Source organism: Ectothiorhodospira sp. BSL-9 (assembly GCF_001632845.1).
Classification (GTDB): domain Bacteria; phylum Pseudomonadota; class Gammaproteobacteria; order Ectothiorhodospirales; family Ectothiorhodospiraceae; genus Ectothiorhodospira.
Genome location: NZ_CP011994.1, coordinates 1073436 through 1131106 on the forward strand (window position 1 = coordinate 1073436; position 57671 = coordinate 1131106).

Genomic DNA, 57671 nt, shown 5'->3' on the forward strand with positions numbered 1-57671 from the left:
GGCCGGTGGGTGATGCGTTCCACGGTGAACACCGGGAAGCTGTCCACTTCGTTGTAGTACCCGGTATGGTCACCAAAGGGCCCCTCGGGTGCCATGTCGTCCGGGTGGATCACACCTTCGAGGATGATCTCGGCCGTGGCCGGCACCTGCAGATCATTCCCCAGGCAGCGGGTAAGTTCCGTGCGCGAACCTCGCAGCAGCCCCGCAAAGGCGTGCTCGGAGAGGGTGTCGGGCACCGGGGTGACGGCCCCCAGGATGGTGGCCGGATCGGCCCCCAGCACCACCGAGACCGGGAAGGGCTCGCCGGGATGTGCCTGTTGCCATTCCCGAAAATCCAGCGCGCCGCCCCGATGGGAGAGCCAGCGCATGATCACCCGGTTGCGACCGATCACCTGCTGGCGATAGATTCCCATGTTCTGACGCTCCTTGTGGGGGCCACGCGTGACCACCAGGCCCCAGGTGATCAACGGTCCGGCATCACCCGGCCAGCAGACCTGTACGGGTAATTCCCCCAGATCCACTTCATCACCCTTTTTGACCACGGTCTGACACACCCCATGGCGCACCTTCTTGGGTGCCATGTCCAGCACCTTCTTGAACACGGGCAGGGTACTCCAGGCCTCCTTGAGACCCTTGGGCGGATCCGGTTCCTTGAGGAACGCCAGCAGCTTGCCCACCTCGCGCAGGGCTTCCACGGAGTCCTCCCCCATGCCCAGGGCCACCCGGCGGGGGGTGCCAAACAGGTTCCCCAGCACCGGCATGCGGTGTCCGGTGGGGTTTTCGAAGAGCAGGGCAGGGCCCTCGGCCCGCAGGGTGCGATCGCAGATCTCGGTCATCTCCAGGCGCGGATCAACCGGCGCCTGAATGCGTTTCAGTTCGCCCCTGGCCTCCAGGCCCTGAATGAATTCGCGAAGGTCTCGATATTTCATGATCGTCCGGTCTAAAGGTGGAAATCGGCGACGACAGGGGCGTGATCGGAGGGGCGCTCCAGCTTTCTCGGCGCCGTGTCGATCATGCTGGCGGTGCATTGCCCGGCCAGTGTGGTTGTGGCCAGGATCAGATCGATGCGCAGCCCCTGGTTGCGACGAAAGCGGGCGGCCCGGTAGTCCCACCAGCTGTAACTGGGATCCGGTTGCTCGAATTGCCGGAATACATCCACGAAGCCCATATCCAGGATGGCCTTGAGGGCCTCACGCTCCGGGGTGGAGCACAGGATGCGCTCGTGCCAGGCCTCGGGGTCGTACACATCCCGATCCTCCGGGGCGATGTTGAAATCACCCAGCACCACCACATGCTCATGGCGCTCCTGCTCGGCACGCAGAAATGCCGTCACCCGGTGCAGCCATTCCAGCTTATAGGCGTACTTGTCCGAACCCACCTCGGAGCCGTTGACCACATAGAGGTTGACCACCCGGACACCACCCACGGTGGCGGCCATGATGCGGCGATCCGCGCTCTCCACACCGGGCGGGTCGGTGACCGGATCCAGGGCCTGGGTCTTTGAGAGCAGGGCCACCCCGTTATAGGTCTTCTGGCCCGCAAAAACGGCCTGATAGCCCGCCTCCGTCAGGGCTTCAACGGGGAAGGCCTCGTCGATGAGCTTGGTTTCCTGCAGGGCCAGCACGTCCGGACGCTGCTGCTCAAGCCAGTCCAGGACGTGAGGCAGACGCACCTTCAGGGAATTGACGTTCCAGGTGGCAATCCTCATGCCGCGGCCAGCCCCGAATGACGCAGCAGGGCCTCGATGTCCGGCTCCCGGCCCCGGAAGGCCTTGAAGAGTTCCAGGGCAGGGCGGGACCCCCCCTGCTCGAGGATCTCGGTGAGAAAGGCATGGCCCACGCCGGGGCTGAACAAGCCTTCCTCCTCGAAGCGGGCAAAGGCATCGGCAGAGAGCACCTCGGCCCATTTGTAGCTGTAATAACCCGCCGCGTAACCCCCGGCGAAGATATGCGAGAACCCATGCTGGAATCGGTTGAAGGCGGGTGGCTTCATCACCGCCACCTGATCACGGACTTCGTCGAGGATCTCCTGGACGCGGCCACCCCGATCCGGATCGTATTCCGCGTGCAGGCGCATGTCGAACAGGGAGAACTCCAGCTGCCGGACCATCTGCATGGCGGCCTGGAAATGCCGGGTGGCCAGGAGCTTGTCGAACAGTTCCTGGGGCAGTGGCTCGCCGGTCTCGTGATGGGCGGCGAACATGTCCAGGGCCTCGCGCTCCCAGCACCAGTTCTCCATGAACTGACTGGGCAGTTCCACGGCATCCCATTCCACGCCGTTGATCCCGGCCACATCCGCGCAGTCCACGCGGGTGAGCATGTGATGCAGGCCATGACCGAATTCATGGAAGAGGGTGAGCACTTCATCATGGGTGAACAGCGCCGGCTTGCCGCCCACGGGGGGCGTGGAGTTGCAGGTCATGTAAGCCACCGGCAGCTGCAGGTCATCGCCGTCCCGCAGACGATTCAGGCACTCATCCATCCAGGCGCCGCCGCGCTTGTGGCTGCGGGCATACAGGTCCAGGTAGAAGCGCGCCCGAGGGGTGCCATCGGGGTCCTGGATCTCGTAGAAGCATACGTCCTCATGCCACACCGGGACACCGTTCTCCTGCCGGATGCGCACCTGATACAGCCGCTCCACCAGGTCAAACAGCCCCTGCAGCACGCGGTCCACCGGGAAATAAGGCTTGAGATCCTCCTGGGAGAGGTTATAAGCGTGCTGGCGCAGCTTTTCCGAGGCATAGGCCAGGTCCCAGGCCTGCAGATCCTCCAGCGACAGGTGCTCCCGGGCGAACGTGCGCAGATCGTCCAGTTCCCGGACAGCAGCGGGACGGGCACGCTGGGCCAGATCATTGAGGAAGCCCACCACCTGCTGCGGGGATTCGGCCATCTTGGTGGCCAGGGAGAGCTGGGCGTAGTTGTCGTACCCCAGCAGTCGGGCCTGCTCATCACGCAGGGCCAGGATGCGTTCCATCACCTGGGAGTTGTCGAACTTGCGGTCATGGGGCCCTTCGTCGGAGGCGCGTGTGACATAGGCGCTGTACACCTCGCGACGCAGTTCCCGGTCGTCGGCAAAGGTCATGATGGCGTAATAGGAGGGAAACTCCAGGGTGATCAGGCAGCCCTCCAGGGAGCGCTGCTGTGCGTTCTGCCGCAACATGTCCAGGGCCGACTCAGGCAGGCCCTTCAGGGAATCCTCCTCGGGCACGTGACGTTGCCAGGACTGGGTAGCATCAAGCACATTCTCCTCAAACCGGGAGGTGAGCTGGGAGAGTTCCTGAGCGATCTCCTTGTAGCGGACCTTCTGTTCGTCCCGCAGGTCCACGCCGCTGAGATGGAAATCCCGCAGGGCGTTGGTGATCACCCGCTGCTGCGTGGGGGAGAGGTCGGTAAAGCCCGGGCCATCGGCAATGCTCTGGTAGGCCTGAAACAGCCGGATGTTCTGGCCCATCTCGGTGGCATAGTCGGAGAGCTTGGGCAGGCAGGCATTGTAAGCCTGACGAAGCGACTCGGAATTAACCACGGAATTCATGTGGCGCACCGGGGACCAGATTCGGTTGAGCCGGTCTTCCAGCAGGGAGAGGGGATGGATGAGATTGTCCCAGGTGAACGGCCCGGGCTGATCCAGCAGGGCGTTCATGGCGTCGCGGTTTTCCGCCAGCACCTGGTCCAACGCCGGCTCCACGTGTTCCGGCAGGATCTCGGGAAACGGGGGCAACCCGCTCATCTGCAAAAGGGGATTATTCATGAGGGCTCGGATCACGATAAGGTCAGGGTATTAATGTAACACGCGAAATCCCTTCTGAGCGTACTCGCCGAGTGATCCCGCAGGCGTGCCGGAGATCAGGTTTTGCCATGGACGGTGAGGAGCCTTCCGGTCGTTCGGTCAGCCCGCGAGGAAGAGCCAGGCAAGGCCCCCACCGATAGCAGGAAGCCCAGACCACTCAGACGAGCCATCCAGCGATACCGGGTCACCAGTTGATCCTCGGGGAGGGCGGAGAGAATATACGGGCGACGACGGTCGGGACCACGGCTCATGAGATGCGTGGCGGGGGCCATGGCGCGCTCCGCGCGCTGCATCAACGCCTGATCGGTGGCGGCCTGCCGGGCGGCCTCCCATTCGTCCAGGCAGATCTCGCCATCACCATTGGCATCGAAGCGGGCAAGGGTGGCCGGATCCTTTTTCCATTCCCTCAGGATCTGCGCCACCTCCGTACTCAAGGTGGTTTCATCGCCGGTGACGTGACTGCGGAAATAACCGATGGCATAGAGGTCATCCTCAAGATGCAGGCGGTTTTCGATATAGCGATAACGCCCCGCCCCCAGGAAGGTCCCGCCGCCCCCCGGGCCCACCAGCGGCCGGCGCGAATCCCCGTGCCAACGGTCCTGATGCACGTGGACCACCTGAGCGCCCTCCGGGTCCACCACGCATTGGCCGGTATCATCCACCAGGTAGAACAGATCCGTGCTGGTTCCCTGATCCACGCAGGTCCAGCGCTGGCGCGATCGACGCCCGGAGCCGCTACGGTCGCGTCGATCAATCCGATAGGAGTACCAGGCGCAGTGGGTGCCGGTGAGGGGGGCAATGATGGGGGGGCCTTCCATGAGGCGGGCCTGGCCGATCAGTTCAACATAGCCCTGAGCGGCCGAGCGGACCCGCGAGGTGGGCGTATCGGCAATCAGGCGCTTGCGGGTGGCCCCGCGGATGAAGCCGAACAGCGAGAGGCAAAGAAGGGCGCCCAGCAGGCCTGCCAGGAGCCAGAATTCACCTGGATCCAGCACGGGCAGAACGACCCTTGATCAATTGAACAGGGCCCGCACGTCCACATCCTGGGTCTCGCGGCGGGAGAATTCCAGGAGATCGAAGGGACCGAAGCGGAACAGATGGGCAATCACAAGATCGGGGAATTGCTCGATGCGCACGTTGTTGCGATTGACGCTTTCGTTGTAATACTCGCGCCGGTCGGCGATGGCGTTTTCCAGGCCGCTGATACGGGTCTGCAGGTGGCGATAGCTCTCATCGGCCTTGAGATCCGGATAAGCCTCGGCCACGGCAAATAGATTGCCCAGACCAATGCGCAGGCCATCCTCGGCCTCGCCCAGGGATTTGACATCGCCTCGTTGCTGCGCGGCATTCACCGCTGACCGGGCCCGCATGACCCGCTCCAGGGTTTCCTTCTCGTAGGCCATGTACTGGCGGCAGACCTCCACCAGCTTGGGCAACTCATCATAGCGCTGTTTGAGCAGCACCTCGATGTTGGACCAGGACTTGGAAACCGCGTGCTTGAGGTTCACCAGGTTGTTGTAGATGAGCACCGAATACAGGGCAATCAGGAAAAAGATGCCCAGCATGACATAACCGCCGATATCCATGACATTGACCTCTGTCGGATAGTGAAACCGCCTGGGGACCATTGTGCCCCAGGCGGTCGCGGAATGTCGCCCAGCGGATCGGCTGTTTTCGACCCATGATCGCCTGGATCAGGGTCGGGCAGGGAGAAATCAGATATCCAGATTGGACGCCGTCAGGGCGTTGGCCTCGATGAATTCCCGTCGGGGTTCCACGTGATCCCCCATGAGGGTCGTGAAGACTTCATCGGCACGGACCGCATCCTCCACCTGCACCTGCAGCAGACGGCGGGTCTCGGCATTCATGGTGGTCTCCCACAGCTGCTCGGGATTCATCTCACCCAGACCCTTGTAGCGCTGCACGGCCAGACCACGGCGGGCCTCGGCCATGAGCCAGTCCATGACCTGCCGGAAGCTGCTCACGGGCTGACGACGCTCGCCCCGCTGAATACTGGCTCCCTCGTCCAGCAAGCCATCCAGGCGTTCTGCGAGGCTGCGCAACAGACGGAATTCTGCCGACTCGAAAAAGTCCGCGCCAAAGACATCCCGAATCTCGGCACCATGCATCAGGCGCACCACATGCACCTGATAGCCGCCGCGGTCGTCGTCCTGGATCTCCATTCGATACTGGGTGGCCCCGGCCGAGTCCGATTGCAGGCCATCCATGACGTGGTTGAACCAGGCCTCCAGCTGATCGCGGTCGGCCCGCTGCTCATCGGCCAGGGGCGAGGAGAACACCATACGCTCCAGCAGGTGACGGTCATAACGACGGCCGAGGCGGGCCACCGCAGCCATGACGCTGTTGTAGCGTCGCGCCAGATCCTCCAGGGCCTCGCCACTCACGGGCGGGGCATTTTCGTGGACCAGCAGCTTGGCCCCATCCAGCGCCTGGTTGAGCAGCAGATTGGTCATTTCCAGCTCATCCTTGACGTAGAGTTCCTGCTTGCCCCGCTTGATCTTGTAAAGCGGCGGCTGGGCGATATAGATGTGGCCGCGGGCCACGAGCTCCGGCATCTGGCGGTAAAAGAAGGTCAGCAGCAGGGTGCGGATGTGAGAGCCATCCACGTCGGCGTCGGTCATGATGATGATGCGGTGGTAGCGCAGCTTGTCCGGGTCGAACTCATCCTTGCCGATCCCGCACCCCAGGGCGGTGATCAGGGTACCCACCTCGGCAGAGGAGAGCATCTTGTCGAAACGGGCCTTCTCCACGTTCAGGATCTTCCCCTTGAGGGGCAGGATGGCCTGGGAGCGCCGATCGCGCCCCTGCTTGGCGGAACCGCCGGCGGAATCACCCTCCACGATAAACAGTTCGGAGAGGGCAGGGTCCTTCTCCTGGCAGTCAGCCAGCTTTCCGGGCAGGCCAGCCACATCCAGCGCACCCTTGCGGCGGGTCATGTCCCGAGCCTTGCGGGCCGCTTCCCGAGCCCTGGCAGCGTCGGTGATCTTGCCCGTAATGATCCTGGCCTCGGTGGGATTCTCCAGGAGGAAGTTGTGCACCGCGTCGGCCATGACCGATTCCACCACACCCTTCACTTCCGAGGAGACCAGCTTTTCCTTTGTCTGGGACGAAAACTTGGGATCGGGCACCTTCACGGACAGGACGGCGGTGAGGCCTTCCCGGGCGTCATCTCCAGTGGGGCTGACCTTGTGGCGCTTCAGCAGACCTTCGGTGTCCATATACTGGTTCAGGGTGCGGGTGAGGGCGGAGCGGAATCCGGCCAGGTGGGTACCGCCATCGCGCTGAGGAATATTGTTGGTGTAGCAGAAGATGTTTTCCTGGTAGGAGTCATTCCACTGGAGGGCGATCTCCACACCCAACCCATCACGGTCGGCATCCATGTAGATCACGTTGGGGTGCAGGGGGGTCTTGTTCCGATTCAGATGCTCCACAAAGGCGCGAATCCCGCCCTGGTACTCGAACACATCCCGCTTGCCTTCATCCCTTTCATCCACCAACTCGATGCGCACGCCCGAGTTGAGGAACGACAGTTCCCGCAGGCGGCGGGAGAGGATGTCGTAGTGAAATTCGGTGTCACCGAAGACCTCAGGGCTGGGCTTGAAGCGGATCAGTGTGCCCGTTTTCTGCGTTTCGCTCACCGGCTTGAGAGGGGCTTCTGGCACGCCCATGTGGTAGGTCTGGCGGAAGGTCTGACCGCCCCGGTAGATGGTCATCTCCAGGGTCTCCGACAGGGCATTCACCACGGAAACACCCACGCCGTGGAGACCTCCGGACACTTTGTAGGAGTTGTCGTCGAATTTGCCGCCAGCATGAAGCACGGTCATGATGACCTCGGCGGCGGACCGACCTTCCTCGGGATGGATGTCCACCGGAATACCACGACCATCGTCACTCACGCTGACCGAACCGTCGCTATGGACGGTCACTACAATCTGCTGGCAGTGCCCGGCCAGGGCTTCGTCGATGGCATTGTCCACCACCTCGAAAACCATGTGGTGCAGGCCGGTACCGTCGTCCGTGTCACCGATGTACATCCCCGGGCGCTTGCGGACTGCGTCCAGGCCCTTGAGGACCTTGATATTGGATGAGTCGTAGGTGGGAGGCGTAAGGTCGGTCATGCTTTGCCTGCAGTGAACTGAAATGAAGCGGGCATTATAACACTTCGGTGGACTTCGCCCCGGGATGGATGGTGCGATGGCCATGATGTTCCACGTGGAACATCATGCTTCGGTCAGTTCCAGTCGGGCCTGAGCTTCCCATGTTCCACGTGGAACATCTTGTGGCTCGACCAGTGGCCCACACCCTGCACCTGAGCCTCCTCGATGGCGCTGACAAACACCTGACATTCCAGTCCACGGAGAAATTCCAGGGCGGCCTCCCGCCGATTCGCATCCAGCTCCGAGGGCAGATCGTCCACCAGGACCACAGCGGACCGCCCCGTCGCTTGCCGATGGGCAGCCACTTGAGTGAGCCTCAACAAGAGCACCGCCGTCTTTTGCTGCCCCCGGGATGCCTCCATGGCCAGCGACACCCCGTCCCGCTTCAGGACCAGTTCTGCACGATGCGGGCCCATCAGGGTGTACCCCAGTTCCCGCTCTCGATGCCGCCCAGACGCCAGGGCTTCGCCGAGATTCACGCCATCCTTCCAGCCACGGCGATACTCCCAGGTCATCCCATCCACGTCCGGCAACTGTCCACGCAGCCCCACCAGGATCTCCCACAGTCGTTCCAGGTAGCGGCGCCGATAGCGATCCAGCGCTTCTCCCCGCTCTCCCAGTTCCCGCTCCCATCCCGTCAGCACGTTGTCCGGGAAGCCTCGCCTCAGCGCCTCGTTACGCTGATTCAATGCGCGGCGATAGCCCTGCAGGATCGTCATGTACTCGGGTGCCTCGTGGAACAGGCCCCAGTCCAGAAAGGACCTGCGCTCCGCTGGCGACCCCGCCAGCAATTCGTGGCTGTCTGGGTGAATCACCTGTACCGGCAGCACCCGGGCCAGTTCCGATTGGGAGCGCACAGTGCGCCCGGCCAGACGACCACGCGTCCCCGAGGCACCCTTGCGAATACCCACGCGGATCTTTTCCGACTGGAGGTGGGTCACCTGACCGGTGACCATGAGTTCGCGGCTGCCCCGGTGGACAACATGCTCGATGCGCGGCGTTCGAAAGGATCGCCCCGTGGCGAGCATATGAATCCCTTCCAGCAGACTGGTCTTGCCGGAGGCGTTGGGGCCAATGATGAGATTCAGGCCCGGTACGGGATCGAGCCGGGCCCTTTCAAAGATGCGAAGGTTGAAGACTTCGAGCCGGGAGAGACTCATCCTCAAAGGCGGATAGGCATGACCACGTAAATAGCCCTGGGCATCACCTGGTCGCGAATGACGATGGAGGCCCCGGACATGCGGAACTTGATCTCCATGATCTCGCCCTCCAGATGATTCACCACATCCAGCAGGTACGTGCTGTTGAAGCCGATCTCCATGGCAGGACCGGCGTATTCCACCTCCAGCTCTTCTTCCGCCTCTTCCTGCTCAGGATTGTGTGACTGCAGCTTGAGGAGGTTTTCTCCCAATTCCATGCGTACCCCGCGCACCTTCTCGTTGGAGAGGATGGCCGTGCGTCCCAATGCCTGTTTGAGCAGTTCCCGGTCCACCTTGAGCACATGCCCGTCGTCCTCAGGCACCACCCGTTTGTAATCCGGAAACCGCCCATCGATCAGCTTGGAGGTGAACTGCAGACCGGCAAAGACGGCCCGCAGATGACTGGCCCCCAGCTCCAGACGCACCTTGTCATCCACCCGCTCAAGCAAGCGGCTCAATTCCATCACCCCCTTACGGGGCAGGATCAACTGCTGACTTTCCTGGGTTTCAACGATGGACTCGATCGCACACAAGGACAGTCGATGCCCGTCGGTGGCCACCGTGCGAACCGTACCCGGCTCCACCTCGAACATCAGTCCATTGAGGTAATACCGCACATCCTGCACCGCCATGGCAAAGGAGGTGCGCTCCATGAGATCCAGCAATTCACGCTGCGTGACTTCCAGCGACAGATTGGCGCGCATCTCTTCCAGGGAGGGATAGTCATCGGCGGGCAGCGTGCTCAAGGTGAAACGAGAGCGCCCGGAACTCACCAGCAACCGGTCTCCCTCGTGATGCAACCCGACGGTTGCCCCCTCCGGCAATGCCTTGCAGATATCGAGCAGCTTTCGTGCGGGCACGGTCACCACACCCGGGCTGGCCACCGAATGCTCCATGTCGGCCACCCATTCCACTTCCAGGTCGGTGGCTACCAGTTCCAGTCGGGAGGTCTCCGCCCGGATAAGCACGTTGCTCAGTATTGGCATGGTCTGCCGTTTTTCCACGGCGCCGACGACTTGCTGTAGCGGTTTGAGCAGGCGTTCGCGCTCTATGCTGAATTTCATCAGGGAGACCCTTTAATAATGATCTTTTTAAAGACTTACTTTAGTAATGATAATTAGCAACCGGCATTGGCCTGGATAACGCTCGGGTTAACCATATTTTTCATGAACTTGCACGACCTCGGGACTGTGCGCAGCCGCTCGGATAAGCCACGCACAAACTGTTGAGGGAATGTGGATAACTCCGGAAGCCGGTTTTGTCCCGTGCTGCCCCACAGGTTATCAACAGTCCTGCCCACCGCCCACACCGGATCACCTGTCTCCAGCCCGGTTCCAGGTCAGCTGGTCAGCGTTCTCAGCAGGTTGACGAAGTCCTCATTAATACGGGCATCTGATTCCCGCAGTTCCTGAACCTTTCGACAGGCATGCAGCACCGTGGTGTGGTCACGCCCCCCAAAGGCCTTGCCAATCTCTGGCAGGCTGTGATTGGTGAGTTCCTTGGAGAGCGCCATGGCCACCTGTCTGGGGCGGGTGATGGACCGGCTGCGCCGATTGGAATGCAGATCCGACACCCGGATCTTGAAGTATTCGGCCACCGTCTTCTGGATGTTGTCGATCGTGACCAGCTTGTCCTGCAGGGCGAGCAGGTCGTGGAGGGCCTCCTTGGCGAACTCCAGGGTGATGGCGCTGCCCGTGAAATGTGCATTGGCCAGCACCCGGCGCAACGCGCCTTCCAACTCACGGATGTTGGAGCGGATCCGTTTGGCCACGAAGAAGGCCACCTCACTGGGCAATTCCACCCCGGCCTCCTCGGCCTTGCGATTGAGGATGGCCACCCGGGTCTCCAGTTCCGCCGGTTCGATGGCCACGGTCAGACCCCAGCCGAAGCGGGACTTGAGGCGGTCCTCCAGACCATCCACTTCCTTGGGATACCGATCACAGGTCAGGATCACCTGTTGCTGGCTCTCCAGCAACGCATTGAAGGTGTGGAAGAACTCCTCCTGCGAGCGCTCCTTGCCCGCGAAGAACTGGATATCGTCGATCAGCAGGGCGTCCACCGAGCGGTAGTAGCGCTTGAACTCGTCAATGGAGTTGTGCTGCAGGGCCTTGATCATGTCGGCCACGAAACGCTCCGAGTGGAGATACACCACCTTGGCCCCGGGGCGATGGGCCAGAATGGCGTTACCGATGGCGTGCATCAGGTGGGTCTTGCCCAGACCTGTACTTCCATACAGGAATAACGGATTGTAGGCCATGCCCACATTGCCGGCCACCTGAAGGCTTGCCGCCCGGGCCAGCTGGTTGGACTTGCCTTCCACGAAATTATCGAAGGTGAAATTGGGGTTCAGGTTGTTGGTGAACTGAGGCGAACTGGCCGCTGGCTGTGGCGCCGCCTCCTGCTGCGGTTGCCGCATGGCTGTATTGCGGACCCCGCGCGGGCCATGGCCCTGACCGGCGCTACCAGGGGCGTTTGCGGTTCGGGCAGGGGCCTTGGCCGGAGCAGGGCGCTGGCTGCTGCCCACTTCCAGATGCACCCGCATCGACTGTTCACCGGAGGTGTCGTTCACCACCTGGTCGATGCGTTCGAAAAAGTGATCCTTCACCCAGTCCAGCACGAATCGATTGGGTGCGAGCAGGCGCAGGACTTCCGGCTCCTCCACCGCATGCAGAGGACGTATCCAGGTGTTGAGCTGTTGTTCGGAGAGTTCGCCCTCCAGGCGCGTGACGCATTGCTGCCAAAGGGAGCTGCCGACCAAGGGTAATTCTCCAGGGCTGGTGGTGGATAAACGCGCCAGTCTACTCTGGGCGCGGAAGAGTTATCCACACCTTTTTCCACATCCTGATCACCCTTCATGGGCCACGACATTGACACCCACGGGAATCGCGGGTACTTTTACGCGCCTTGGATGGGGTGTTCCGTCCACTCACTCATTAGAATCTATCCTGGTCCGCCATCATGAAAAGAACATTCCAGCCCAGTAACCTGCATCGCAAGCGCACCCATGGTTTCCGTGCCCGCATGGCCACCCGTGGCGGCCGCAAAGTGCTGGCTGCGCGCCGCGCCAAGGGCCGCGCCCGTCTCTGCCCCTGATCGATTGGCCCGACCAGCCGGCAGGCCCGCAGACAGGGGTTTCCCCCGCGCCGCCAGGCTGACGTGCGCCAGCGATTACCAACAGGTTTTCGCGGGCGCACGCCGGGTTTCAGAAGCACCCTTTACCGGACTCTGGCGTCATCACCCCAGCGACGCGCCGCAAACCGCGCGACTGGGGATGGCAGTGGCGAAGCGCAACGTGCGGCTCGCCACACAGCGCAACCGGGTCAAACGCCTGATCCGGGAATCGTTTCGACATCATCGGGATTCACTCGGGGCCATCGATATCGTGGTCCTATGCAAACCCCGGGCCGAACGCTACAGCAACGAGCAGTTGCGTGAAGCCCTGGACCGACTCTGGCAACGGATGAGTATCCAATGCGAAAGATCCTCGTCTTCCTGATCCAGGTCTACCGATACACGCTCAGTCCGTTCGTCGGGCAACACTGCCGTTTTCTGCCCACCTGTTCCTGCTACGGGATTGAAGCCATCGAACGCCATGGTGCCCTGTATGGCTCCTGGCTGACGATCAAGCGGCTTGCCCGCTGCCATCCCTGGTGCGAGGGCGGGTATGACCCCGTTCCGGACCCCGCTCACGGCCATCATCGACCCCCGCGAAATCATGGATAACCTCCGTCCAATACTCTATCTCACCCTCGTCTTCCTGCTATTCCTCATCTGGCAGGCCTGGCGTGTGGACTACGGTCCCCAGCCCGAGTTCTCTCCCGACCGTTCCGATGCCGCGCATCAGGAGGCTGGCGAGCGCCGTGATGACATGCCGGATGCCCCCGACTCGGAGGCCAGGGACGCCCCCCTGGAGGCCGATGCCATCAGTGGCATTGAGCGTCAACAGATCCGCGTGGTCACCGACACGCTGGACCTGCTGATCGATACCCGTGGCGGTGATCTGGTGCGTGCGGATCTGCCCAGTTATCCGGTGAGCCTTCGGGAGCCCGACAACCCGGTGAGGCTGCTGGATGAGCGCACCCGTGACTACGTGGCCCAATCCGGTCTGATCCATGACCGTGTGCCCAATGTGGAACACGCCGGCCGCGCCCCTTCCCACCACGCCATCTTCCGCGCCGAACAGACCGAGTTCCGCATGGAGGACGGGCAGGACGAACTCCGTGTGCCGCTCACCTGGGAAAGCGAAGACGGAATCCGCGTCACCAAGACCTACACCTTCCGCCGCGGCGACTTCCTGGTGGACGTCAGCCACCAGGTGGAGAACACCAGTGACCAGCCCTGGACCGGTCGGCAGTACCGTCAGTTGCGCCACGGGCCCACACCCGATCGTGACTCCTGGTTCCTGTACACCTTTACCGGCGCTGCCTACTACGATGGCCGCTATGAAAAGGAACGCTTCGAGGACCTGGCCGAGGACGTTCGCGAACGCAATATCACCGAAGGCTGGATCGCCGTCATCCAGCACTACTTCCTGAGCACCTGGGTACCCTTCGACGACGAGGTCAACCTGCTCTACACCCGCGAGGTGACCTCCGGAGGTCAGCCCCAGTACATCATCGGCCTGCGTTCCGAACCGGTGACCATCGAACCGGGCGGGCAGGGTGAACTCAATTCGCGGATCTGGATCGGCCCCAAGGCTCAGCAGCCCTTGTCTGAAATCCGGGATGGCCTGGAACTGACCGTGGACTACGGCATCTTCACGGTGCTCTCCGCGCCCCTGTTCTGGCTGCTGCGGGTCATCCATGACTTCGTGGGCAACTGGGGCTGGGCCATCATCATCCTGACCCTGCTCATCAAGCTGGTCTTCTACAAGCTCTCGGCCACCAGCTATCGTTCCATGGCCAAGATGCGTGCAGTGCAGCCCAAGATGATGGCGCTCAAGGAGCGCTTCGGGGATGACAAGCAGCGCATGAACCAGGCGCTGATGGAGCTGTACAAGAAGGAGAAGATCAATCCCCTGGGGGGCTGTCTGCCCATCCTGGTGCAGATCCCGGTCTTCATTGCCCTCTACTGGGTGCTGCTGGAGAGTGTCGAGCTGCGGCAGGCCCCGTGGATCCTGTGGATTCAGGATCTGTCGGTACGCGATCCCTACTTCGTGCTGCCCCTGCTCATGGGCGCCAGCATGATCGCCCAGTACAAGCTGAACCCGGCGCCCATGGACCCGGTACAACAGAAGATCATGATGGCCCTGCCCATCATCTTCACCGTGTTCTTCGCCTTCTTCCCGGCGGGTCTGGTGCTGTACTGGTTGTCCAACAACCTGCTGTCCATCGCTCAGCAGTATTACATCACCCGTAACATCGAGGCGGCCATGGTCAAGCCCGGTGGCAGCCCACCCAAGGGCTCCCGCAGCAAGCAGGGTGATGATGACAGCGCGGATGACGCTGGCACTGATAGCGCTGAAGCCAGCGACACCAGCCCGGGCCAGGCGGACAGTGAAGCCGCCACCGAGACCCGTGCCGAGTCGCCGGCGGAGCCTGCGGCAAAGGCCGACGATAAAACCGACGAAGCACCGTCGCAGCCACCCAAGGCCCAAGCCGCAAAACCCGCCCAGAACAAGGGCGGTGCAGGCAAGGGTTCGCGCCGGAAGCGCCCGCGGGGTGGTAAATCGCGTAAGTAATCCACGGTGATCGGGGCCGACGCCGATACCATTGCCGCCATCGCCACCCCACCGGGGCGCGGTGGCGTGGGTATCGTGCGCGTCTCCGGACCCCTGGCGCGCACCGTGGCCCAGGGGTGCCTGGGGCGGGTGCCGGCCCCGCGCCGGGCCCTGCTGGCGGACTTTCAGGATGCCTCGGGGCAGGCCATCGACACCGGCCTGGCCCTGTTCTTTGCCGGGCCCCATTCCTACACCGGCGAGGATGTTCTGGAGCTGCAGGGCCATGGGGGTCCCGTCATCATGGACCTGATCCTGGCCGCCTGTGTCGACCGGGGTTGCCGGCTGGCCCGGCCAGGTGAGTTCACCGAGCGCGCCTTTCTCAATGACCGCCTGGACCTGACCCAGGCCGAAGCCGTTGCCGACCTGATCGACGCCGGCTCAGCCGCTGCGGCCCGCAGTGCCCGCCGTTCACTGGAAGGCGGGTTTTCCCGCTGCGTGGACGAATTGCTTACCGCGTTGACCGAGTTGCGGGTCTACGTGGAGGCGGCCATGGATTTCCCCGACGAGGAACTGGATCTGCTGGAGGACGCGGGCATCCGCCAGCGCCTGGACGCCCTGAGCACCCGCCTGGACACGCTCATGGACAGCGCCCGCCAGGGCAATCTGTTGCGCGAAGGCGTCCATCTGGTGATTGCCGGACGCCCCAACGCTGGCAAGTCCAGCCTCCTCAATCGCCTGGTGGACCGGGAAGCCGCCATTGTCACCGCCATCCCCGGCACCACCCGCGACGTACTCAAGGAGCATGTCAGCCTGGACGGGCTACCCCTGCACCTGGTGGATACCGCCGGACTGCGCGAGTCCGATGATCCGGTGGAACAGGAAGGCATCCGCCGGGCCTGGGCCGAGATCGAGAAGGCCTATCTGGTGCTGCTGGTGGTGGATGCCACCCTGGGCGAGGGGGAGGCCGAGGCAGACATCCGCCAACGCCTGCCCGAGCACCTCAGGGTGATCACAGTCCATAACAAGCTGGATTGCCTCGACCAGGTCCCGGTGGACTGTAGCGATAGCCTCTACCTCTCCGCACGCACCGGCGAGGGCATCAGCACCCTGCGGGAACTGCTCAAGCAGCATTTGCATTACGATGGCGACCCGGAGGGCCTGTTCACCGCCCGCCGCCGCCACCTGGATGCCCTGGACCGCACCCGCCAGCATATCCATGAAGCCCGCCAGCATTTCCACACCACCCAGGCCCCGGAGCTCATGGCCGAAGAACTGCGCCTGGCCCAGGACACGCTGGGGGAAATCACCGGCAAGGTGACCTCCGATGACCTGCTGGGGCAGATCTTTTCCTCATTTTGCATCGGTAAATAGGGGGCCACCCTGATCCTGCCCGGACCGGCCCAACCCGTGGACTCGGCGCTGCCGCCGCTGCTCAAGGCCCTGGAGGAAGTCGGCACTGCCGTCCTTCAGGCCCCGCCGGGGGCCGGCAAGACCACACGCGTGCCCCTGGCTCTGCTGCACGTGCCCTGGTGTCGGGGCCGCATCCTCATGCTCCAGCCGCGCCGGCTCGCTGCCCGGGGCGCTGCCGTCTTCATGGCCTCGCAACTGGGTGAGCCGGTGGGGCAGACCGTGGGTTACCAGACCCGCCTGGAACGCAAGCTGGGGCCCGATACCCGGATACAGGTGATCACCGAGGGGATTCTTACAAGGCGTCTGCAGCAGGATCCTGGCCTGGAGGGCGTGGACCTGGTGATCTTCGATGAATTCCACGAACGCAGCCTGATCTGCGATCTGGGATTGGCCCTGTGCCTGCAGGCCCGGGAACTGCTGCGCGAGGATCTGCATCTGCTGGTGATGTCGGCCACCCTGGACGCCGAACCCGTGGCCCGGATCATGGGGGATGCCCCCGTGATCACCAGCGAAGGGCGCCACTATCCGGTGGATATCCATCACCTTCCGCCCAGCCGCTCACCCCGCCCGGACATGGAGCCCTTGATGGTGAACACCCTGCACCGGGTGCTTGGGGAGGAAACGGGCAGCGTGCTGGCCTTTCTGCCGGGTCAGCGGGAGATCCAGCGGGTGGCCCAGGGGCTTGAGGCCCGGGATCTGCCAGCAGGGGTCAGGGTGCTGCCCCTGTATGGTCGACTCCCGGTAGAAGCTCAGCAGCAGGCCGTCGCCCCGGCTTCGCCCGGGGAACGCAAGGTGGTCCTCACCACCGATGTGGCCGAGACCAGCCTGACCATCGAGGGCGTTCGGGTGGTGGTGGACAGCGGACTGGCCAGAAAACCCCGTTTTGACCCCGTCTCCGGCATGACCCGCCTGGAGACCCAGCGCATCAGCCGTGCCTCGGCCACCCAGCGCACCGGCAGGGCAGGGCGCCTGGAACCCGGGGTCAGCCTGAGGCTCTGGACCCAAGGTGAAGAACAGGCCATGCCGGCCCAACGTATCCCCGAGATCCTCGAGGCAGACCTGGCGCCCCTGGCCCTGGAACTGGCCTGCTGGGGCGCGGATCCCCAGGAACTGGCCTGGCTGGACGCACCCCCCCTCGGGGCGCTGGCCCAGGCCCGTTCCCTGTTGCAGGCACTGGGCGCCCTGGATACATCCCATCGACCCACGGACCACGGCCGCCGCATGGCCACCCTGGGCGTGCATCCCCGCCTGGCCCATCTGCTGTTGTCCGGCCAACGCCTGGGCCAGCAGACCATCGCCTGCCAGTTGGCCGCGCTGCTGGAAGAGCCCGACCTGCTCATGGGGCTGGATGGCCCGGCCCAGGTGGATATCCATCTGCGTCTGGAGGCCCTGGAAGGCCGTGAGATCCCCGGGCACCGGGTCAACAAGGGCGTGCGCCACCGGGTGCGCGAACAGGCCCGGCGCCTGGCCCAGCGTCTGGCACGTACACAGGGCAAGCCGGGGTCCGATACCCAATCCCGAGAACCCGTGGGACTGCTGCTGGCCATGGCCTACCCGGACCGCATCGGACTGCGCCGGGAGGGTGCCCAGGCCCGCTACCGCCTGAGCGGCGGCCGGGGTGCCGCCCTGCCGGCCCAGGAATCCCTGGGTGGGCAGGAGTGGATCGTGGTCCCCAGCCTGGATGCCGGACAGCGGGAGGCCCGTGTCTTCCTGGCAGCCCGGCTGGCCCGGGAGGATCTGGAGGACCACCTGGCGGATCGCTTCACCCTCTGTGAACAGATCACCTGGGATGCGAGGGCCGGCGCGGTCCTGGCACAACGGGAGCGGATGCTGGGCAGCCTGCCGGTGAGCATCACGACGGTGGACCAACCCGATCCGGATGCCATTCGCGCTGCATTGCTGCAGGGGATTCGCCAGGCGGGTCTGGACAGCCTGCCCTGGACGCCCCAGGCGGAATCCCTGTGTCAACGTGTGGGCTTCCTGCATCGCACCCTGGGCGATCCCTGGCCGGATCTTTCCCGGGAGGCACTGCTTGAGGACTTGGAAGGCTGGCTGGGCCCGTGGCTGACCGGCATGAGTCGCTTGTCGCACCTGGCCCGTCTGGATCTGCATGCCATCCTCATGGCCCGCCTGGACTGGCCATTGCCCCGAGACCTGGACCAACTGGCCCCCACCCACTGGCCACTCCCGGGTGGGGCACGTGTCCGGCTGGATTATGGCCAGGGGGAGGTGCCGGTGCTGGCGGCGCGCCTGCAGCTCCTGTTCGGCCTCACCCAAACCCCGCGCCTGGCACAGGGACGGGTGCCGGTGATGATCCATGTACTGTCACCCGCGCAGCGCCCGGTACAGATCACTCAGGATCTGGCCGGATTCTGGGAACGCACCTATCCCGAGGTGAAGAAGGATCTCAAAGGACGCTATCCCAAACATGCCTGGCCTGAGGACCCCCTCACGGCACCGCCCCGACGGCGCTGAACCCGCGCATCCCACTATCCACAAAACCTGTGGATAACTATGTGGGTAAAATGTCGGGAACTCTCGCAATCGCCCGTGTGGCCGCCTCCCTTGGCCAGATTGGTCAAAATTTGATCAATTCCCATAAGTAACTGTTTTTCTGATTTTTTAATCAGTCCATGGCCATCTGGTTTGTCAAGTCTTGACAAGCGGATACGCTCAAGTGAAGCCCGAATTGCTAGTGCATACGCCTGGGGAAATCCCGAGCCTCACACCTGGGCTAATCGTCTCGACACCCTCTCAAGCCCCTGGCGAGGTGTTGACTTTCCTTGTGGCATATGGAGTAATTCTTGCCGTTGCATCGCCCCATAGGGGCATGCCAGGGATTGCTTGAACACAAGGGCTTGAAGCCCAGCCAAGGAGTGGCCACATGAACCAGCCCGTCAGGGGGTGCCAGGGCACCCAACCCCGTCAATACCCATCTGTGCCATCGTCCCGCCCACGCACCGGGCTCCACGGGAAGATGCCTGCCCGGCAAAGCGCCGCGCCCTCCCGCTATCGCCCACCCCTGTGGCCCTGGCTATGCCTGCTCATGCTGCTCAGCGGCTGCAGCAGTCCGCAATTACGGGTTGATCTGCACTCCACCGCCAATCTCAATCTCAGTGACGAAGGACAGCCCCTGCCTGTGGTGGTGCGGGTCTATCAGCTCAGCGACCTGAAGGCCTTCGAGGATGCCGATTTCCGGGACCTGTGGCTGCATGACCTGCAGACCCTGGGCAACACCGCGCTCAGCCGCAAGGAGTTGATCCTGAACCCGGCCCAACAGGCAGATCTGCAATTGCAGCGTCACCCAAAGGCGGTTTACCTGGGGGCCGTAGCCATCTTCCGTGAACCCTCTGACCCCGCCTGGCGGGACGTCACCCCCTTGCCCAAGGGTTATGTCGGTAAACGCATGGACCAGCGTCTCACCGTCAGCTTGCGCGGCAACCAGCTGAACATTCAGGAATAATCCCCAATACCGACCAGGGAAGGGCAGGCACATGACAGCCATCCGCAAGGTGATCTGGAGCGAGGGCATTCTCCTCGGCCAGCAGCATTTTCAAGCCTGGGACCGTTACCACGAACAGGCATTGATCGAGCGGTTCCGCATCACTCACCCGCGCAGCTGGGGCCTGCATCGACTGCGTCTGGACCCGGACGCCCCCGCCATGGGCATCTGCCGCATCCTGGAGCTGGAGGCCATCCTTCCGGATGGGCGCCTGGTCACGGTAGACCCTTTCGATGATGTCCCTCTGGCCTGTGAACTCCCCGATGCCGCACGCGAGCCGGTCGTCGTTTATCTCCTGCTGACCCGCGAGCGCCAGGCCCTGGGGATGACCGGATATGAAGCCGCCGGCCATCGCCGCGGTGCCTGGCAGGTGGACTATGTGGAACTGGCCGATGAGCACGACACCCAGCGTCGGCAGGAAGTGGCCCTGGGCCGACTGAACCTGATCCTGGGCACCGAGACACCTGCGGATCCCGACCTGATACGCCTTCCTGTCACCCGGCTCACCCCACGCATGGGCGGTGGATTTCAGATCGACGACGACTTTGTTCCCCCCCTGCTCAGCCTTGAGGCATCACCCGCCCTGCAGCGTTTCACCGGGCAGCTGGCAGAGCGGATTCGACTCCATTCCCGTGAACTGGCCAGGGAATGCAAAGTGTGCAAGCCCTCCGACCGTCACCTCATCCATGCCCTGAATGCCCGTCTGCAGCGCTTATTGATCCGTCTGGAACACCTGCGGGCCATGGAATCGAGCCATCCCGAAGGGCTTCACCTGGCGCTGGCGGAGGCCTGCGCGGAAATCCAGTCCCTGGTGCCGCAGGATGACGAAGATTGGGCCCTGCCCCTCTATCGACATGGGGATCCAGCCCCGGGCTTACGGACACTTCAGGCACACTTTGGGGCGTTGCTGGATCGCTTTCGTGCCTTGCACACGCGCCCTCCCGTCCTGCAGCAGCTTGCCGATGGTCGATTCCAGGCGCGGGATCTGACGCGCAGTCTTTCCTCGTCGCAACTCTTGTACATCACTGCCAGGACCGAAAGGGAGGATACGGACTGGATCAGGGATTTCCCCCGTCAGGCCAAGGTGGCCAGCGCGGATCAACTGGATCTGCTGATCCGCACGGCCCTGCCGGGCGTATCCCTTTGTCATCTACCGCGTCCCCCAGCGGATCTGCCCGTGCCCAGGGGGCGGGAGTGTTTTCGACTGGAACCGCAGGGAGAGTCCTGGCAAGCGTTGCTGGAGAGCGACAGCCTGGGCATCTTCCTGCCCGCAGGCCTGCGGCATCTGCAACTGGACCTCATGGTGGGGGAGCGGGAGGCTCCATGAAGAACCCCTATCTTCACTGCGCCGGTCCGCTACTGGTCACCCTCGCGGCCCTGAACGAGCCCGACCAGAACCGGTCTGATGCCTCCACGTGGCGCCAAAGGGTCCTGGAGGATATGGAGCAATTCAGCCGGCGGGCCCAGGCGAGAGGCCTTCCGGGGCCGGGCGTGCAGGATGCCCGCTATGCCCTGACCGTGCTGGTGGATGAACGCGCCATGGCGCTCACCGATGCCCTGGCCCAGTCCTGGGCCGAAGAACCCCTGCAGGTGACCCTGTTCGGCGAGTATCGCGGTGGTGAGGCATTTTTCGAGCGTCTGGCCGAGCTACGCCAGCACCCCCGCGACCATGCGGACCTGCTGGAGTTGTATCTGTGCTGTCTGCATCTTGGGCTGGAGGGGGTCTATCGTCTTCGCGGACCGGAGAGGCTGGAGTCCCTGAAGAGTGATCTGCGCGAACAGGTGCGACAACTGCAGGAATCGGACGGTGACTCAACCACTGCCACATCCCTGGCTGGCAAGAATACCCGGCACCAGCCACGACCTGTGCCTCTTTCCATCCGTGGTATCAGCCTCACCCTGCTGGGCCTTATCCCGGTACTCGTGTTCTTCCAGGGCTGGCAATTGCACACCCTGGACCGGGACCTGAGCATCACGCTGGACAGCCATGCTGAAGCCATCTCACGGGTGCTGCCATGACCCACCTTTTTGCGCGCCTTCGAAGCCCCCTCATGCGCCTGGCCGGGCCGGCGGCAGGGCTGGTGGTGGCCCTTGGGCTGGTGGTCCTGTTCTGGTCGGACATTCGAGCGGGTCTGGACCGGGTGCCCCTCTGGCTGCCATGGGCGGTCCTGCTCATCCTGTGCGTCGGTTTGCTGGTGTGGTGGCGTACCCGCATCCACCGTGACCGCACGCCCATCAGCGATACCCCAAACGGTTCCCGGGATGCCGTGGATGAAGAATGCCGGGATCTGGATGAGGCGTTCAAGGCCATCCATAAGGATCTGGAAGCCACCTCGCCAACCCGAATCGGCCTTCGCCGCCGACACGCCGCAGCCCCCTGGTATCTGCTCATGGGGCCGAGCAACAGCGGCAAGACCTACCTCTCGAATAACATCGCCCAGGTGGCCGGTCACGACTCACAGGAGACGACTGCCCACACAGCGATCGACGTCCGACTCCTGAAAGGCGCCGTGTGGGTGGAGCTTCGGGGAACACTCATGGAGCAAGCGGATCGTCAGGACCTGTGGCGACATCTGCTGGATCGTTTGCGACAGCACCGATCCCGCCAGCCCCTCAAGGGCCTGATCATGACCCTGAACCTGCCAGCGCTGCTGGAGATGGAACCGCCACAGCGGGATGCACGGGTGGGCATGTTGCGACGCCACCTCCAGGAACTCTGTGAAACCCTGGGTCAGCTCCCGCCGATGCATCTGGTGCTCACCCACATGGATCAGATACCGGGGTTCACCTGGCTGGCGCCGATCCTGGCGGACGAAGACTCCGGGACCTGGGGTTTTGCGCTGGATCCTCAACGGGACACCCTGCCACAGCTGGATGAGGCCTTGGCCAGTCTTCTGGAGGAACTGGACCACAAGCGACTCAGGGCACTGGACCTTGGCCGCGATCCGGCCAGGGGGGCTGAGATCATCGCCTTTCCCCATCGCATGGAGCGGGCCGCCGGATGTCTGCGGGATGTACTCACACGCTTGTGCCGCCCCGAACCCGGGCGCGAGATCCCACCCATGGTTGGGGTGTACCTGACCGGCACCACGGGGGCCGAAAATCCGACAGTCGAGGATATGGCGGACCTGACCCTGGAGCACATCCAGGGTGACCCCGCAACGGCCCAACCGACCCAACGCCAGGCGTTTCGCACCAGGGCGCTGCAAGGGACCCTGCTCATCCTCACGGCGGCCTTGCTGATATCGTCCTTGACCCTGATGTATCCCGCCAAGCGCACCCAGGCGGACCTGATGCACACCGGTGTGAGCCTGCTGCAGGACCTGTCCGACAACCTCCAGGACCGGGAACCTGAGATCCTTGCCAGCCTGGCGGCCATCCATGCCCATGGCCAGCGACTGGAATCGCCCCATGGGCATGCGCCGTTGCCTCTGCATCCTCTTCCCTGGTGGCCTCGAAACCAGGCAGTGGCCCTGGATGACAGCCTGGCCCAGGTGATGAACGCGATGATCCTGCCTGATGTCCTCAACGCGCTGGAGGCGCGTATCCGGGAGCGCGCCCACCAATGGGCATCCCTGGACCCGACGCAGCGGGAACTTGAACGCCCCGTCCACTATGAGGATCTGAGGCTTTATCTGATGATCCATTGGCCCGACCACCGGGACGAGCACATCCTCCTGGAGGGACTGAACACGCTGACCCGGTCCAACCTGACCTCCCATGGCCCGGTCCATCAACCGGATGCCCCCACCCTGGGCGCACTCTGGCGGCGCTGGTTCGCCCATGGCCTGACACCCGACTCCCCCATGCAATCCGGGCTGGTAGCCAAGGTGCGCGGCCAACTTCAGACAGAGGCCTCACCCCAGGCCGCCTATGCACGGCTGCAGTCCCGGGCGGCACGGGAAATGGGCCACGTGGCGCTTGAGGAGATACTGGGGCGCGATGGGGCACGACTGATCCGTGCGGAGCACGCCCTGCCGCAGCTCTACACTGCCAGGGCCTGGCAGCAATTCACGCTTCCCACCATTGATGAGCTGGTGGCGCAGGCCCTGCAGGGGGATTGGGTCACCCAGGAGGACACCGACACCCACGCGCGACAACCCATGGACCCGGAGCAGGTGGAGGCCCTGACCCATGACCTGCGCCAACGCTATCTGGATGACTACCAGAAGGCCTGGGGTGACTTCCTGTCTGGTCTGAGCGTGATGCCCTTTCGTGATCTGTCCGCCGCCGCCGATGGCCTGGGGCGGCTCAGTGCCGAAACAGGCCCGCTGACACGCCTGGCCACCTGGACCCATGACAACCTCAATCTGCATGAATCACCCGGGCATCTTCACGAGGCCCTGGGGGCATTATCCAGAGGAGTTGACACGTCCAGCTTCCAGCATCCCATTCTGGCAGGAGGGCAGGACAACCCGGGGCCACTGCTGGCGTTGTTATCTCCGGAAGAGGACACCCTGGTGAGCACCGCCCTCAGCGACCACCTGGAGACCCTGCGGGCCATTGCTTCACATCTGGAATCCCTGATGGCCAGTGCCGATCCGGGCCGAGAGGCCCGGGTAGCCGCCGCCGGGCTCCTGCAGGGGCAGGGTGGTCACACCCCACTGCAGGCGGCCTGGATGTCCACGTCCTCATTATTGGCCGATCTCCCGGCCGCCGAACGCCCGATGCTCGAGCCCTTGCTGCGATCCGCGGTGCGCGAGCCCTGGCGAACCCTGGTGAACACAGCGGTCGGGGATCTGGAACGCCAGTGGCAGGTACAGGTCATGGGCCCATGGCGGGACGGTCTGGCGGGCCGTTTCCCCTTCGATCCCCAGGGGCGGGATGCGGCCCTGGTGGACGTGGTGGATTTCTTTCACCCCGAGCAGGGCCTGCTCTGGGGTTTTGTTCATGAACAGTTGAGCCCCTTCCTGCAGGACACCCGGGGCGCGTGGCGACCCCGGACCTGGATCGGCGTGGGACCCACGTTTTCGCGGGGCTTCGTCCGGAACATGGCGCAGGCCGACGAGATCACCCGCAGCCTGTTTGCCCACGGTCAGGGAACAGCCCAATTGAGCTTCCACCTCTATCCCATGCCCAGCCCCGGTCTGAGCGAGGTGGTCTTCGAGAGCAATGGTCAGGTCTACCGTTACCGCAACGAGCCCCAGGAATGGCGGCGCTTCGCGTGGCCCGGGGATGCCGGCACCCCCGGTGCCCGCGTGCGCGCCGTGGATCATCATGGCCTCGCCACTGGCGAATACCGCGAGGAGGGCATCTGGGGTCTGTTCCGTTTGCTGCACGAGGCCCATGTGGAGGCCGATGACGGGGAGGGTCATGTTTACACCACGCGCTGGCAACTGCCCCATCAAGGCCAGGGTGACCCACCGGAGATCCGTTTCCGGATTCGCCCTGATCGGCAGCAGAACTTCCTGCGCCAGCAACTCTTCACCGGCTTTGAGCTGACCCGCTCGCCCTTCCTTGGGAGTCGTGGATGAACGCACCATCTACCAGACCATCGGCAGCGATGGATGACCCCGCATCCCTGATCCCGCTGGCAACCGCGCCACTGCCCGAGGGGTCGGGCGTTGAGGATCCTCGCCATCATCCCACCCTGCTGGCCATCAAACAGGCCATGGGGCGCCTTCAGGGGACGGATTTTGACCAGGTCATCCAGGATGCCAGCGGTTTCCTGGCCACCCAGGCCAAGGATCTGCGGGTGGCGGGGTTTCTGTGGCTGGCGCTGGTCACCCGTGATCAGATCGATGGACTCATCACCGGCACGGCATTGTTGCGACAGTTGCTGGAATACCAGGATGCCCCCATCCACCCCGGCAAGCCTGCCCAGCGACGCGCTGCCCTGGACTGGCTCAACAGCGAACGGGCAAGGCTCCTGTTGAATCGCCTGGATGCCGCCCCGGAACCGGAGGCGCTGGAGCTTATCCAGGGTGACCTTGAGCACATCGAGACATGCCTGGCCCAGGGGCCCTGGGATGATCCGGAAGCGCCCCCACGCTGGCATGTGCTGCGTCAATGGCTTCAGGCCCGCCGAAAGGACACGGTGACAGGCCAAGGCGCAACCAGCGACGCATCCGTTGCGCCGCAGGAGTTGGGCCAGAAACCTCAGCCCGGGCCATCACCACCCGCCATCGCAGCACCGGATGCTGCGGCTCCAAGTCACTCAGGGCATCCAGGTCCTGCGGGGATGGTGGATACCGCCACGGAGACCTTGCTGTCCACCGCCCGCGACCTGCACGACGCCCTGCACAGGCAAGGCCGCCCCATCGAGGCCCTGGCCTTCGCCCGTGCGGCCCGTTGGGCGCCCCTGACCCTGCCACCCCACAACCAGGGCATCACCCGCATCCCGCCACCCCGCCCGGCGGGCTGGGCCTGCCTGGATGACGCTCAGGCCCGTGGCGACTGGGCGGGCGTGCTCACAAGCGGTGGCGCCCTGTTCTTCGAACCGGGTTTCCACCTGGCCCTGGATCTGCAGCAGCGTCTGGCCATCGCTGCCGAACATCACCACGCCCATGATCTGGCCCTGGATATTCAATCCCAGGTCCGTGCCCTGATCCAGCGACTGCCCGGGCTGGAAACCCTGTGCTTCGAGGATGGCCGACCCTTTGCCGATACCACCACCCTCGCATGGCTGCGGGACGGCCCTGCCACGGAATCCCGCCAGGCCCTCTTGCCGACCAGCCCATTCCCGTTGGCCGATCAGGACGCCTCGGCACCGCATCCCGACACCCTCAAGGACCTGTCCCTGACCGATGCCTGGCAGGCCCTGGCGCACTGGCCCATGACCACCGAACGACAGCGCCTGATGGCGATGATCGCCCGGGCTGATCTTTGTCTTCGGGCCCGGCGACCGGATGTGGCGCTCCCGGTCCTGAAGGCCGCCCGGGCTCAACTGGAGGCGGTCAGGATCGTGGACTGGGACCCGGCCATGGGCAGGACCCTGCTCACCCGTCTGCACCAGGTGGCGGTCACGCTGGATGCCCGGGGGCGGTCCCAGAAGGCGTTGATACAGGAATGTGAACAGGAACTGGCGCGCCTGGACCCCCAGGCCGCCATGGATGTCTTCCCCCTGCCCGAGGAGCGGTCGCGGACCGCGCCGGGCCTCCATGACAAACCATAGCCACAAGGATGAGGACGCTTGCCATGACCCGCAGCTTTCAGAATGAAGTGCCCCGTGCACGTGTGAACATCGCCCTGGAGGTCAACCAGGGTGGCGCCCGCCGGAAGGTGGATCTGCCCTTCAAGATGCTGGTGATGGGTGATTTCAGCCACGGGCGTGCCCAGGGCCGCGTGGCGGAGCGTCCGCGCATGGGCGTTCACAGCGGCAATCTGCAGGCGGTGCTCAAGGACATGGCCCCGTCACTGCGCTTGACCGTGCCGGACAGGATTTCATCGCAAAATCAGGAGATCCCGGTGGATCTCACCTTCGAGCACATGAAGGATTTTTCCCCCGAGGCGGTGGCCGCCCGGGTGCCCTCGCTGGCCCGGCTGATGGCCATGCGCAATCTGCTCAAGGAGCTCAAATCCAGCCTGCTGGACAACACCGCCTTGCGCCGGGAACTGGACCGGATCGTGCGGGACGACGAAGAACTCAAGGCCCTGCAGGGTCAGCTCAAGCGCCTGCTACCCCCGGCCGAGGCTTCATCACAAGACACCGCCAACCACTGATCAGCCCATCAAGCTCGTAAACCCATCATCCGGGAAGACTGCAAGGAGAAGCAGATGACCGCCACACAGACCGTGGACACCCCAAGTCAGGTCGCACCCTACGCCCGCCTGTGCAACCTGGCCGCCGTCACCCCCCTGGAACAGGGACTGGATCTGGATCGTTTCAGCGATGCAGGGGAACTGGCCCAGGCTCCCCAGGGGGATCGCCTCACCGCCGCCCTGGGGGTGCTGCTGGACTTTCTGGAACCCCCTGCCACGGGCGAGAGCGCGGCGCGCATCGACAAGACCCTGGTGGATGATTTCATTGCCCGCATTGATGGTCTGATCGGCGAACAACTGGACGAAATCCTGCACCATCCAGAGTTTCAGCGGCTGGAAGCCGCCTGGCGCAGCCTGCAGTTTCTCACCGAACGGGCCGATCCCCGCGCCCATGTGAAGCTGGAACTGCTGGATGTGAGCAAGGCCGACCTTCAGGAGGATTTCGAGGATGCTGCCGACACCACCCAGAGCGGGCTGTACCGTCAGATCTATGTGCAGGAATATGACACCCCCGGCGGCGAGCCGGTCAGTGCGCTGATCTCTGACTACTGTTTCGATAATACCGCCCAGGACATCAGCCTGCTGGGGGAGATTGCCCGGGTGAGTGCCGCCTGCCACTGCCCCTTCATCGGTTCGGTGGGGCCCCGATTCTTCGGCAAGCACAAGACCAGCGAACTGACCCGCATCCAGGACCTGGGGGCCCATATGGACCAGGCCGCCTTCATCCGCTGGAATGCCTTCCGCGACAGTGAGGACGCCCGTTACGTGGGCCTGACCCTGCCCCGGTTCCTGCTGCGCCTGCCCTACGGCCAGGATCACCCGGTGCGCAGCTTCTGCTACCAGGAGAACACCCTGGGACCGGAACCGGACAAGTACCTCTGGGGCAATGCGGCCTTCGCCTTTGCCGCCAACATGGCGGAGAGCTTCCGGGATCATGGCTGGGCAGTGAACATCCGCGGCCCTGAATCCGGCGGCAAGGTGCCCGGGCTGCCGCTGCACCAGTACGACCTGGGCCAGGGCCTGCAGACCCGCATGCCCACGGAGTTTCTCATCTCCGAGACCCGGGAGCTGGAGTACGCCCGCATGGGGTTCATCCCCCTGAGTTACTACAAGAACCGGGATTTCGCCTGTTTCTTCTCGGCCAACTCCACTCAGCGGCCCGGTGAATATCCGTCACCGGAGGCCACCGCCAACAGCCTGGTGAACGCCCGTCTGCCCTATGTGATGCTGGTGTCCCGCATCGCCCATTACCTGAAGATCCTGCAGCGGGAGAACATCGGCGCCAGCAAGTCCCGGCAGGTGCTGGAGGATGAACTCAATCAGTGGTTGCAGACCCTGGTCACCCGCATGAAGGACCCGGACCCGGCCCTGGTGGCCAGTCATCCGCTACGGGACGGGCGAGTCAGCGTGGAGGAGATTCCCGAGAATCCGGGGCTGTATGCCGTGAATCTGTTCGTGATGCCCCATTTCCAGATCGAGGGGGTGGATGTGCGGCTGTCCCTGGTGGCGCAGATGCCCAAGGACGCCGGGTAAGTCATACACGCCCCGAACCCCGCCCCGGTGAAGGGGCAAGCCCTTGAAGTCCCCAACCATCCATTGCAAGGAGAGCATGACATGGCCGTACCCGCCTACCTGAGCATCCGTGACGATCAGGGCGCCCCCGTGGAGGGGCCCGTGCAGATCACTGGCCGTCGCAATTCGGTGGAGGTGCTGCAACTGGATCACCAGATCCGCATCCCCACGGATTCGGACACCGGCAGCCTGACCGGCACCCGCAAGCACGAACCCCTGCGTTTCGTGAAGACCTTCGACAAGGTCTCCCCCTATCTCTACAAGGCCTGCAGCAATGGCCAGACCCTCTCGGAGGTGGTGATCAGCTGGTTCCGCATCGATGACAGCGGCAGCGAACGGGAATACTTCCGCCATCGCCTGGAGGACGTGAAGGTCACCTCAGTGAAACCCACGATGCACAACGTCAAGGATCTGGACAAGGAGCGCTATCCCCACCTGGAGGAGGTCTCCCTGCGCTACGGTCGCATCACCTGGACCTATGTGGACGGCAACATCGAATTCCAGGATTCCTGGGTCGAGGGCCGTTAGGAAACAGGCGCTCCAGAGCCCCTCTTCCGCAATGGAAGAGGGGTGGCGGTGCCACCGGTTCATCAAGGAAGAGAGACCCCATGGACATCCTTCAATACCTTCACACACCGGATGAGTTCACCCATGTCCGGGACGAGGCATGCTTGCGCGAACGCATGCACCTGGATCGCGCTGCCCGGGAGTTCGCGGAAGATTTTCCGGAGCCGGCCCGGCGCCTGGGCCTGGACACACCCGAAAACCCGGGCCCGGGGATGGACACCCTCCTGCAGGGCGTTGCCCGTATTCACGCCGATATCAGCCGGCGTCTGGATGATGACCTCCCGGAGATCTCCGGGGCACTGCTGGAACAACTGTGGCCCGGCGCCATGAGTGCCTATCCCGCCTGCACGATCCTCGCCTTTCAGCCTCGATTGCGAGGCGGCATGACACAGACAGTGCCGGCCGGAGCAGTGGTGGAAAGTGACCCTGTAGGCCATGAGTCCACCCGTTGCCGCTTTCGCACCGTCACCGAATTGACCCTCCACCCGCTGGAACTGATGAGCATCGAAACAGCGGATACGCCCGACGGCACGCGGGTATCGCTAGGCCTTGAAGTTCACGACCCCCGTGGTGCCGCCACAGTGCTGCCTGGGTACCTGGATCTGTATGCCGCCGATCCGCGTGGCGGCGCCGAACTGGTCCATGCCCTGCGTCACCACACCCGGGCCCTCAGCCTGTGGGTGGAAGGGCAGGGGGAGCGCCCCCTGGGGGTCTCCCGGGTTGTCGACGCTGCCCCCCGACCCTGGCAGGACCCCATGACGCCATGGGTGGACGCCTCCCACGCCGGGCTTCACCTGCTGCAGGACTACCTGCATTTTCCCGAGGCCTTCCGCTTCGTCCGGTTGCACACAGGAAGCCGGGAACGTCTCCCCCGAGGCATCGAAAAATTCATCCTGCACCTGCAGCTGGATGTGCATCTGCCCACCTCCATGCCTGTGACCACCCAGAGCCTGCGGCTGCACTGCATCCCGGCCATCAACCTGTTTGAACACAGCGCCGAGCCCATCGTCAGGGAACCGGGTCGTTGCCGTTACCCGGTGTTACCCGATGCCCGGGCGCGGCGATCCATCCATACCCATCGTGTGGAGAAGATCATGGGCATCGATGGCACCAACGCCCAGCGCCGGGTTTACCGCCCGGCCCTGGCCCATGGCATGGACGATGGCCAACCCCTCTACCAGGCCCTGCCACGGCCCGGCCCCCATGGCAGCTGGCAGACCTGGCTGGAGCTGGATCCGGCCCAGGCGCCACTGCGGGAAACCCTGTCATGCCGCTTGTTGGCCCATAACGGGGATCTGCCGCACCGTCACCTGAGCCCCGGCACGACAGTTCATGGGGTGAAGAACATCCCGGATACCCTGAAAGTGACTCACCTCATCCGCCCGACGCCGCACTATCCGCCGTCGGATCGGGCGCGATGGCGATGGGATCTGGTATCCCTGGTCTGTCTGCGTCAGCAGGGATTGATGTCCACCTCGGCACTGCGGCAGGTGATGCAGTTACTGGATCGCAGTGGCAGCGCGTCGCAACGGCGCCGGCTTGAAGGTCTGGGGCAACTCACCGTCACCCCCTGCAACCGCATGGAACGCGGGGCCGTGCTCCATGGCCTGGAGGCACACCTGCAGGTGGATGAGGATCATTTTGCCGGCGAGGCGGATCGGGTGCTGTTCACCGCGGTGCTGGAACGCTTCCTGAATCATTACGCACAACTCAACAGCTTTGTCCGGCTGTCTCTGGAACACCGCCCGGATTCAGGCTCGATTCCAGTGGGCTCTCCATCATCCCACCGCGTTCCCGGTGCCATGGCAGCCAGGGGGGATCTTTCATGAGCCCCGTACGACGGTCTGCAGGTGCCACTACCCAACAGGTGCGCACGTGCCTCCGACAGGGTGGCCTGCTGGAACGGATGCGTGTTCATCTGCATCGGGAAGAACCCGTGATGGTCTCGCCGGATCCTGGGTTGTCCTTTCCCTCGTCGCCAGTGAAGACCGTCCCGAACAGCAGGGGCCGGATCAACCTGTGCGCACCCACTCCAGGCCTGTATGGCGTGGAAGGCCACCTGCCCGCCGCCTGGCGCGAGGCAGCCCAGGGGGATAGCCAGGAGGCCCGGGCCCTGAGGGGGTTTCTGGATATTCCCGGCCGTCGGCAGGCCCACCTGAACTACCGGGTGTGGCAACGCTCACGCCCGACCCTGATCGATGGGCAGGGGAGTCATCCCCTGCAAGCCTGTCTGGCAGCCCTGGGAGGCCAGGGTTTTCAGGACAGGGCAGGCATCGACCCACTCATGGGAGGGATCACCGCCCAGCCCAGTGCCGATGCCCTGGCGGCCCGGATCAGCCGGTGGCTCGGACAGCGGTACCCCGATATTCACCACCCTGTGCGCATCGCACAGTTCCAGCCCCATTGGGTCAGCCTTTTTCCCACCACCGGCCTGGGCAGGTCGCCGGGCAACCGCCTGGGCATGGACACCCATCTGGGCGAGCGGGTGCCGGACCGCAGTGGTCCCATCCATATCGTCATCGGCCCGCTGTCCATCGATCAGGTCCGTGCCCTGTCGCCCGGCCAGCACGTGGGCCAGGCCCTGGCGGCCCACATCCGCAGAGGTCTGGGCCGCCATCATGATTTTGTGCTGAGCCTGGAACACGTGCCCCGGCGATTACCCCAGCTGGGGTGCCAGGGACCGGTGCTGGGCATGGATATCCTGCCCACACAAGGGGATCTGCCTTACCCATCTCGCGCAGCTGGCCGGATAGCGCCTTCACAACCCCAGCCCATGAAATCCATGCCCATGACCCCCATGACCCCCATGACACAGCGGCCTCGTCTTCAGCTTGACCTGCAATGCCAGGGAGGCGAACGCCTCACGGTGCTGGACTTCAGCAGCCAGGATCTTGCCCTGTCACGCTCCTACCGCCTGGATGTCCGCTGCCACAGCCACTCCCCTTTGGTGGCCAGCGAAGTCCTGGGGCAGGCCGCCTGTCTGCGCCTTGACCGGGGGAGCGCCGCACCCTGCATCCATGGCCTGGTCACGGCGCTGGATCAGTCCCCTGGAGCAGCAGGCAAGGGGGTGATCCAGCACATCTGCCTGGAATCCCCCCTGGCGCCCCTGGCCCGGACCCGCCAGAACCGCGTCTTCCCTGGCATGGGGGTACGGGCGGTGGTGGAGGAAGTCCTGCAGGGCCACGGCTGGACACCGGCCCAATGGCGCATGGCCTGTCGGGACGATGACCCGGTGGAGGACCTGATCGTTCAGGTGGAGGAGGACGACCTGGCCTTCATCACCCGCCTGATGGCCTTTCACGGGTTGTTCTATCGCTTTGAGCAATCCAGGCAGGGGGTGACCCTGGTCATTCACGACGATGCCTGTGACCTGCCTGAGGCGCCCGTGAGGCGATTGCCGTTTCATGCCCACAGTGGACAGCATGCCCCCGCGGACATCATCTACCGGCTGGCGGCCCGGGCCCGGTTGATGCCCGGGGCGGTGCAACTCAGAGACCATTTCCCGGACCATCCCCAGGTCGCGCTCCATGCCCGGCAGGAGTGCAAACAGCTCTCGGGGGGCTTGGAGGATCACTGGGGGGCGGGTTTTGCCACTCCGGGCCAGGGCGAGCATCTGGCCCGGGTGCGGGCCGAGTCCCTGGATACCCAAAGCCTCAGCTTCTCGGCCTGGACGGGGCATCGGGCCCTGACGCCGGGGCAGCGGATCACCCTCACCGGTCATCCGCATGCCGATTTCAATAAGACCTATACCATCACGGCCCTGCAACTTCGCGGGGAGCAGGCCTCCAGCCTGCCCGATGGCATGCCCACCACAGGCCCGGCCTTCAGCACACGGCTTGAACTCATCCCCTCCACTCAATCCTATCGCCCGCCGCTGACACCTCACCGCAGCAGCGCCCGTTTCGTTGCCCGCATCGACGGGCCCGAGGGTGAGCCCATCCATCTGGATGCCCATGGACGTTACCGGATCCGGTTTGATTTCGACTCCCGCGAGCATCCGCCCGGCCAGGCCAGCCATCCCGTACGAATGCTCACACCCTATGCCGGCGACGACTTCGGCTTCCACTTCCCGCTGCATGCGGGCACGGAGGTGCTGGTGGCCTTCGAGAACAACGATCCGCACCGCCCCATCATCCTGGGCGCCCTGCCCAATGCCGACCATCCCAGCCCCGTCACAGCACACAACCGCCACCAGAACCTGTTGCGAACCCACGGCGGAAACGAACTGCTCATGAATGATCAGCCTCACGGCCCCGGTATAAGGCTCAGTACCCGGGACCATGGGTTACGTGTGCTCATGGATGCCACGCCGGAGGATCCTCATCTGGCCCTGCATGCGGATGATGGTCGCATGCTCTGGCAGGCGGGGCAGTCTTTGTCCCTTCAGACGGGCGGGGATCAGATTGTGGAGGTCGGCGGGGATCAGCGGGTCAACGTGCAGGGGGCCTCATCCCTGGAGACTCGCGAGGGTTCCTTGCAGCTGATCTCGGGGGAGGATCTGAGGGTTCAGGCAGGGGGGGATCTGCATCTTGAGGCAGGACAAGGGGATCTGGAGCAGCGCAGCCAGGGATCCATGAATCTGAGGGCGGGACGTGGCATGCGCCTGGAGGTTCGCCAGGGGGATCTGGAATGCCATGTGGCGAACGGTCGACTGGGGATGTCGGCGGGCGGGAGGATCACCCTGCAGAGTCAGTCAGGGGAGATCCATATCGGTCACGCCCATGCCGGTATTCGTCTGACTCCCCGGGGCGAGCTGGTCATCCAGGGGCGGGAGGTCCGTATTGAAGCCGAAACCATCAGGGTGCAGGGGGACGGGATCGTCCACAACGGAGGCTGAGACGATGGATTTTTTTGTGGCGCCCTTTATTACAGGTTTTTTAATGAACTACCAATAATAATAATAAGGGGGCTGGTCAAAGCGGGAAAACTCTTTGAAAAACGTTATGAATCATTATTTTGGATCAATTGGAACCTGTGCAGTACCGTTGGGGCAATTCAAGGATAGGGTGTGTGTGAAATGTGGATAACTTGACGACCCTGATCTATCCACCGTGAGTTCATGCTTTATCCACAGGTCTGTCCCCAGTCATCCGGGCAGAGGGAGGGTGTACGAGTGGCGGTTTTCGTCTACCCTCGTGGAGTGAGTTCACCAAGGCGTTCACAACGCCTTCCCCATACCCCTAAGGAGTCAGGACACATGGCAGAACAGAAAAACCCCTTCGATATGTCGGAGATGATGAAGCTGTTTGATCCGAACCGTTACATGGAACAGATGAACCAGATGCTGAAGCAGTATCAGATGCCGCAGATGGACACGAAGGCGCTGATGGAGGCTCAGCGCAAGAACGTGGAGGCCATGGTGGCCGCCAATCGCACCCTGTTCGAGAGCACCGAGGCGCTCATGAAGCGCCAGTCGGAACTGGTGAAGGAGGCCATGGAGGAGGTCAACAAGAACACCGAGAAGCTGTCCAAGTCCGAGGCTGGCGATCTGCCCAGTCACCAGGTGGAACTGATCGGTGCCATGTACGAGCGCATGAGTGCGAACATGCGGGAGATCAGCGAGAGCATGCGCGCTGCCCAGGAGTCTTCCATGCAGACACTGGATGAGCGTTTCCGTGAGAGCCTGAAGGAGCTCAAGGAGATCTCGGAGAAGAGCAAGTCCTAGTCAGGTCTGATCCCGACAGGCGCACCCCGTCAGTGGCAGGGTGCGCCTGTCGGCAAGGCAAGGGTGCCTGGCGGTGCTGTTGTCCGCCCTTGTTACAGTTCCCGGAAAAATTCCACGACCAGCAGGATGCACAGCAGCCAAAGCAGCCCGCGCAGCCAGCCCCGATAGGTGTTCGCGTTCACCCGTTCACGGATCCACATGCCGGCTCGCAGGCCGATCAGGGCGGTGATGGCCAGGGGGAGGGAGAGCCAAAGCAGCTCCAGGCCCAGCAGGCCCAGGGCGGCAAAGGTGAGCGCCTGGGTGCTCTTGCCCAGCAGGAAGCACAGGTTGATGGCCTGCACCAGTACCAGGGGGGCGATCCGCAGTTCCAGGAAATAGATCATCAGCGCCGGGCCGCCCACGTTCACCGTGCCACCCAGGATACCGCCCACAAGGCCTGCCCCGGCACCGCTTGGCCCCGGGTATTGCCGCATCCAGCTCCAGTTCACCCGTTTGAGCTGGTCGGACACCAGATACAGCACCACCGTGGCGGCCAGCAATAATCGGAAGGGGTTGGGGTCCATGGCCACCAGGATGAGGGTGCCAATGCCCGAGCCCACCAGCATCCATACGGCCACCGGCCAGTAACGGGCCACACTCTCCCGCCACCCGCCGCCGCGCAGCAGGCTCCAGAGATTGACGGCAACGTTCGGGGCCAGGGTGAGCAGGATGGCCGTCATCACGTCGGTGAAGAGGGCCAGTACCGGTGTGGCCACCATGGGGAATCCCAGGCCAAAGGCACCGTGCACCAGCCCCGCCACCAGTGTGACGATCAGGGCGATGAGGATCTCTTCCATGCCAAAGCTCATGGCATCATCGGCTCAGCCGTTGGGCTCAAGCGCTTCGGCCACCTCTGATGCTTCCCTGAACTCCTCGGGGATCAGCGTGCGCAGCAGTTCAGGGTCGTGAGGCAGGAAGCGGTTGCGGGCCACCCGGGTGAGCAGCAGTGCCCAGTGGTCCGAGGCCTTGAAGAGGCCACGGAACAGGGGCCTCGCCTCTTCCAGATAACCCGCATTGACCATGGCCACCCCGCGCCAGAAAACCAGTTCCGCTTCTTCGGGGGCCAGTTCCTCGGCGCGCATGAAGGCCTTGATGGCCTGGTCATATTCGCCGTGCCGGAGGTGATGTCCGCCCCGGGTGTTGTGATCGTAGGCCTCCCAGAGGGTGATCAGGCGCCGTAATTCCTTGACCGGACTGGCGTGGTCCTCCACCCGCAGGTCCAGTAGCGTATCCTCCGCCGGGTCACCGGTGGCCCTGGCGTTCACCACGATCATGGCCGCCGAGCGTCGACCGCGCAGGTCGCCGCCATTGTTCTGTGCCGCCTCCAGGGCCGCCAGCATGCGGTGATGCAACTCCCCGGAAGCCGCCTCGAAGGCGCTGCCCATGGCATCCCAGGTGCCGTCCCTGAGCAGCATGTTGCCCAGACACACATAGCCATCGCCCAGACTGTGGCCCGCCTGGTCGATGCAGAGCTGGCCCGTGTGAGCGGCGGCATTGCCCTCGGTGTCCACCATGGCCGCCTGTCGAAAGTCCATGTGATGATCCCGGGCCAGCAGCCGTCGCAGGGCGTCCCCGGCACTGGAGCCCTCCCGCATCAGACGCAGGCCTTCGCTGCCGTAGATCAGCTTCGCAAAAGACTGGATGGTTCCGGCGCCCACGCCGGCCCTGGCAAAGGGGGCCACGCTGCCCACCGCAAAATGATGCGATTGCACCGCCACGCCCATCCGACCGGTATCCGGGTCCCGGGCGACGATGGAGTAGGTGGCCACCGGTGGGCCCGGTGGTGGCGTATGGCTGGCGCGTGGCATGGTCTATCCCTGGTGTCGGAAATTCCCTGGAGAACTCAGCGCAACAATCCCAGATTGAAGTGGCTGCCGATAAAGCGCTGAAACTTGGCCACATCCTCGAAGGCGATGCGCAGCTTGCCCTGTTCCATCTGGCTGAGTTCGTCCAGCATCACGGTATTGCCAGGTGTCTGCCTCTTTTCGATGGCTCGCACCTGGCCGCGCAGACGCATGAGCACCAGGAAGTCGAAGCTCTCTTCGATATCACCGGCCTGGTCCTTGGCCAGTACCCCCTTGCGTACCAGGGCCTGCAGGCGCTGATGGGTACCACCATCCAGCGCGCGGGCCTCCAGGGCCAGGGCCTTGATGCCATCGGTAAGGGCGAAGATGCCACCCTTCTTGAGATCCACCTGGCCCCGTCCGGCACCCTGAACGCCGGTCTTGATCTTGCCTCGCCAACCCAGTGGGGGCGCGAAACGCAGCATGTTCTCGGCCATGCGCATGAGGAACAGCTTGTTCTCGTCCAGACGCTTGTAGATGTGCTGCTTGAGCTGCATCTCCAGGGACTGATCCCCGTGCAGGGTGCGGATATCCGTGAACATGCTGGCGTTGGGGATGTTCTCCGGGCTGGGCGTGATGAGCCAGCGGTCCAGCTCCTTGAGCCATTCGGAGCGGCTGCGCCGCCAGGCCTTGTTCTTGGCCATGATGCCGCCGGGGCAGGGGGGCACGCCGATACTGATGAGATGATCGATGAGGGTGTGGGAGAAGGCCTCGATCTCGCGGATCTCGTCCTCGTCCAGGTCATCGGCATAGAGAATGGCATTGTCCTGGTCGGTGGAGAGGGTCTGTTCACAGCGCCCTTCGCTCCCCATCACCACGAAGGCATAGCCACGGGAGAGGTTGGGAAACTGCTCCTTCTTCACCAGAGTCACCAGGCGCAGCAGGATCTGATCGTTCAGGTTGGCGATCAGTTTGACCATGTCGCGGACCGGTGTGGTGGTGCCGCTCAGGTGCACGACCAGGTCCTGGATGCGGGTGTGCAGGGCGCTGAGGTCCTCGATGCTGCGCGCCCGTTCGATGTCCCTGACCAGTTGATGTGGGGAATGGCTTTGCATGCGCAGAATATCCGTGTCGGTGATGATGCCGTTGAGGGCCCCCTCCGAGTCCACCACCACCAGCCGGTGGATCCCCTGGTTGGACATGCGGTAGAGCGCCTCATACAGCACATCATGTTCGCCAATCGTGGTCAGCGGGCTGTTCATCACATCCTGAACCAGGAACGAACCGGGCGCCTTGTCCGAGGGCACCACCTTATTGCGCAGGTCCCGGTCGGTGACGATGCCGATGGGGGCGCCCCCCTCATCGCAGACCACCACGCTGGATATATTCTTATCCCTCATGGTTTTTACCACATCAACGAGGTTTTCGCCCGGCTGGCAGGTCACCACCTGTCGCTGGCAGATTTGATGCACGGGACGGAAGTAGGGGACCTCATCATGCATGAGCGCGTCGGATCCTTTTGCAGCTGGCATTGGCAGTGGGTTATTCATTGTGAGCAGGCACACGTTGTACCATGAATCCTCGGACAAGGCCGAAGGTGGTGCATGCGCGACGTCAACGAACTCTTACAGCGTTATATTCGTACCCAGGCAAGGGATATTGATCCCGACCGGGGGAGGGGTGCAAAAACGCCGCCCCTGGTCGCTGTTTCCCGGGATTATGGCGCGGGTGGCGAGCAGGTGGCCAGACTGCTGGCCGAGCGGTTGCAGGTGGAATTTTTTGACGAGGAACTGCTGGATCGGGTGGCCAAGCACGCCGAGCAGGATCGCAATCTACTCCGGGAACTGGACGAGAAGGTTTCTGCCTGGAAAAGTACCTGGGTGTACTCCGTGCTGTCCGGCGACGCCTATTTTCTCACCACCTACCGGCGGGCCCTGGTGGATGTCCTGTTGGCCATCAGCCCCAAGGGTGGGGTCATCGTGGGCCGGGGGGCGCATATCTTCCTGCGGGATCGGGGAGCCTTTCGGGTTCGCATTGCCGGCTCCCCCAGGCATTGTGCCGTGCGCGTGGCCCTGGATGAGGGTCTGCCCGAGGCCGAGGCCCGGGAGAAGGTGGAGACCATCAATCATCAGCGCGAACAGTTTCTCTGGAACATGGTGCAGCGGCGCACCAACGACTTTCACCAATTCGACCTGGTGATCAACACCGACAAGCTTCATGACTGGGACAAGGTGGTCAATTTGATTCTCAATGCCATGACGGACGCGGGCATCAAGGTGCCGACGCAACCCACCAGTGGTGCGGTTAAGGGCAAGGGCAGGAGACGTGTGTGACCGTTAGAGAGCAATCCGTACCATTGACGGCGACCATGGATCTGGAGATTGTCAGTGCCGAGGCAGCATTGTTCAGTGGCTCCGTGCACAAGGTCTGCCTGACGGGCAGCGGTGGCGAATTGGGGATTTTCCCCGGACACTCGGCACTGCTCACGCCCATTGTCCCCGGCGTGGTGCGTTACCTGCCTGAGGGGAAGACCGAGGAGGATCTGCTGTACATCTCTGGCGGCATGCTGGAGATCCAGCCCCATCGGGTGATCGTGCTGGCGGATACGGCCCTGCGCAGCGACGAGATCGACGAGCAGGCGGCCCTGGAGGCCAAGCGCGAGGCCGAGGAGATCATGCAGGAGAGTGTGCTGTTCACCGACCGGGATGCGGCCCATGCGGCGTTCCTGCGTGCGATGGCGCAGCTCAAGGTCCTGGACGGGGTGCGGCGAAAGAACAAAAAGAACGGGCGATCATCCAGGGGCACGGAGTGACCCTCGCCCTCAGAAGCGGTCGCTGATCTCCGCCCGGTAAAACCACTCATTGCCCGGCAGGGCGTTGGGGTTGGGGAAGACGATGAAACCGTCACTGGGGGCCAACACGGGCTCGCCGGTATGCCGGTAACCGATCTCGTCACCCGCCTGAATCGGGTCAAAGCTTCCCCAGGCTCGCGTGAAACGGTCTTCCGGGTGATCCCGATCGATCACCTCCACCAGTTGCAGGACTTCCACATCCTGACGGGGCGTGGGGGCAGGCAGATCCAGCAATTGCAGGTGCGCCAGGGTGTTGACGATGGCCTGGTAGGCCACCTCCGGTGCGTTCGGGTCGTCATGCTGTCCACACTCCAGGGTCACCGCATAGCCCCCATGGGCCCGCATGAATTCGGTGGTGCCGATGCCGTAACCGGGGTCGGTGCTCAGCATCTGAGCCCGCAGGCTGGCGTTGGGGTTACGCAGGCGCCGCGCCACGCCCCGGGCGTAGGTATCCAGCCAGCCCTCCACCATGCGGCGCACCCCCAGGCAGCGGGCCAGGGCCTGTTCCGCTTCGGCCTGCTGGAAATATTCCAGCTCGGAGTCATTGTTACGCGGGCCCAGCATCACGAAGGGTTCGCCGCCGGTATGGAAGGAATGCAGGTCCAGCAGCACGTCATGGGCCTGGAGCACCGGCCCCAGGCTGTTGGCGATGCGGTCCTCGAAGTCCTCCGGGGCATCCGTGAGACGAAAGTTGCGGTTCAGGTTGCGCTCGCCGTTGCGCTGCTCCAATTGCCATGCCAGGGGGTTGGCGATGGGCACGAAGGTCAGCGTGCCCCGGGCCAGCTCCCGCTCCCCCGCATCCAGTTCCTGCATGATCCGGTGGATGGCTTGCGTGCCACAGGTCTCGTTGCCGTGTACGGCCCCGAGCACAATGAGACGAGGGCCGGTTTCCAGACCGTGATAGGTGATGGATTTCAGGGCGGTGGGCTGTTTCATGGTTCGGGCCTCACGGGCGGGGTGGGATCAATCGGCGATGCCGGGCATGGCCAGCATGTCCAGCGGGACCAGATCCACGTCCGACTGTTCCAGCAGTGCCATGATCTGCCCTCGCTGAGCGGACTGCCGATGCAGCAGGTTGAGCAGGCACTCCCCCAGCACCAGCGTGCACTCCCGGGGTTCATGATCCAGGGTAAAGGTGATCTTCTTGTCCAGGTTGGGGTAGGCCAGGCTCTGGACGAAGTTCATGATCTCGCTGTCCGTGCGCATGCGCTCGGCGCGCAGCAGACCGTATTCGGTATACAGCACCTGATCCGGGGAACGGTAAACATAGGGTTTGTCCAGCATCCGCCCCAGCCAGATACGATCCTGGAGCAGCATCTGGTTGAAGAGGCCATGAATCGATCCCTGTGTACCAAACCATTCTGTCTTGCGCACTTCGTCCTGCAGGGCATCGCAGTGCTCCAGCAGTTGGGCGTGGGCCCAGCGGCTGTAGCGGGCCTGAAGTCGCAGGGAATAGAGGACGTCCATCAGGGCCTTCCGATCAGTCGTCTTCGCATGAGTGGCCGAGCATGGCCAGGCCCTCGGCCAGATAGTCGGCTCCCATGGGTGTGGCCAGCAGGTAGTCGGCGGTGCGTGGGGTCCAGTTGGACTTGGCCTCTTCCAGGGCCAGATCCCACTCGTCCTCACTGTAGTCGCCGCGCCCCAGCCACATCAAGGCCACCATATTCGCCTGGAGCTCGGGCTCCAGTTCCTCCACGGTGTTCTTGAGTTCCAGGTAAACCACGTTGTCGGCGTGTTCCTCCAGGGCCTCGTCGATCCAGGTCTCGTTCTGGTGATCCGGTTCATCGGGCAGCATCACGTCTTCCTGGGCGTGAAACTCCCTGACGTGGCTGATGAACCAGCACACCAGGTTCGGACTGATCTGCAACATGGGTGTTTCCCCCTGACGACGTGTTAACCCGGGATGATAACGGATCATGTCGGCCACCGCATGGGCGTCATCCCGTCGATCCTGTGGCGCGGGTCACATCTCCCGCACCAGCACCCAGGGGGCGACCACCACCGCCTCGAATCGGGGTTTGCGCGCCTCCCAGTCCTTGGCGTGATCCACATCGGCGCGGGCCAGCAGGCCCCGGGTGAGCATATCCTCCACGCGTGGTTTGTCGTCCTGCACCAGGTGAACGGCGGCATCCAGCAGGGGCAATTCTTCGGCCACATGCAGGACCACGCCACGGGCAAAATGCGGCTGCAGTTCCGGCCAGGTGATCGGGCCCTTCTCGGGTTCCAGCAGCTGGCGGATCTCCTGCGGGGTTCTGGCCTGGGCGGTTTGGGGTTGCGTTGGCTGGGTCACTGGGCCTCCACGAAGTCACGGATGGTTTTCTCGTCCTTGGCCCCCATCATCACTTTCTCGATCCGACCCTCCTGAACCCGCATCAGGGTAGGAGTACCCATGACCTTGAAGCGCCGTGCCACATCGGGTCGCTTGCTGACATCCACGTCGATGATATCGAAGCGATCATCCATCAAGGGTTTCAGGATCGGCGCAACCTGCTTGCACATGCCGCAGCGGGGGCTGTGGAAATAGAAGATCAGGCGGGGCTGTGCCTTCTGGGCCTCGCTGAGCAGATCGGTCATGTCCGGTGCAATGCGACCCTGCATGCCCTTGGAACGGTACAGGAACGCGAACTGCCCCAGCAGGAACAACACAATGAGACTGATGATGATCCAGGCGGTGGAATCCATGGGAAGGGTCCTGATTCAGGTGTTGAGGGTCACCGGGTTCAGCCGGCATTCAGCACGGCGGGCTTATACATGAGCATGGGGGCCCACGGATCGGTTGCCGATCGGGCTGTCGCGAATATGGTGCCACAGACCATCCCCAAGAGGAGAGCTTCGACTGATGGAACAAGGGCCGATTGATGACCCTCTTGTCCGCGTACTGGTAGACTGGAGACCATGAACAACCCCATCCCTCATTCGCTGTCTGGCAAGGTCACCCCGGTGGTTGGGGGACTGTGCCTGCTGTGCCTGGCGATGTGGGGTGGGGTGCAGGCCGGCACCGCGGTGCCCTATTCGGGTGCCGGTGCCGGCCACGCCCTGCAGGTGGCCCAGAATGGCCCCGTCACCCTGGACGAGGCAGTGGCCCAGGTGCAGGAGCAGACCGGGGGGCGGGTGCTGTCCGCCGAGACCCAGGAGCACGAGGGCCGGCTGGTGCATCGCATCCGTGTGTTGATCGAGGATCAGCGGGTGCGACACATCCTGGTGGACGCGGCCACGGGGGAATGGCAATAGGTCATGCGCGTGGTGGTCATCGAGGATGAGCCGTCCCTGCTGGCACAGCTGCGCCATCGCCTGGAGCACGAGGGCTGGATGGTGGATACCAGCAGCGATGGCCGGGATGGCCTGTACCAGTTGATGGAATACCCCGCCGATGTGGCCGTGGTGGACCTGGGTCTGCCCGAATTGCCGGGGCTGGAAGTCATCCGCCGTGCCCGGGCCCAGGGGAGACGCCTGCCCATCCTCATCCTCACCGCCCGCGGGCAGTGGCAGGAAAAGGTACAGGGGCTTGAGGCCGGTGCGGACGATTATCTGGTGAAACCCTTTCACATGGAGGAGTTGGTGGCCCGGCTCAAGGCCCTGGCCCGTCGGGCGGTGGGCAGCACCGATGGCTGTCTCACCCTCGGGCCGCTGGTGCTGGATACCCATGCCCAGCAGGTCTCCATGGAAGGTGATGCCGTGGCCCTCACCACCTTTGAGTACCGCCTGCTGGAACACCTGGCCCGACACCCCGGGCAGGTGCTGTCCAAGCAGGCCCTCACCGATTACCTCTATCCCCATGACGAGGATCGGGACAGCAATGTGCTGGAGGTGCTCATCGGGCGCCTGCGGCGCAAGCTGGACCCACAAGGTCGTCATACCCCCATCGAGACCCTGCGCGGCCGGGGCTACCGTCTGACGCTGCGGCCCGACGAGGGCGCATGAATTCCCTCACCCTGCGCGTGGGCCTGATTGCCACGTTGGTGGTGGCGGTCTTCGCTGGCCTCACCGCCCTGGCCCTGGAGCGGGCCTTTCGTGACAGTGCCACCCATGCTCTGCAGGAGCGCCTGCAGGCTCAGTTGTTCATGCTCATGGGAACCGTGGAGGTGGATGCGGGCGGTGCCGTGAGCATGCCGGAACGGCTGCCGGATGCGCGTCTCACCCTACCGGATTCGGGGCTGCAGGCCCATGTCACCGATGCCCGCGGGCGCATCCTCTGGCGCTCTCCGTCAGCGCTGGGCCTGCCCATGGGTGTCGGCGCGGAAGATCGATTCCTTGCCCGCATGACCGTGGACTGGGAGACCCCGGGCGGGCTGGTGCCGCTGACCTTCACGGTGATGGAGGATCGATCGGGACTCGAGGCGCAGTTGAGCGAGTACCGGCGCAGTCTGTGGGGCTGGCTCGCTGTCCTGGCGGTGCTGTTGCTGGCTGCCCAGTCCCTGGCCCTTTATCTGGGGCTGATGCCCTTGCGCCGGGTGGCCCGGGAGTTGCGGGCCATGGAGCAGGGCGATCAGGGTCAGATCACCGGCCATTACCCGGCGGAACTCAAGCCCCTCACCGATAACCTCAACACCCTCATCCAGCAGGAGCGCGCCCAGCTGGTCCGGTACCGGGACGGGCTGGCCGATCTGGCCCACAGCCTCAAGACCCCGCTGGCGGTGTTGCGCGGCAGCCTGGAGCAGCGGTCCGATACCGACAGCCGACAGGCGCTGGAACAACTGGAGCGGATGGACCGCATCGTGGCCTATCAGTTACAGCGCGCCGCCACTTCGGGGCTCAGCGCCCTGGCAACGCCGCTGGACGTGGCACCGGTGATGCAGCGCCTGGCGGACACCCTGAACAAGGTCTACCGGGACAAGGGGGTGGCGTTTTCCATGCAGGTGCAGCCAGGCAGCCATTTTCGTGGCAATGAAGGGGATCTGATGGAGTTGCTGGGCAACCTCCTGGATAACGCCTGGAAGTTCTCTCGCCATCGCGTGAGGGCCTTGGTGGAGCACCGGGGGCGGGTGCTTGAGATCCGCGTGGAGGATGATGGCCCGGGCATCCCCGCCGACCGGGTGCCGGCCATTCTGGCCCGTGGGGGTCGGCTGGATGAGGGGGTGCCCGGGCAGGGCATCGGCCTTGCGGTGGTCAGCGAGATCGTCACGGCCTATGGGGGTGATCTGCTGGTTGAGGACTCGGAACTGGGTGGGGCGGCGCTGGTGATTCGTCTCCCGGGTTGACGGGTCAGGCGCGACCCACGTTGAGGTCAGTGGGGGAGTGGAAGTAGTCACTGTCCCGGGCGTACTGTTCCAGGTCCTTGAGCAGTTGGGCCAGGCGTTCCTCGGCGGTACTGATGGCGGCGCATTCCTCGCAGAGGGGGTCACCGCAGGGCTGACGGGTATACAGCCAGTAGTGTACTGCGCCGGCCAGCATGCCGTCGGCAATCTCCCACAGGTCGGCCTGGGGATCCTTTTCGGTGAGGGTGTTGGCCAGTTCCACGGTCTGGCTGGCGGCGCTGTCGAACAGGGTGGGGGCTTCTTTCATGGCGGTGTCCTGTTCCATGTGTGTGGGCAGCCCATGATAACACGCCCGTTTCAACACACCGTGCGGGCCAGGGGGATATAGAGCTCCCGCGGATCCAGCCCGCCGTGCACGCCCACCATGTCATGGGGATTCTGTCCCGGGATGCGGTCGTGGATGATCCAGCCGGGGTGCATCAGCAATGCATAGTCGCCGATGCGGGCCTCCAGTTCCGGGTGGGGCTCGCCCGGGCCGAACCAGCCCTGGTCCAGCAGCGCACGGCTGGGCAGCAAGGTGCAGGCATGACCCAGTTCCGCTTCAACGCGCTGCTGGAACACCTCGTGATAGCCGTGGCGCACATAGGCCCAGGCCACCCGGGGCTCGCCGCACAGGGGCAGGGCCAGGCAACGGCTGATCTCGGGGTAGGCGCTCAGATCCAGTCGCTGGAGGACGTCCACCATGCCATGATCGGCGGTGACCACCAGCAGGGTATCGGTGCCCGCCAGGCGTCGGGCGAGGCGCGCCAGCGCCTCATCCACCCGGGCCAGCTGGTCCCGCGTCTGGGGCGAATCCGGTCCATGATGATGGCCCAGCGTGTCCAGTTCAGACCAGTAGGCATAGACATAACGGGCCCCGGCACGCCCGCGGATGGCGGTATCCACCCGGTTGACCATGTCCTCCAGGCGCTTGAAGGGCAGCAGGCTGGCCTTGCCCAGGTGGAGCTTGTTGTAGGGGGTGCGGGCGATCTTTTCCGGGGCCGCCATGGCCGTCGGGCCCGGGATGCGATCGAAGAGGGTTCGGTGACCCAGGATCCCCTTGAGGTCGAGGTTCACACGATCATAGCCGACGCCGCCATGGCGGGGGGTGCCCGGTAGCACGGCCAGCACGGAGCCCAGCTCCCGAAAATGCACATACCAGCCACTCAGTCCATGCTGGGCTGGCGCGTCGCCGGTGAGCACGGTGGTTACACCGGTGGCCGTGGTGGTGGGGAACACCGAGTGAATGGCCCCCCGGCGATGGGTGTTCAGAAAGGGTGCCGGCTGACTCTTGAGGAACTCATCGCCCAGACCGTCCACCACCACCAGGACCACGTGCCGGTGGCTCGATACTTCGTCGGGGGGCAGGAGTCGAAGCGGGGGTAAGGACGGAGGTGTTCCGCCCAATCCGGTGATGAGCGAACTCATCAGGTTGGCCAGACTGCCGCCCTGATAATCGGGGGGTGAGGGAAGGTCGCGCTGAGCGGATGACATCGGTGAATGTTAACGCCCCCACGGCGGGGGCGTCACGCAGGGTCTGGCGGTTTATTCGTCCAACCCCGGATAGTCCACATACCCCTGGGGGCCGGATGAGTAGAACGTGTCCTTGTCCGCCTCGGCCAGGGGCGCGTTGCGGCGGAACCGCTCGGGCAGATCCGGGTTGGCAATGAAGGGTGTGCCGTAAACGGCCGCATCCGCGCGCCCCGACTGGATGAGCGCTTCGCCGCTCTCCCGGGTGAGGCCGCCGCCTACCAGATAGGCATCGCCGCGGAAACGGGGCTTGAGCAGGCCGTGGTAGTCCACCTCGGTGCCGAACAGGGCCACGTGCAGGTAGGCCAGCCGGTAATCCCCCAGCTGATCCACCAGGTAGCCATAGGTCTCCTGGGGGTTGTCGTCGTGGATGTCGTTAAAGCCCATCTCCGGGGCGATCTTGATGCCGATGTAATCGCCGCTGCGCACGGAGGTCATGGCCTCCAGCAACTCCAGGATGAAACGGGCCCGGTTCTCCACGCTGCCACCGTAATCGTCGGTACGCTGATTGGTGCTTGAGCACAGGAACTGTTCCGGCAGATAACCGGAGGCTGCATGCAGCTCCACGCCATCGAAGCCCGCCTGGAAGGCCATGGCGGTGGCGATGCGATAGTCCTCGATGATTTCCTCGATCTCGTCCACCTCAAGTGCCCGGGGTGTGACGTGCGGCTTGAGGCCCTCGGCGGTGTAGGATTGCCCCTCGGGGCGCACCGCCGAGGCGGACACCGGCGTGGCCCCCTCGGGCAGGAACGAAGGGTCGGAAATGCGCCCGGCATGCATCAACTGCAGCACGATGGAGCCGCCCGCGGCATGGACCGCCTCGGTCACCTTGCCCCAGGCGTCCACCTGCTCCTCGGTGTAGATGCCGGGGGTGCGGATATAGCCCTTGCCCATGGGGCAGGGCCAGGTGCCCTCACTGATGATCAGCCCCGCCCCGGCGCGCTGGGCGTAGTACTGGGCCATCAACTCCGTGGGCATGCCGTCATCATCGGCCCGGGAGCGGGTCATGGGGGCCATGACGATGCGGTTCTTCAGATCCAGGGCGCCAGCATACAGTCGGGAAAACAGATCGATGTCTTTCTTGGGCATGATGCCTTCCTGCCAGGATGGGGTTGATCACTCGGGGATGAAATCCAAGCGGGAAGTCTAGCAGGATTCGGCGGGGGGGCATGCACCCCGAGGGGCTGGGCTGGAAGCCCTGGCGCCCGTGTGCCTGGGATGGGGGAAGGGTCTATCATGGGGGTCCACCCATCCACGCAAGGGATCACCATGGCAGGCACTCTCATCCTGGGTACCGGGTTGGCCGGTTACAACGTGGCGCGGGAATTTCGCAAACACGACACATCCACGCCGCTCACCCTGATCACGCAGGATGACGGCGATTACTACACCAAGCCCATGCTGTCCAATGCCCTGACCCAGGGCAGGACCGCTGAGTCTCTGGTGCAGCAGTCGGCGCAGGACATGGCACGGGAGCTGGACGCGGATATCCGGGCACGCACCACGGTGGCCTCCCTGGACACCCAGGCGCGCAAGCTGCGCCTGGAATCGGGTGAATCACTGGAATTTGACAGTCTGGTGCTGGCTGTGGGGGCCAGCCCCATCGAGTTCTCCTACGAGGGTGACGGGGCAGGGGACATCATGACCGTGAATTCCCTGGCGGATTACGCCCGTTTCCGGGGGGCCCTGGAGGGCGTCGACCGGGTGGCCCTCATTGGTCCGGGATTGATCGGCTGTGAGTTTGCCAACGATATCTCTGGCAGCGGGCGCCGGGTGGAGGTGATCGGGCCGGATGCCTGTCCCCTGGGTCGGCTGGTGCCCGAAGCGGCGGGCCGCGCCCTGCAGCGGGGGCTGGAGCAATCGGGCATCAGCTTTCACCTGGAGACGGTGGTGACCCGGGTCGATCGTGAGGGTGAGGGTTATTGCCTGCACCTGAAGAACGGCGACAGGGTCCGGGCAGGAGCCGTGCTCTCTGCCATCGGACTGCGCCCGCGCACGGCTCTGGCCGAGGCGGCGGGACTGGAGGTGAACCGCGGGATCGTGGTGGATCGTCACCTGACCACCTCCGTGGAGGGGATCCATGCCCTGGGGGATTGTGCCGAGGTGGAGGGGCAGGTTCTGCCCTATGTGATGCCCATCATGCAGGCAGCTCCCGCCCTGGGTCGCACCCTGGCGGGACAGCCCACGGCGGTGTCCTATCCGGCGATGCCGGTTCGGGTGAAGACCCCAAGCCACCCGGTGGTGGTCTCGCCGGTCTCGCCGGATGCCCGGGGACAATGGTCGGTGGAAGAGGTCGGGGAGGGGGTCAAGGCCCTGTTCCATGACGAGCAGGGCAAATTGCTGGGCTTTGCACTCACCGGTCGGGAAGCCACCCGCGAGCATCAGGCGCTCACCCGGCAGTTGCCTTCGATTCTGTAAAATCTCCACCACACGATCTTTAAGGTATGGGTTTCATGGGTGTGTATGCCAATCGACTGGCCCGGTTGTGGCGCCAGTTCTCTGTGGTGGGCCTGCTGGTGGGCACGCTGTTCTTCGCCTTCTCGCTCACCCCCAGTCTGGTGCCCCGTCCCTTTCTGGTTCAGGGGCTGATCTCCGGTTTGTCCTTCACCGCCGGTTACGCGGTGGGTTTCTTTGGTCGCTGGCTGTGGTCCTACGTGGAACTGCCGGTGCCCGGCCCGCGGGTGGATTGGGTCATCAAGATACTGGCCACGGTGATCTGTTCGGTGGTGGCGGTGACCTTCCTATGGCAGGCGGGGGAGTGGCAGAACGCCCTGCGGGCGCTCATGGAGATGGAAGAGGCCGGGGGCGTGCAGCCGGTGAGCGTGGGCCTGATGACCCTGGTGGTGTTCGTGATGCTGCTCACGCTGGCCAGATTGTTCAAGCATACCTTCCGCTTCCTGGCGCTATGGCTGGGGCGCTATATCCCTCAGCACGTTTCCAATGTGGTGGGTGTGCTGGTGGCCGCCGCCCTGTTCTGGTCGGTCATCGATGGCGTGATCTTCTCTCTGGCCCTGAGGGCCGCCGATAACTCGTATCAGCAGGTGGATGCCCTGATCGAGGATGAACTGACCCGGCCCACGGATCCCCTCAAGGCAGGCAGCGTGGATTCCTATGTGGACTGGCGCGATCTGGGGCGTCAGGGTCGCAATTTTGTTTCATCCGGGCCCAGGGCGTCGGATCTAAGGGAATTCTTTGGCGAAAACACCTTGGAGCCCATCCGTATCTACGTGGGCCTGAACGCCGCAGAGACGGCAGAAGAGCGGGCCGATCTGGCCCTGAGGGAACTCAAGCGGGTCAATGCCTTCGAGCGTTCCGTCCTTTTGCTGGTGACGCCCACGGGTACCGGATGGGTGGACCCCGCTGCGCTGAACCCGGTGGAGTATCTGCACCGGGGGGATATCGCTACGGTCACGGCCCAGTATTCCTATCTGCCCAGCGCCCTGTCACTGATGGTGGAAGGTGAATACGGGGCCGAGATGGCCCGGGCCCTGTTCGAGAAGGTGTATGGGCACTGGTCGAGCCTGCCCGCCGATGAACGCCCCCGGCTTTACCTTCACGGCCTGAGCCTGGGAGCCCTCAATTCGGATCGTTCCTTCGATATCTACGATGTGATCCAGGATCCTTTCCATGGCGCCCTGTGGAGCGGCCCCCCATTTCGCAGCGAGACCTGGCGCAAGGCCACCCGGGAGCGTGACCCGGGCACGCCGGCCTGGCTGCCCAGCTTCCGCGATGGTGACGTGGTGCGATTCATGAACCAGCATCAGGGGCTTGATCGCTACGACGGCGAGTGGGGTGCGTTCCGCATCGCCTACCTGCAGCATGCCAGTGACCCCATCACCTTTTTCGACCCGGAGAGCTTCTATCGGGAACCCGAATGGATACGGGAACCCCGTGGACCGGATGTGTCGCCGGATCTGCGCTGGTACCCCATCGTGACCATGCTGCAACTGGCAGCGGACATGGCGGCCGGGTCAACGCCTGCGGGCTACGGTCACACCTTCTCGGCGAGCGACTACATCGACGCCTGGCGTGTGCTGACCGAACCGGAGGGGTGGAGTGCATCGGATATCGAGCGTTTGCGGGCCCTGTTCAGCGACTGAAAATCGAGTCTGCCGGGTCGCCCTGTTGACGTGGCTCAAGCTTTTGGGAGTCTTGCGGGAGAGTTGGGCTTGTCCGTGTATCGGTGCCTTGACATCCCCCTGTGTCCTCGTAGACTTACACCCCAACGCCAGCCCGGTGGCGCAGCGCAAACGGGCTTGGTGAGACCAAGTTTGAGTAGTTGTGGCGAGTGCAATGACCCGGATCTCGCACGAGGTCCGGAAAAACCAAGAGGACTAAAGAAATGAGCGAATACAGACCGAGCAAGCCGAGCAACCCCAGAGACGACTGGAAGCTGTGGCTGGTGGTGAACCCCGGCACTTGGCTGATGCCCATCCTGATGACCGTCCTGGTCGTGGCCTTGGTCGTTCACGCTTTCGTGTACAGCAACGACAGCTACAACCCGCTGACCTTTGATGCGTCTGCGGAAGTTGCTGCCGAAGAAGCTGCTGAGTAAGCGATTCCTTCGCTCACTCAAGCCATCGACCAAGTTAGAGGATTACGATCATGTATGACAACAGCATCTCCGGTCTGACCGAAGAACAGGCCAAGGAATTCCACGAGCAGTTCAAGACCACCTTCACCGTGTTCATGGTGCTGGCTGCTGCTGCTCACTTCCTGGTGTTCCTGTGGAGACCTTTCTACTAAGGTCTGCTACGCCGCTTCCACGAAGCAGCGGTGCAGGTAGAGGAGTGGCTGATTCGCCCATCAACGATCGACTGTGACTTTTGCAGAGGCCAGTTGATCGGCGGCGAATCAGGCTCCTCTACCGTTCCCAGAGGACTTGATACCGAGTTTGACTAAAATGCTCGGGTATTGCAACCCCCCCTCAGTACCGAATCCCCAACACGCCTCCCCGGCGTGATGTCTGGCCCCGCCTTTCCCTCCTGATGTGCAGTCCCCTCCCCCGGGTACTCTACTGGTCTGACTGGACTCCGACCTGATTTCGCCCCGAGGCCTTGGCCTTGTAGAGGGCTTCATCGGCAAGGCTGACGAGTTTCCCAGGGTCTCCCTCATGGAGCTTTGGCCGTGCCGAGGCCACACCCAGGCTCACCGTCAGATGTGCGTGAGTGTTTGAGGCCGCATGCGGAATGCCACGCTCTAGAACAGCTGCCTGAATCCTTTGGGCCACCGTCAACACACCCTCAAGCTCGGTACCGGGCAGGACACACACAAATTCCTCCCCGCCGTAGCGAGCCACCAGATCCGTGGTGCGCGGCAGGGTCTCGCTCAGCGTCCGGGCCACCGTCTTCAGGGCATCATCGCCCGCCACGTGGCCGTAGTGGTCGTTGAAGGGCTTGAAGTGATCAATGTCCAGCAGGATGAGCCCGATGCACCCGCCGGTGCGACTGGCGTGATTCCACTCCTGCATGAGTACATCATCGAACTGGCGTCGGTTGGCGATGCCGGTGAGACCGTCGATGCGGGACAAGCGTGCCAGCGTGTCTCGCTGGCGCTTGAGCTCGATATGGTTGCGCACACGCGCTTCGACAATGGCGGGGTGAAAGGGCTTGGTGATGTAGTCCACGGCGCCCAGTTCCAGGCCCTTGCGCTCTTCCTCCTGCTGATCCTTGGCCGTGACAAAGATCACCGGGATATCCTGGGTGGTTTCCAGCGCGCTCAGGCGCCGACAGACCTCATAGCCGTCCATGCCCTCCATCTTGATATCCAGCAGAATCAGGCCGGGTCGCAGCGACTCGGCCCGTCTCAGGGCCTGCTCGCCATTGATGGCCACACTCACCTGATAATGCCGGTTGAGGATGTTATGCAGCAGTTGCAGGTTCATGCGGTTGTCATCCACCACCAGAATCCTGGGCCTTTCATCCATGCCTGTTGCCTTCCACCTGATCGAGCAGTGGTGCCAGGACCTGTGAAGCCTGCTCGAATTCAAAGTCCTCCAGGAGTTCGGCCACCTGGTCCAGCACGGCTGATTCCTCAGGCAACGCCATGTCCTGCAACTGTGTCACCAGGTCCGATGCATCGGGACTGCAGGCCTCGAGCTGTGTGGCCAGGGTCCGCAAGTGTGCGACGGGGGATCGCCTCGGGGTGTCTGCGTCATGGGGGGTGCGCTTCACGGCCTGTTCATCCGCAGCCTTGGGAAGCCACTGCGCCAGCACCTGGTGCATCTGCGCCGGATCGATGGGCTTGGCAATGAAGTCATTCATGCCGCTGGCCAGGCAGCGTTCCCGGTCCTCGGCCATGGTATGGGCGGTCATGGCGATAACGGGCAGCTTATCCAGGGCCTTCTGACCACGGATCTGGCGGGTGGTCTCGTAACCGTCCAGTACCGGCATCTGTATGTCCATCAGTATCAGGTCGAAAACCGATTGCGACAATTGCTTCAGGGCCTGTTCGCCATTGTCTGCCAGAGTCACGGTCAGACCCATGCGCGTCAATAGCGCCTGAGCCACCTCCTGGTTGAGCGGGGTATCCTCCACCAATAATACCCGACCGACAAGGCGCGCCCGGGCATGGGGTGGCTGGGTTAAGCGGGCTGCTGGCAAAGCGGCCTTGGGAAGTGTCAGGTCAAACCAGAATTCACTGCCCTTGCCCGGCTGACTTTGCAACTGGATCTGCCCGCCCATGAGCCGGGTCAGGTGCTGCGAGATGGACAGCCCCAGGCCGGTGCCGCCAAAGCGGCGGGTGGTGGAGGCATCCGCCTGGGAGAAGGGCTTGAACAGCCGCGCCTGCTGATCCGGCGTGATGCCGATCCCGGAGTCACGCACTGCAAAGCGCAGGCATACGGCTTCGCGGTCTTCCCTCAGCAGATCCACGCAGAGGCGCACATATCCCTCGGGGGTGAACTTGACCGCATTGGCCACCAGGTTGGACAGGATCTGGCCAAGGCGCAGGGGGTCGCCCATGAGCAGGCGGGGGACATTCGAGGGGCACACGACCGTCAGTTCCAGGCCCTGGCTCTCCGCTGTCACGGCGAAGCCCGAGACCACATTGTCCAGCGCGGCGGACAGGTCAAATCGGGTTCGCTCCAGCTCCACCCGGTTGGCCTCCACCTTGGACAGGTCAAGGATGTCATTGAGCAGGCCCAGCAGGTTGTTGGCAGACCCTTGCAGCTTGCTCAGGTAATCCCTTTGTTGTTCGGTGAGGCCCGTCTGGGCGAGCAGATGACCCATGCCCGTGATGGCATTCATGGGGGTTCGAATTTCGTGGCTCATGTTGGCCAGGAAACGACTCTTGGCCAGGGTGGCGGCTTCGGCGGCGTCCTTGGCCTCGCGCAGGGTGCGCTCCACTTCCCGACGGGCAAAGGCCCCGGAAAGGATCTGGGCGATGGTCTTGAGCAGGCCAATCTCGTTCTCGCTCCAGGTGTAGCTGCGATCCACGATATCCAGCCCGCAGAATCCGGTCAGGGTCTCGTCGTTGAACAGGGGCAGGGCCAGCAGGGAGCAGATGTCCTGGGACTGGAGCAACGCCCGTTCTGCGGCGCCCTCATCGGGGATGGCTGACACATCCGGCAGATGCAGGCAGCGGGTGTGGCGCAGTTGTGCCATGAACCAGGGCGACTCTGAGGTCGATAAGTTGATCAATTGCTGGATCTGGGGTGTCACACCTTCGGCGCACCATTCATGGGTGTTACTCATGAGCGCGCCTTCGTCCCTGACCTGGAACACATAAGCGCGACTGGCCTGGAAAAACCGGCCCATGCTGGCCAGGGCATCATCCACGGCCACGTCCACTCCGTCGTCTGTGGCGCTGACGAATCGGGCAGAGATATCCGAGACCATCGCCTCGAATCGCAATTGCCGTCGCAGGCTGGCCTCGGCCTGTTTGCGATCATCGATCCGGTTCCAGACCGCGTGGAGCAGGTCCTCACCGTCGTGCTGAATCCGGGTGAGCAGGACCTCCATCCAGGTGTTGCGACCGGCACGGGTCCGGTGCACCCATTCAAAACGGTGTGAGCCATGGGCCGCGGCGGTGGCATTCATCTCACGGGCCTTCTCCAGGGAGTCACGCCCGTCCGGCTGGGTGGGAGGGGAAAACAGGCCAGGGCTCAGGTTCAGTAAATCCGAACGGTCGTCGTAGTCCAGCATCTGCACGGCCGCCTGATTGCAATCCACGATCAGGTCATTGGCGATCAGCAGCATGCCGTTGGCGCTATGCTCGAACAAGGCTGGAATGAGTGCCTGATGGAGTTTCACTGAATCCCTGCACCTTTCTGTTTATCAGCCGGGGAGCCACCGCGGCGTTTGTTCGTGAGTTTAGTTTCACGGTAGCAGTTGCGTTACATCAAGACGACCCGGGGTGCGAGGGGCGGGATGAGCGGCAGGTTCGGTGTTGGATGATTGCCCCTGGCGGTTGGACTCGCTAAGCTTGTCGCCCCGCTTTCGCCCACTGCGGCGCCGTCCGCATTCGAATCCATGCCCCATACCTACGACTATATCAAGGATGGCCAGGCCATCTACGCCAAGTCCTTCGCCACCATCCGTTCCGAGGCACGCCTCGATCGGTTCAATACCGAGGAGGCCCGGGTGGTGGTGCGTGTCATCCATGCCTGCGGGATGGTGGACGTGGCTGAAGAGGTGATCTTCTCGTCTCACGCCGCCCGCGCCGGACGCGAGGCCCTGCTGGCAGGCAAGCCCATTCTGTGTGACAGCCAGATGGTGGCGCATGGGATTACCCGCGCGCGGCTGCCGGCGGATAACCCGATCCTGTGTACCCTGAATGATCCCAAGGTGCCGGAGCTGGCACGCCAGATCGGCAATACCCGATCTGCCGCCGCCCTGGATCTTTGGGGGGAGCACATGGACGGGGCCGTGGTGGCCATCGGCAATGCCCCGACGGCACTGTTCCGTCTGCTGGAGTTGATCGACGCGGGCGCGCCGCGCCCGGCCCTGGTGATCGGTATGGCAGTGGGGTTCGTGGGGGCGGCAGAGTCCAAGGATGCCCTGGCGGCCTATCCGGGGCTGGAGTCGGTGATCGTGCGGGGCCGTCTGGGGGGCAGTGCCATGGCCGTGGCTGCGGTGAATGCCCTGGCCAGTGAGCAGGAATGATGTCGACCGGCACCCTGTACGGCATCGGTCTGGGCCCCGGTGACCCGGAGCTGATCACCCTCAAGGCCCTGCGCCTGCTTCAGGCGTCACCGGTGGTGGCGGCCTTCTCCAAGGCCGGGCGCACCGGCAATGCCTGGACCATCGCCACGCCCCATCTGCGGGAAGACCAGACCCGTCTGCGCCTGGAGTATCCCTTCACCCTGGAAGTGTCGGTGACCGACCCCCGTTATCACCAGGAGATGGGGGTGTTTTACGAGGAGTGCGCGGCCCGATTGGCGGAACATCTGGAGGCGGGCCGTGATGTGGCGGTGATCTGTGAGGGGGATCCTTTCTTCTATGGCTCGTACATGTATCTTCATGACCGTCTGGTGGGGCGTTTCCCGGTGCAGGTGGTCCCGGGCATCACGGGCATGAGTGCCTGCTGGACGCAGGCCAATACGCCGATCACTCATGGGGATGATGTGCTGACGGTATTGCCCGGTACGCTCCCGGAGGACACTCTGGTGGAGCGTCTGGCCCATACGGATGCCGCCGTGTTCATGAAGGTGGGCCGTAATCTGCCGCGGGTTCGCTCGGCGCTGGCTCGGGCGGGGATGCTGGAGCGGGCCTTGCTGGTGGAGCGGGGTTCCATGGAGGGGGAACGGGTGCAGCGGCTGGCGGAGCGCGCCGAGGATGAGCCGGCACCTTATTTCACCATTGTGCTGGTTCCCGGCAGGCAGGGGGTGCGATGAGCGGTCGTGTGGATATCATCGGTCTGGGGCCGGGCGCTGAGGATTTGCGTTGCCCCCGGGCTGCCCGGGCTCTGGAGCAGGCCACGGATCTGGTGGGTTATGTGCCTTATGTGGAGCGCGTGGCCGCGGATAGGGGGCAGCGTGTCCATGGTTCGGACAATCGCGAGGAGATCATGCGGGCGCGTCTGGCGCTGGAGCTGGCGGAGCAGGGTCGTCGGGTGGCGGTGGTGTCGTCCGGTGATGGGGGTGTCTTCGGTATGGCAGCGGCGGTGTTCGAGGCCATGGATCATGGTGAGCCGCATTGGCGGGATCTGGATGTGCAGGTGTATCCGGGGGTGTCGGCGGTACTGGCGGCGGCGGCGCGTCTGGGTGCGCCGTTCGGGAATGATTTTTGTGTGATTTCCTTGTCGGATAATCTCAAGCCCTGGGGGGTGATCCTGAACCGTGTGGAGGCGGCGGCTCAGGTGGGGTTTGCGATGGCATTTTACAATCCGATTTCGAAGGCCCGGCCCTGGCAGTTGGGGGAGGTGCTGGATCGGCTGCGGGTGCATTTGCCGGCATCGGTGCCGGTGATGTTTGCCCGTGCGGTGAGTCGCCCGGAGGAGCATGTGGAGTTCACGACCTTGGGCGATGCCCGTCCGGAGCAGGCGGATATGCGAACGCTGGTGATCGTGGGCAATGCGGAGACGCGGGTGATTGAACGTGCCGGGCGTGATCCCTGGGTGTATACGCCTCGGAGTGTGGGTGGGGGCTGAGGTGTTTGGGCTGGTTGGCTTCGTTCAGGTGCCTGGGTTTTGCTTCGGTGGTGGTTCCCCTCACCGAGGCTGTGTTCCTTGCGGCGGGATGCCGTGAATACCTCCCTGTAGGCTTGGCCATCGCATCCATGCGATGAACACCCGTCTCCAGGAACCCGCCCCCGCCGAGGGGATTCAGCTGTTGTGGCTTCGTTCGGGTGCCTGGGTTTTGCTTCGGTGGTGGTTCCCCTCATCGAGGCCGCGTTCCTTGCGGCGGCACGCCGTGAATACTTCCCTGTAGGCTTGGCCATCGCATCCATGCGATGAACACCCACCTTCAGGAACCCGCCCCCGCTGAGGGGATTCGGCTGTTGTGGCTTCGCTCTTCGCGCTGAATTGATGTAGCCATTCCAGTGCTGCCTGGG

The 57671-nt window shown here is 63.7% G+C and carries 50 protein-coding genes and 2 pseudogenes (2 of these 52 cut by a window edge); 29 read left to right on the forward strand and 23 right to left on the reverse strand.

What is annotated here, in order from left to right; all coding sequences use genetic code 11:
- From ubiD to dnaA, 9 genes are all read right to left on the reverse strand, one after another.
- On the reverse strand, positions 1-929 hold the 5' portion of the coding sequence (gene ubiD, locus ECTOBSL9_RS05165; protein WP_063464169.1) for a 4-hydroxy-3-polyprenylbenzoate decarboxylase. The gene continues 535 nt to the left of window position 1, outside the view; only the first 929 of its 1464 coding nucleotides appear in the window; it begins with the start codon at positions 927-929; its stop codon lies off the left edge, out of view.
- Between the two features lie 11 nt (positions 930-940).
- Positions 941-1708, reverse strand: a complete 768-nt coding sequence (gene xth / locus ECTOBSL9_RS05170; RefSeq protein WP_063464170.1) for an exodeoxyribonuclease III — start codon at positions 1706-1708, stop codon at positions 941-943.
- Complete coding sequence (prlC, locus tag ECTOBSL9_RS05175; protein WP_063464171.1) at positions 1705-3747, reverse strand: oligopeptidase A; 2043 nt, start codon at positions 3745-3747, stop codon at positions 1705-1707. Before prlC ends, xth begins: the two co-directional genes overlap by 4 nt.
- A 95-nt stretch (positions 3748-3842) precedes the next feature.
- Positions 3843-4781 (reverse strand): GIDE domain-containing protein, encoded by a 939-nt coding sequence (locus tag ECTOBSL9_RS05180; protein WP_082829750.1) that lies wholly within the window; start codon positions 4779-4781, stop codon positions 3843-3845.
- A gap of 18 nt (positions 4782-4799) precedes the next feature.
- Positions 4800-5372, reverse strand: a complete 573-nt coding sequence (locus ECTOBSL9_RS05185; RefSeq protein ID WP_063464172.1) for a LemA family protein — start codon at positions 5370-5372, stop codon at positions 4800-4802.
- Positions 5373-5501: 129 nt separating this feature from the next.
- Positions 5502-7925, reverse strand: a complete 2424-nt coding sequence (gene gyrB / locus ECTOBSL9_RS05190) for a DNA topoisomerase (ATP-hydrolyzing) subunit B (protein WP_063464173.1) — start codon at positions 7923-7925, stop codon at positions 5502-5504.
- Positions 7926-8038: 113 nt separating this feature from the next.
- Positions 8039-9124 (reverse strand): DNA replication/repair protein RecF, encoded by a 1086-nt coding sequence (gene recF / locus ECTOBSL9_RS05195; protein WP_063464174.1) that lies wholly within the window; start codon positions 9122-9124, stop codon positions 8039-8041.
- 2 nt (positions 9125-9126) lie between these two features.
- Complete coding sequence (gene dnaN, locus ECTOBSL9_RS05200; RefSeq protein ID WP_063464175.1) at positions 9127-10227, reverse strand: DNA polymerase III subunit beta; 1101 nt, start codon at positions 10225-10227, stop codon at positions 9127-9129.
- A gap of 275 nt (positions 10228-10502) precedes the next feature.
- A complete protein-coding gene (gene dnaA, locus ECTOBSL9_RS05205; protein WP_063464176.1) occupies positions 10503-11921 on the reverse strand; it encodes a chromosomal replication initiator protein DnaA in 1419 nt (472 codons plus the stop codon).
- A 197-nt stretch (positions 11922-12118) separates the two neighbouring features.
- Here dnaA and rpmH point away from each other — a divergent pair, with 197 nt between their 5' ends.
- From rpmH to ECTOBSL9_RS05280, 17 genes and pseudogenes are all read left to right on the forward strand, one after another.
- Positions 12119-12256 (forward strand): 50S ribosomal protein L34, encoded by a 138-nt coding sequence (gene rpmH, locus ECTOBSL9_RS16425; RefSeq protein WP_275260101.1) that lies wholly within the window; start codon positions 12119-12121, stop codon positions 12254-12256.
- Entirely contained in the window at positions 12195-12659 is a 465-nt protein-coding gene (rnpA, locus tag ECTOBSL9_RS05210; protein ID WP_240481057.1) for a ribonuclease P protein component, read from the forward strand. The genes rpmH and rnpA overlap by 62 nt, the downstream gene beginning before the upstream one ends.
- Positions 12635-12886: a membrane protein insertion efficiency factor YidD gene (yidD, locus tag ECTOBSL9_RS17255; protein ID WP_084307031.1), complete on the forward strand. Its 252-nt coding sequence runs from the start codon at positions 12635-12637 to the stop codon at positions 12884-12886. Before rnpA ends, yidD begins: the two co-directional genes overlap by 25 nt.
- Positions 12879-14576: pseudogene (gene yidC, locus ECTOBSL9_RS05215) on the forward strand (membrane protein insertase YidC); the annotation flags it as partial. The gene yidD and the pseudogene yidC, both read left to right, overlap by 8 nt.
- A gap of 273 nt (positions 14577-14849) precedes the next feature.
- The gene (gene mnmE / locus ECTOBSL9_RS05220) at positions 14850-16193 is read left to right on the forward strand and encodes a tRNA uridine-5-carboxymethylaminomethyl(34) synthesis GTPase MnmE (RefSeq protein ID WP_240481058.1); all 1344 of its coding nucleotides are present in this window, start codon (positions 14850-14852) and stop codon (positions 16191-16193) included.
- Positions 16194-16229: 36 nt separating this feature from the next.
- Positions 16230-18707, forward strand: coding sequence for an ATP-dependent helicase HrpB (gene hrpB / locus ECTOBSL9_RS05225; protein ID WP_240481059.1), 2478 nt, complete (start codon positions 16230-16232; stop codon positions 18705-18707).
- A 409-nt stretch (positions 18708-19116) separates the two neighbouring features.
- The gene (gene tssJ, locus ECTOBSL9_RS05230) at positions 19117-19695 is read left to right on the forward strand and encodes a type VI secretion system lipoprotein TssJ (RefSeq protein ID WP_082829754.1); all 579 of its coding nucleotides are present in this window, start codon (positions 19117-19119) and stop codon (positions 19693-19695) included.
- 31 nt (positions 19696-19726) lie between these two features.
- Positions 19727-21061 carry a type VI secretion system baseplate subunit TssK gene (tssK, locus tag ECTOBSL9_RS05235; protein WP_063464179.1) on the forward strand — a complete coding sequence of 445 codons (1335 nt, stop codon included), beginning with the start codon at positions 19727-19729 and terminating at the stop codon, positions 21059-21061.
- Positions 21058-21753 (forward strand): type IVB secretion system protein IcmH/DotU, encoded by a 696-nt coding sequence (gene icmH / locus ECTOBSL9_RS05240; RefSeq protein WP_063464180.1) that lies wholly within the window; start codon positions 21058-21060, stop codon positions 21751-21753. Before tssK ends, icmH begins: the two co-directional genes overlap by 4 nt.
- Entirely contained in the window at positions 21750-25208 is a 3459-nt protein-coding gene (locus ECTOBSL9_RS05245) for an ImcF-related family protein (RefSeq protein WP_082829755.1), read from the forward strand. Before icmH ends, ECTOBSL9_RS05245 begins: the two co-directional genes overlap by 4 nt.
- On the forward strand, positions 25205-26848 hold the full coding sequence (locus ECTOBSL9_RS05250) for a type VI secretion system domain-containing protein (protein WP_082829756.1): 1644 nt from the start codon (positions 25205-25207) through the stop codon (positions 26846-26848). The genes ECTOBSL9_RS05245 and ECTOBSL9_RS05250 overlap by 4 nt, the downstream gene beginning before the upstream one ends.
- Positions 26849-26871: 23 nt before the next feature.
- Positions 26872-27396: a type VI secretion system contractile sheath small subunit gene (tssB, locus tag ECTOBSL9_RS05255; protein ID WP_063464183.1), complete on the forward strand. Its 525-nt coding sequence runs from the start codon at positions 26872-26874 to the stop codon at positions 27394-27396.
- Between the two features lie 54 nt (positions 27397-27450).
- Positions 27451-28968, forward strand: a complete 1518-nt coding sequence (tssC, locus tag ECTOBSL9_RS05260; RefSeq protein ID WP_063464184.1) for a type VI secretion system contractile sheath large subunit — start codon at positions 27451-27453, stop codon at positions 28966-28968.
- An 81-nt stretch (positions 28969-29049) separates the two neighbouring features.
- Positions 29050-29535: an Hcp family type VI secretion system effector gene (locus tag ECTOBSL9_RS05265; RefSeq protein ID WP_063464185.1), complete on the forward strand. Its 486-nt coding sequence runs from the start codon at positions 29050-29052 to the stop codon at positions 29533-29535.
- 80 nt (positions 29536-29615) lie between these two features.
- Complete coding sequence (gene tssF, locus ECTOBSL9_RS05270; RefSeq protein ID WP_063464186.1) at positions 29616-31403, forward strand: type VI secretion system baseplate subunit TssF; 1788 nt, start codon at positions 29616-29618, stop codon at positions 31401-31403.
- 38 nt (positions 31404-31441) lie between these two features.
- Positions 31442-34411, forward strand: coding sequence for a type VI secretion system tip protein TssI/VgrG (tssI, locus tag ECTOBSL9_RS05275; protein WP_168161536.1), 2970 nt, complete (start codon positions 31442-31444; stop codon positions 34409-34411).
- Between the two features lie 360 nt (positions 34412-34771).
- The gene (locus ECTOBSL9_RS05280; RefSeq protein WP_063464188.1) at positions 34772-35239 is read left to right on the forward strand and encodes a phasin family protein; all 468 of its coding nucleotides are present in this window, start codon (positions 34772-34774) and stop codon (positions 35237-35239) included.
- A gap of 92 nt (positions 35240-35331) precedes the next feature.
- Here ECTOBSL9_RS05280 and ECTOBSL9_RS05285 read toward each other — a convergent pair whose 3' ends face one another.
- Genes ECTOBSL9_RS05285 through ECTOBSL9_RS05295 form a run of 3 tightly spaced genes read right to left on the reverse strand, consistent with a single transcriptional unit; the run spans position 35332 to position 38612 of the window.
- Positions 35332-36075, reverse strand: a complete 744-nt coding sequence (locus ECTOBSL9_RS05285) for a sulfite exporter TauE/SafE family protein (RefSeq protein ID WP_240481060.1) — start codon at positions 36073-36075, stop codon at positions 35332-35334.
- A gap of 24 nt (positions 36076-36099) precedes the next feature.
- On the reverse strand, positions 36100-37086 hold the full coding sequence (locus ECTOBSL9_RS05290; RefSeq protein ID WP_063464190.1) for a DUF1028 domain-containing protein: 987 nt from the start codon (positions 37084-37086) through the stop codon (positions 36100-36102).
- Between the two features lie 35 nt (positions 37087-37121).
- Entirely contained in the window at positions 37122-38612 is a 1491-nt protein-coding gene (locus tag ECTOBSL9_RS05295; RefSeq protein ID WP_371258999.1) for a putative nucleotidyltransferase substrate binding domain-containing protein, read from the reverse strand.
- Positions 38613-38666: 54 nt separating this feature from the next.
- Between ECTOBSL9_RS05295 and ECTOBSL9_RS05300 the strand changes: the two genes are divergently transcribed.
- Together ECTOBSL9_RS05300 and ECTOBSL9_RS05305 are read left to right on the forward strand one after the other, a co-directional pair.
- Positions 38667-39395 (forward strand): AAA family ATPase, encoded by a 729-nt coding sequence (locus tag ECTOBSL9_RS05300; RefSeq protein ID WP_063464192.1) that lies wholly within the window; start codon positions 38667-38669, stop codon positions 39393-39395.
- A complete protein-coding gene (locus ECTOBSL9_RS05305; RefSeq protein WP_240481061.1) occupies positions 39392-39874 on the forward strand; it encodes a F0F1 ATP synthase subunit epsilon in 483 nt (160 codons plus the stop codon). Before ECTOBSL9_RS05300 ends, ECTOBSL9_RS05305 begins: the two co-directional genes overlap by 4 nt.
- A 9-nt stretch (positions 39875-39883) precedes the next feature.
- On the opposite strand, the gene ECTOBSL9_RS05310 is transcribed toward ECTOBSL9_RS05305, so the two are convergent.
- The 5 genes from ECTOBSL9_RS05310 to ECTOBSL9_RS05330 form a co-directional block, all read right to left on the reverse strand.
- Entirely contained in the window at positions 39884-40849 is a 966-nt protein-coding gene (locus tag ECTOBSL9_RS05310; protein ID WP_063464193.1) for a succinylglutamate desuccinylase/aspartoacylase family protein, read from the reverse strand.
- Between the two features lie 27 nt (positions 40850-40876).
- Complete coding sequence (locus ECTOBSL9_RS05315) at positions 40877-41380, reverse strand: DinB family protein (RefSeq protein WP_063464194.1); 504 nt, start codon at positions 41378-41380, stop codon at positions 40877-40879.
- Between the two features lie 13 nt (positions 41381-41393).
- Positions 41394-41783, reverse strand: a complete 390-nt coding sequence (locus ECTOBSL9_RS05320) for a DUF3775 domain-containing protein (protein WP_063464195.1) — start codon at positions 41781-41783, stop codon at positions 41394-41396.
- A 93-nt stretch (positions 41784-41876) separates the two neighbouring features.
- A complete protein-coding gene (locus ECTOBSL9_RS05325; protein ID WP_082829759.1) occupies positions 41877-42203 on the reverse strand; it encodes a DUF2288 domain-containing protein in 327 nt (108 codons plus the stop codon).
- Positions 42200-42595, reverse strand: a complete 396-nt coding sequence (locus tag ECTOBSL9_RS05330; protein WP_063464196.1) for a co-chaperone YbbN — start codon at positions 42593-42595, stop codon at positions 42200-42202. Before ECTOBSL9_RS05330 ends, ECTOBSL9_RS05325 begins: the two co-directional genes overlap by 4 nt.
- A gap of 213 nt (positions 42596-42808) precedes the next feature.
- On the opposite strand from ECTOBSL9_RS05330, the gene ECTOBSL9_RS05335 reads away from it, so the two are divergent.
- Genes ECTOBSL9_RS05335 through ECTOBSL9_RS05345 form a run of 3 tightly spaced genes read left to right on the forward strand, consistent with a single transcriptional unit; the run spans position 42809 to position 45111 of the window.
- Entirely contained in the window at positions 42809-43144 is a 336-nt protein-coding gene (locus ECTOBSL9_RS05335; RefSeq protein WP_240481062.1) for a PepSY domain-containing protein, read from the forward strand.
- A gap of 3 nt (positions 43145-43147) precedes the next feature.
- Positions 43148-43834 (forward strand): response regulator transcription factor, encoded by a 687-nt coding sequence (locus tag ECTOBSL9_RS05340; protein WP_063464197.1) that lies wholly within the window; start codon positions 43148-43150, stop codon positions 43832-43834.
- Entirely contained in the window at positions 43831-45111 is a 1281-nt protein-coding gene (locus ECTOBSL9_RS05345; protein WP_063464198.1) for an ATP-binding protein, read from the forward strand. The genes ECTOBSL9_RS05340 and ECTOBSL9_RS05345 overlap by 4 nt, the downstream gene beginning before the upstream one ends.
- 4 nt (positions 45112-45115) lie before the next feature.
- Here the strand turns inward: ECTOBSL9_RS05345 and ECTOBSL9_RS05350 are convergent, their stop codons facing one another.
- Genes ECTOBSL9_RS05350 through ECTOBSL9_RS05360 form a run of 3 tightly spaced genes read right to left on the reverse strand, consistent with a single transcriptional unit; the run spans position 45116 to position 47766 of the window.
- Complete coding sequence (locus tag ECTOBSL9_RS05350) at positions 45116-45415, reverse strand: hypothetical protein (RefSeq protein WP_063466025.1); 300 nt, start codon at positions 45413-45415, stop codon at positions 45116-45118.
- Between the two features lie 50 nt (positions 45416-45465).
- Positions 45466-46641 (reverse strand): alkaline phosphatase family protein, encoded by a 1176-nt coding sequence (locus tag ECTOBSL9_RS05355; protein ID WP_063464199.1) that lies wholly within the window; start codon positions 46639-46641, stop codon positions 45466-45468.
- A gap of 51 nt (positions 46642-46692) precedes the next feature.
- Entirely contained in the window at positions 46693-47766 is a 1074-nt protein-coding gene (locus ECTOBSL9_RS05360) for an alkene reductase (RefSeq protein ID WP_063464200.1), read from the reverse strand.
- A 180-nt stretch (positions 47767-47946) separates the two neighbouring features.
- Here ECTOBSL9_RS05360 and ECTOBSL9_RS05365 point away from each other — a divergent pair, with 180 nt between their 5' ends.
- From ECTOBSL9_RS05365 to pufB, 4 genes are all read left to right on the forward strand, one after another.
- Positions 47947-49095: an FAD-dependent oxidoreductase gene (locus tag ECTOBSL9_RS05365; RefSeq protein WP_063464201.1), complete on the forward strand. Its 1149-nt coding sequence runs from the start codon at positions 47947-47949 to the stop codon at positions 49093-49095.
- 35 nt (positions 49096-49130) lie between these two features.
- A complete protein-coding gene (locus ECTOBSL9_RS05370) occupies positions 49131-50777 on the forward strand; it encodes an alpha/beta-hydrolase family protein (RefSeq protein ID WP_063466026.1) in 1647 nt (548 codons plus the stop codon).
- A gap of 242 nt (positions 50778-51019) precedes the next feature.
- Complete coding sequence (gene pufA, locus ECTOBSL9_RS05375) at positions 51020-51232, forward strand: light-harvesting antenna LH1, alpha subunit (protein ID WP_063464202.1); 213 nt, start codon at positions 51020-51022, stop codon at positions 51230-51232.
- 50 nt (positions 51233-51282) lie between these two features.
- Positions 51283-51423 (forward strand): light-harvesting antenna LH1, beta subunit, encoded by a 141-nt coding sequence (pufB, locus tag ECTOBSL9_RS05380; protein ID WP_025280200.1) that lies wholly within the window; start codon positions 51283-51285, stop codon positions 51421-51423.
- Between the two features lie 268 nt (positions 51424-51691).
- Here pufB and ECTOBSL9_RS05385 read toward each other — a convergent pair whose 3' ends face one another.
- Together ECTOBSL9_RS05385 and ECTOBSL9_RS05390 are read right to left on the reverse strand one after the other, a co-directional pair.
- A complete protein-coding gene (locus tag ECTOBSL9_RS05385) occupies positions 51692-52603 on the reverse strand; it encodes a diguanylate cyclase (protein WP_063464203.1) in 912 nt (303 codons plus the stop codon).
- Entirely contained in the window at positions 52596-54929 is a 2334-nt protein-coding gene (locus tag ECTOBSL9_RS05390) for a response regulator (protein WP_063464204.1), read from the reverse strand. The genes ECTOBSL9_RS05385 and ECTOBSL9_RS05390 overlap by 8 nt, the downstream gene beginning before the upstream one ends.
- 219 nt (positions 54930-55148) lie before the next feature.
- On the opposite strand from ECTOBSL9_RS05390, the gene ECTOBSL9_RS05395 reads away from it, so the two are divergent.
- Genes ECTOBSL9_RS05395 through cobJ form a run of 3 tightly spaced genes read left to right on the forward strand, consistent with a single transcriptional unit; the run spans position 55149 to position 57267 of the window.
- A complete protein-coding gene (locus ECTOBSL9_RS05395) occupies positions 55149-55781 on the forward strand; it encodes a precorrin-8X methylmutase (protein WP_063464205.1) in 633 nt (210 codons plus the stop codon).
- The gene (locus ECTOBSL9_RS05400) at positions 55778-56512 is read left to right on the forward strand and encodes a precorrin-2 C(20)-methyltransferase (protein WP_063464206.1); all 735 of its coding nucleotides are present in this window, start codon (positions 55778-55780) and stop codon (positions 56510-56512) included. Before ECTOBSL9_RS05395 ends, ECTOBSL9_RS05400 begins: the two co-directional genes overlap by 4 nt.
- Complete coding sequence (gene cobJ / locus ECTOBSL9_RS05405) at positions 56509-57267, forward strand: precorrin-3B C(17)-methyltransferase (protein ID WP_063464207.1); 759 nt, start codon at positions 56509-56511, stop codon at positions 57265-57267. Before ECTOBSL9_RS05400 ends, cobJ begins: the two co-directional genes overlap by 4 nt.
- 381 nt (positions 57268-57648) lie before the next feature.
- Here the strand turns inward: cobJ and ECTOBSL9_RS05410 are convergent.
- Positions 57649-57671: pseudogene (locus tag ECTOBSL9_RS05410) on the reverse strand (cobalt-precorrin-6A reductase) (its annotated part continues 721 nt past the right edge of the window); the annotation flags it as partial.

Bases quoted from the DNA above. Each gene is read 5' to 3' on its own strand.
- xth (WP_063464170.1), bottom strand. From the start codon at position 1,708: ATGAGGATTGCCACCTGGAACGTCAATTCCCTGAAGGTGCGTCTGCCT.
- prlC (WP_063464171.1), bottom strand. From the start codon at position 3,747: ATGAATAATCCCCTTTTGCAGATGAGCGGGTTGCCCCCGTTTCCCGAG.
- ECTOBSL9_RS05185 (WP_063464172.1), bottom strand. From the start codon at position 5,372: ATGGATATCGGCGGTTATGTCATGCTGGGCATCTTTTTCCTGATTGCC.
- gyrB (WP_063464173.1), bottom strand. From the start codon at position 7,925: ATGACCGACCTTACGCCTCCCACCTACGACTCATCCAATATCAAGGTC.
- recF (WP_063464174.1), bottom strand. From the start codon at position 9,124: ATGAGTCTCTCCCGGCTCGAAGTCTTCAACCTTCGCATCTTTGAAAGG.
- dnaN (WP_063464175.1), bottom strand. From the start codon at position 10,227: ATGAAATTCAGCATAGAGCGCGAACGCCTGCTCAAACCGCTACAGCAA.
- yidD (WP_084307031.1), top strand. From the start codon at position 12,635: ATGCGAAAGATCCTCGTCTTCCTGATCCAGGTCTACCGATACACGCTC.
- tssJ (WP_082829754.1), top strand. From the start codon at position 19,117: ATGAACCAGCCCGTCAGGGGGTGCCAGGGCACCCAACCCCGTCAATAC.
- tssK (WP_063464179.1), top strand. From the start codon at position 19,727: ATGACAGCCATCCGCAAGGTGATCTGGAGCGAGGGCATTCTCCTCGGC.
- icmH (WP_063464180.1), top strand. From the start codon at position 21,058: ATGAAGAACCCCTATCTTCACTGCGCCGGTCCGCTACTGGTCACCCTC.
- ECTOBSL9_RS05245 (WP_082829755.1), top strand. From the start codon at position 21,750: ATGACCCACCTTTTTGCGCGCCTTCGAAGCCCCCTCATGCGCCTGGCC.
- ECTOBSL9_RS05250 (WP_082829756.1), top strand. From the start codon at position 25,205: ATGAACGCACCATCTACCAGACCATCGGCAGCGATGGATGACCCCGCA.
- tssB (WP_063464183.1), top strand. From the start codon at position 26,872: ATGACCCGCAGCTTTCAGAATGAAGTGCCCCGTGCACGTGTGAACATC.
- tssC (WP_063464184.1), top strand. From the start codon at position 27,451: ATGACCGCCACACAGACCGTGGACACCCCAAGTCAGGTCGCACCCTAC.
- ECTOBSL9_RS05265 (WP_063464185.1), top strand. From the start codon at position 29,050: ATGGCCGTACCCGCCTACCTGAGCATCCGTGACGATCAGGGCGCCCCC.
- tssF (WP_063464186.1), top strand. From the start codon at position 29,616: ATGGACATCCTTCAATACCTTCACACACCGGATGAGTTCACCCATGTC.
- ECTOBSL9_RS05280 (WP_063464188.1), top strand. From the start codon at position 34,772: ATGGCAGAACAGAAAAACCCCTTCGATATGTCGGAGATGATGAAGCTG.
- ECTOBSL9_RS05285 (WP_240481060.1), bottom strand. From the start codon at position 36,075: ATGGAAGAGATCCTCATCGCCCTGATCGTCACACTGGTGGCGGGGCTG.
- ECTOBSL9_RS05290 (WP_063464190.1), bottom strand. From the start codon at position 37,086: ATGCCACGCGCCAGCCATACGCCACCACCGGGCCCACCGGTGGCCACC.
- ECTOBSL9_RS05295 (WP_371258999.1), bottom strand. From the start codon at position 38,612: ATGAATAACCCACTGCCAATGCCAGCTGCAAAAGGATCCGACGCGCTC.
- ECTOBSL9_RS05300 (WP_063464192.1), top strand. From the start codon at position 38,667: ATGCGCGACGTCAACGAACTCTTACAGCGTTATATTCGTACCCAGGCA.
- ECTOBSL9_RS05310 (WP_063464193.1), bottom strand. From the start codon at position 40,849: ATGAAACAGCCCACCGCCCTGAAATCCATCACCTATCACGGTCTGGAA.
- ECTOBSL9_RS05315 (WP_063464194.1), bottom strand. From the start codon at position 41,380: ATGGACGTCCTCTATTCCCTGCGACTTCAGGCCCGCTACAGCCGCTGG.
- ECTOBSL9_RS05320 (WP_063464195.1), bottom strand. From the start codon at position 41,783: ATGTTGCAGATCAGTCCGAACCTGGTGTGCTGGTTCATCAGCCACGTC.
- ECTOBSL9_RS05330 (WP_063464196.1), bottom strand. From the start codon at position 42,595: ATGGATTCCACCGCCTGGATCATCATCAGTCTCATTGTGTTGTTCCTG.
- ECTOBSL9_RS05335 (WP_240481062.1), top strand. From the start codon at position 42,809: ATGAACAACCCCATCCCTCATTCGCTGTCTGGCAAGGTCACCCCGGTG.
- ECTOBSL9_RS05340 (WP_063464197.1), top strand. From the start codon at position 43,148: ATGCGCGTGGTGGTCATCGAGGATGAGCCGTCCCTGCTGGCACAGCTG.
- ECTOBSL9_RS05345 (WP_063464198.1), top strand. From the start codon at position 43,831: ATGAATTCCCTCACCCTGCGCGTGGGCCTGATTGCCACGTTGGTGGTG.
- ECTOBSL9_RS05350 (WP_063466025.1), bottom strand. From the start codon at position 45,415: ATGAAAGAAGCCCCCACCCTGTTCGACAGCGCCGCCAGCCAGACCGTG.
- ECTOBSL9_RS05355 (WP_063464199.1), bottom strand. From the start codon at position 46,641: ATGTCATCCGCTCAGCGCGACCTTCCCTCACCCCCCGATTATCAGGGC.
- ECTOBSL9_RS05360 (WP_063464200.1), bottom strand. From the start codon at position 47,766: ATGCCCAAGAAAGACATCGATCTGTTTTCCCGACTGTATGCTGGCGCC.
- ECTOBSL9_RS05365 (WP_063464201.1), top strand. From the start codon at position 47,947: ATGGCAGGCACTCTCATCCTGGGTACCGGGTTGGCCGGTTACAACGTG.
- ECTOBSL9_RS05370 (WP_063466026.1), top strand. From the start codon at position 49,131: ATGGGTGTGTATGCCAATCGACTGGCCCGGTTGTGGCGCCAGTTCTCT.
- pufA (WP_063464202.1), top strand. From the start codon at position 51,020: ATGAGCGAATACAGACCGAGCAAGCCGAGCAACCCCAGAGACGACTGG.
- pufB (WP_025280200.1), top strand. From the start codon at position 51,283: ATGTATGACAACAGCATCTCCGGTCTGACCGAAGAACAGGCCAAGGAA.
- ECTOBSL9_RS05385 (WP_063464203.1), bottom strand. From the start codon at position 52,603: ATGGATGAAAGGCCCAGGATTCTGGTGGTGGATGACAACCGCATGAAC.
- ECTOBSL9_RS05395 (WP_063464205.1), top strand. From the start codon at position 55,149: ATGCCCCATACCTACGACTATATCAAGGATGGCCAGGCCATCTACGCC.
- ECTOBSL9_RS05400 (WP_063464206.1), top strand. From the start codon at position 55,778: ATGATGTCGACCGGCACCCTGTACGGCATCGGTCTGGGCCCCGGTGAC.
- cobJ (WP_063464207.1), top strand. From the start codon at position 56,509: ATGAGCGGTCGTGTGGATATCATCGGTCTGGGGCCGGGCGCTGAGGAT.